Source organism: Naasia lichenicola, assembly GCF_004801885.1.
In the GTDB taxonomy this organism is placed as follows: domain Bacteria; phylum Actinomycetota; class Actinomycetes; order Actinomycetales; family Microbacteriaceae; genus Naasia; species Naasia lichenicola.
The window spans coordinates 169,181-226,851 of record NZ_SSSM01000004.1; the positions used below are offsets into that span (position 1 = coordinate 169,181).

The 57,671-nt window shown below is 67.0% G+C and carries 35 protein-coding genes (2 of these 35 running past the window's edge); 21 read left to right on the forward strand and 14 right to left on the reverse strand.

Annotated features, from left to right (window positions below):
* Positions 1-596, forward strand: the 3' end of a protein-coding gene (locus tag E6C64_RS09090) for a GmrSD restriction endonuclease domain-containing protein (RefSeq protein WP_136427139.1). It extends 898 nt beyond the left edge of the window; 596 of the gene's 1,494 nt are visible here — the last part of the coding sequence; its start codon lies beyond the left edge, outside the window; its stop codon occupies positions 594-596.
* 67 nt (positions 597-663) lie between these two features.
* Here E6C64_RS09090 and E6C64_RS09095 read toward each other — a convergent pair whose 3' ends face one another.
* The 3 genes from E6C64_RS09095 to E6C64_RS09105 all read right to left on the reverse strand — a co-directional run bounded on the left by E6C64_RS09095 (position 664) and on the right by E6C64_RS09105 (position 5,012).
* Positions 664-2,379 carry a hypothetical protein gene (locus E6C64_RS09095; RefSeq protein WP_136427140.1) on the reverse strand — a complete coding sequence of 572 codons (1,716 nt, stop codon included), beginning with the start codon at positions 2,377-2,379 and terminating at the stop codon, positions 664-666.
* A complete protein-coding gene (locus tag E6C64_RS09100; RefSeq protein WP_136427141.1) occupies positions 2,376-2,723 on the reverse strand; it encodes a hypothetical protein in 348 nt (115 codons plus the stop codon). Before E6C64_RS09100 ends, E6C64_RS09095 begins: the two co-directional genes overlap by 4 nt.
* Positions 2,724-3,029: 306 nt before the next feature.
* Positions 3,030-5,012, reverse strand: a complete 1,983-nt coding sequence (locus tag E6C64_RS09105; protein WP_136427142.1) for a hypothetical protein — start codon at positions 5,010-5,012, stop codon at positions 3,030-3,032.
* A 216-nt stretch (positions 5,013-5,228) separates the two neighbouring features.
* Between E6C64_RS09105 and E6C64_RS09110 the strand changes: the two genes are divergently transcribed.
* On the forward strand, positions 5,229-7,196 hold the full coding sequence (locus E6C64_RS09110) for a hypothetical protein (protein WP_136427143.1): 1,968 nt from the start codon (positions 5,229-5,231) through the stop codon (positions 7,194-7,196).
* Between the two features lie 145 nt (positions 7,197-7,341).
* Positions 7,342-8,757, forward strand: coding sequence for an O-antigen ligase family protein (locus tag E6C64_RS09115; RefSeq protein ID WP_136427144.1), 1,416 nt, complete (start codon positions 7,342-7,344; stop codon positions 8,755-8,757).
* 249 nt (positions 8,758-9,006) lie between these two features.
* Here E6C64_RS09115 and E6C64_RS09120 read toward each other — a convergent pair whose 3' ends face one another.
* Positions 9,007-9,780, reverse strand: coding sequence for an SGNH/GDSL hydrolase family protein (locus tag E6C64_RS09120; protein ID WP_136427145.1), 774 nt, complete (start codon positions 9,778-9,780; stop codon positions 9,007-9,009).
* Positions 9,781-9,994: 214 nt separating this feature from the next.
* Here E6C64_RS09120 and E6C64_RS09125 point away from each other — a divergent pair, with 214 nt between their 5' ends.
* The 6 genes from E6C64_RS09125 (at position 9,995) to E6C64_RS09145 (ending at position 21,759) form a co-directional block, all read left to right on the forward strand.
* On the forward strand, positions 9,995-16,090 hold the full coding sequence (locus tag E6C64_RS09125) for a PKD domain-containing protein (RefSeq protein ID WP_136427146.1): 6,096 nt from the start codon (positions 9,995-9,997) through the stop codon (positions 16,088-16,090).
* Between the two features lie 319 nt (positions 16,091-16,409).
* Positions 16,410-16,856 carry an FAD synthase family protein gene (locus tag E6C64_RS09130; RefSeq protein ID WP_136427147.1) on the forward strand — a complete coding sequence of 149 codons (447 nt, stop codon included), beginning with the start codon at positions 16,410-16,412 and terminating at the stop codon, positions 16,854-16,856.
* Between the two features lie 230 nt (positions 16,857-17,086).
* Positions 17,087-18,289, forward strand: a complete 1,203-nt coding sequence (locus E6C64_RS09135) for a DUF1972 domain-containing protein (protein ID WP_136427205.1) — start codon at positions 17,087-17,089, stop codon at positions 18,287-18,289.
* Positions 18,289-18,456 carry a hypothetical protein gene (locus tag E6C64_RS19085; protein WP_158437806.1) on the forward strand — a complete coding sequence of 56 codons (168 nt, stop codon included), beginning with the start codon at positions 18,289-18,291 and terminating at the stop codon, positions 18,454-18,456. The genes E6C64_RS09135 and E6C64_RS19085 overlap by 1 nt, the downstream gene beginning before the upstream one ends.
* Before the next feature lie 407 nt (positions 18,457-18,863).
* Positions 18,864-20,543, forward strand: coding sequence for a right-handed parallel beta-helix repeat-containing protein (locus E6C64_RS09140; RefSeq protein WP_136427148.1), 1,680 nt, complete (start codon positions 18,864-18,866; stop codon positions 20,541-20,543).
* 406 nt (positions 20,544-20,949) lie between these two features.
* Positions 20,950-21,759: a hypothetical protein gene (locus tag E6C64_RS09145; RefSeq protein WP_136427149.1), complete on the forward strand. Its 810-nt coding sequence runs from the start codon at positions 20,950-20,952 to the stop codon at positions 21,757-21,759.
* 97 nt (positions 21,760-21,856) lie between these two features.
* Here the strand turns inward: E6C64_RS09145 and E6C64_RS09150 are convergent, their stop codons facing one another.
* A complete protein-coding gene (locus E6C64_RS09150) occupies positions 21,857-22,798 on the reverse strand; it encodes a right-handed parallel beta-helix repeat-containing protein (RefSeq protein ID WP_136427206.1) in 942 nt (313 codons plus the stop codon).
* A 360-nt stretch (positions 22,799-23,158) separates the two neighbouring features.
* On the opposite strand from E6C64_RS09150, the gene E6C64_RS09155 reads away from it, so the two are divergent.
* The 7 genes from E6C64_RS09155 to E6C64_RS09185 all read left to right on the forward strand — a co-directional run bounded on the left by E6C64_RS09155 (position 23,159) and on the right by E6C64_RS09185 (position 41,741).
* A complete protein-coding gene (locus E6C64_RS09155; protein WP_136427207.1) occupies positions 23,159-24,631 on the forward strand; it encodes a right-handed parallel beta-helix repeat-containing protein in 1,473 nt (490 codons plus the stop codon).
* Positions 24,632-24,750: 119 nt separating this feature from the next.
* Positions 24,751-25,434: a hypothetical protein gene (locus E6C64_RS09160; protein WP_136427208.1), complete on the forward strand. Its 684-nt coding sequence runs from the start codon at positions 24,751-24,753 to the stop codon at positions 25,432-25,434.
* Positions 25,435-25,649: 215 nt separating this feature from the next.
* Positions 25,650-30,023, forward strand: coding sequence for a PKD domain-containing protein (locus E6C64_RS09165; RefSeq protein WP_136427209.1), 4,374 nt, complete (start codon positions 25,650-25,652; stop codon positions 30,021-30,023).
* 239 nt (positions 30,024-30,262) lie between these two features.
* Positions 30,263-34,702: a beta strand repeat-containing protein gene (locus E6C64_RS09170; protein ID WP_136427210.1), complete on the forward strand. Its 4,440-nt coding sequence runs from the start codon at positions 30,263-30,265 to the stop codon at positions 34,700-34,702.
* A gap of 251 nt (positions 34,703-34,953) precedes the next feature.
* A complete protein-coding gene (locus E6C64_RS09175) occupies positions 34,954-38,199 on the forward strand; it encodes a LamG-like jellyroll fold domain-containing protein (protein ID WP_136427211.1) in 3,246 nt (1,081 codons plus the stop codon).
* Positions 38,200-38,341: 142 nt separating this feature from the next.
* Positions 38,342-39,283 carry a glycosyltransferase family 2 protein gene (locus E6C64_RS09180; protein ID WP_136427212.1) on the forward strand — a complete coding sequence of 314 codons (942 nt, stop codon included), beginning with the start codon at positions 38,342-38,344 and terminating at the stop codon, positions 39,281-39,283.
* Positions 39,284-39,464: 181 nt separating this feature from the next.
* Entirely contained in the window at positions 39,465-41,741 is a 2,277-nt protein-coding gene (locus tag E6C64_RS09185; RefSeq protein ID WP_136427213.1) for a hypothetical protein, read from the forward strand.
* Between the two features lie 93 nt (positions 41,742-41,834).
* Here E6C64_RS09185 and E6C64_RS09190 read toward each other — a convergent pair whose 3' ends face one another.
* Genes E6C64_RS09190 through E6C64_RS09205 form a run of 4 tightly spaced genes read right to left on the reverse strand, consistent with a single transcriptional unit; the run spans position 41,835 to position 46,300 of the window.
* Positions 41,835-42,920, reverse strand: a complete 1,086-nt coding sequence (locus E6C64_RS09190) for a glycosyltransferase family 4 protein (protein ID WP_136427214.1) — start codon at positions 42,918-42,920, stop codon at positions 41,835-41,837.
* A gap of 28 nt (positions 42,921-42,948) precedes the next feature.
* The gene (locus E6C64_RS09195) at positions 42,949-43,710 is read right to left on the reverse strand and encodes a CDP-alcohol phosphatidyltransferase family protein (protein WP_199241000.1); all 762 of its coding nucleotides are present in this window, start codon (positions 43,708-43,710) and stop codon (positions 42,949-42,951) included.
* Positions 43,691-44,794, reverse strand: a complete 1,104-nt coding sequence (locus E6C64_RS09200; RefSeq protein WP_136427215.1) for a glycosyltransferase — start codon at positions 44,792-44,794, stop codon at positions 43,691-43,693. The genes E6C64_RS09195 and E6C64_RS09200 overlap by 20 nt, the downstream gene beginning before the upstream one ends.
* A gap of 57 nt (positions 44,795-44,851) precedes the next feature.
* Positions 44,852-46,300 carry a tyrosine-protein kinase domain-containing protein gene (locus tag E6C64_RS09205; protein WP_158437807.1) on the reverse strand — a complete coding sequence of 483 codons (1,449 nt, stop codon included), beginning with the start codon at positions 46,298-46,300 and terminating at the stop codon, positions 44,852-44,854.
* A 184-nt stretch (positions 46,301-46,484) separates the two neighbouring features.
* On the opposite strand from E6C64_RS09205, the gene E6C64_RS09210 reads away from it, so the two are divergent.
* Entirely contained in the window at positions 46,485-47,126 is a 642-nt protein-coding gene (locus E6C64_RS09210; RefSeq protein WP_136427217.1) for an arsenate reductase/protein-tyrosine-phosphatase family protein, read from the forward strand.
* A 51-nt stretch (positions 47,127-47,177) separates the two neighbouring features.
* On the opposite strand, the gene E6C64_RS09215 is transcribed toward E6C64_RS09210, so the two are convergent.
* The gene (locus E6C64_RS09215; RefSeq protein ID WP_136427218.1) at positions 47,178-48,521 is read right to left on the reverse strand and encodes a hypothetical protein; all 1,344 of its coding nucleotides are present in this window, start codon (positions 48,519-48,521) and stop codon (positions 47,178-47,180) included.
* Between the two features lie 117 nt (positions 48,522-48,638).
* On the opposite strand from E6C64_RS09215, the gene E6C64_RS09220 reads away from it, so the two are divergent.
* The 3 genes from E6C64_RS09220 to E6C64_RS09230 all read left to right on the forward strand — a co-directional run bounded on the left by E6C64_RS09220 (position 48,639) and on the right by E6C64_RS09230 (position 51,885).
* Positions 48,639-51,146 carry a lipopolysaccharide biosynthesis protein gene (locus E6C64_RS09220; protein ID WP_136427219.1) on the forward strand — a complete coding sequence of 836 codons (2,508 nt, stop codon included), beginning with the start codon at positions 48,639-48,641 and terminating at the stop codon, positions 51,144-51,146.
* Positions 51,147-51,233: 87 nt separating this feature from the next.
* Complete coding sequence (locus E6C64_RS09225) at positions 51,234-51,440, forward strand: CopG family transcriptional regulator (RefSeq protein WP_136427220.1); 207 nt, start codon at positions 51,234-51,236, stop codon at positions 51,438-51,440.
* A gap of 4 nt (positions 51,441-51,444) precedes the next feature.
* Positions 51,445-51,885: a type II toxin-antitoxin system death-on-curing family toxin gene (locus E6C64_RS09230; protein ID WP_136427221.1), complete on the forward strand. Its 441-nt coding sequence runs from the start codon at positions 51,445-51,447 to the stop codon at positions 51,883-51,885.
* Positions 51,886-51,891: 6 nt separating this feature from the next.
* Here the strand turns inward: E6C64_RS09230 and E6C64_RS09235 are convergent, their stop codons facing one another.
* Positions 51,892-52,365, reverse strand: coding sequence for a hypothetical protein (locus tag E6C64_RS09235; protein ID WP_136427222.1), 474 nt, complete (start codon positions 52,363-52,365; stop codon positions 51,892-51,894).
* A 230-nt stretch (positions 52,366-52,595) separates the two neighbouring features.
* Here E6C64_RS09235 and E6C64_RS09240 point away from each other — a divergent pair, with 230 nt between their 5' ends.
* The gene (locus tag E6C64_RS09240) at positions 52,596-54,725 is read left to right on the forward strand and encodes an Ig-like domain-containing protein (RefSeq protein ID WP_136427223.1); all 2,130 of its coding nucleotides are present in this window, start codon (positions 52,596-52,598) and stop codon (positions 54,723-54,725) included.
* Between the two features lie 107 nt (positions 54,726-54,832).
* On the opposite strand, the gene E6C64_RS09245 is transcribed toward E6C64_RS09240, so the two are convergent.
* The 3 genes in view from E6C64_RS09245 to rfbB are tightly spaced (at most 33 nt apart) and all read right to left on the reverse strand, a layout consistent with a single transcriptional unit that may run on beyond the window.
* Complete coding sequence (locus tag E6C64_RS09245; RefSeq protein WP_136427224.1) at positions 54,833-55,537, reverse strand: SGNH/GDSL hydrolase family protein; 705 nt, start codon at positions 55,535-55,537, stop codon at positions 54,833-54,835.
* Positions 55,538-55,570: 33 nt separating this feature from the next.
* Positions 55,571-56,974 carry a sugar nucleotide-binding protein gene (locus tag E6C64_RS09250; RefSeq protein ID WP_438941849.1) on the reverse strand — a complete coding sequence of 468 codons (1,404 nt, stop codon included), beginning with the start codon at positions 56,972-56,974 and terminating at the stop codon, positions 55,571-55,573.
* A 5-nt stretch (positions 56,975-56,979) separates the two neighbouring features.
* Positions 56,980-57,671 carry the 3' portion of a dTDP-glucose 4,6-dehydratase gene (gene rfbB / locus E6C64_RS09255; RefSeq protein ID WP_136427226.1) on the reverse strand. Its footprint extends 319 nt past the window's final position, so the window shows 692 of its 1,011 coding nt (coding positions 320-1,011); its start codon lies beyond the right edge, outside the window; the stop codon is at positions 56,980-56,982.

Here is a 57,671-nt window from a genome sequence, read left to right on the forward strand (position 1 = left end):
TGCGCGGCAACACCACCAGCACCCTCGTGCAGATCGACCACGTCGTGCCGCTGATGGACGCCTGGCAGAAGGGCGCGCAGCAGCTTACCTACGAGCAGCGCGTCACCTTCGCGAATGACCCCCTCAACCTGCTGGCCGTCGATGGTCCGTCCAATTCATCGAAGGGCGCCGGCGACGCTGCCACGTGGCTGCCGAAGAACACGAGCTTCCGGTGCGCCTACGTGGCGCGGCAGGTGGCCGTCAAGGCCACCTACGGACTTTGGATGACCCAAGCGGAGCACGATGCCATTGCGAAGATCCTCGGCAGCTGCCCCGGCGAGATGGCTCTGACCTCGCAGTTCACGCCCATGCCAGCTCCCGCTCCTGTCGTCGTGGAAGAGCAGCCCATCGCGCCCGCACCTGCTCCAGCCCAGCCAGTCATCGAGGACGCCCCGGAGCAGCCTGCGCCAGCACCAGCACCTGTGGCCGTGGCCGTGGCCGTGGCCTATGCCAACTGCGACGCCGTACGCGCCGCCGGCGCTGCCCCCATCCACTCCAACGAACCGGGCTACTCCCGGAAGCTCGACCGTGATGGAGATGGCATCGCCTGCGAGTGAGCTCCTTCTCCCGACGCGGTTTCTGGCGGAGCGGCTCACCAGCGGCGAGGTCCCCCGGTATCGGATCTCAAACCAAGATGATCGAGCTCTCCGAGGTCATGCGTCTCCGTCGCACGAGAAGAGTGGCGACAACGATTGGGACGGTCAGCCACTGGGTGGCCAGAACTGTTGCAACGTCGCCGCCGAGCAGGCTCGCAGTTCCGAGGGTGGCCAGCAAAGCGGCGGCGAGCTGCGCACTCGCAAGAGTGAGCAGTGCGCGTCCGTGGGTGTGCGGGTCTGACGACACCTTCGGCGCAGCCACGAACACAGTGACGACCAGGCCGATCGCAACCGTGGCAAGACCGAGTGGCTTGCTCAGGAAGAAGGGGAGCGCTTCACCGGCATGCACGGCAATGATCGGCACCACGATCATGCGGAGAATGACCGATGAGGGGACAACGCGCCGACGAGTCATCAGGTTCACCAGCGCGAGCGCACCGCCGATTCCGACGAGCAGAACGACCACCTGCTGTGCGGTAGCCCAGAACGGGACGAGGGCAGGATCGTCGCCGACGCCGACCGCGATGACGGTAAGGATCGGCACCAGGTAGAAGGCTGAGATCAGCGCGATCGGACGATCCACGGTGCGCCGGAATCGCGGAAGCATGACGATCGCAGCAAGGGCCAGCACGACGATGAGCGACACCCACGCGTCGACGTCGACGAAGCCGTCCCAGACGAACGGCTGCGCCGTAATCAGGAGCGAGATGACTCCGGTCACGCCGACGGCGCTCCAGACCAGCAGACTCCAGGAGCCGGCCAAGCGGATTCCCGTCATCGAGACTCTGGTGTCCTCGGCCGCGAGCGGTCCAGGGGCCGGTCGTAAGGCGAGCACGGCGATCGCCGCGGCGACGAGTGCGGCGTGCAGCCACGACCAGTTGCGGCGGATGACCCACGTCATGGCCTCGGTCTCGTTGAAGAAGCCGTTGGCGAAGGTGATGCGTGCGGCGATGATTCCTGCCGCGATGAGGAACACGATCGCAACGACCCAGGGCGAGTGGTCGGTGCGCGCTATCCAAGGCAGCCGTGTCTGCCGGCTGCGGGTCACGCTCACCAGGGCGTAGAACCCGATGAAAGCGGCGGCTCCTGTGGCGAGGGGCATCAGCTCGATCCAGATCCAGCCGGCGAAGCCGATGAACGGGGCCCGCAGCTCGAACCATGCCGCGATGACCCACGGCACCGCCGATAAGAAGGCACCGAGCGCGACGCGCGCAGCTCCGACTCGCGTGCCTACTGCTCTGTCGCGTCCAGCTCGTGTTCCGTGCTCACGCGTCGCGGGTTCTCGTGGTGCGAGCCCCAAGGCGATAGCACCCGCGGCTGAGACAGCGGCAATGGACAGGGCCACCCACTCCCGGTCGGCGGCGAGGGCGAGCATTGGCAGCGTGGCCGGGAAGCCGATGCGCACTATCGCGGTTCCTACCGGCCGTGATCTGCGCGGAGCGTCCAGCAATACAGCGGTCCAGGATGCGGCGAGCGCAGCTGCACAGATGAGGAGGCCGGACATGAACCAGGCTGGCGTAGGGAATCCGATGGGGCTCTTCATCACCGCGTCCGCGAATCCGGGAAGGAGCAGCAGCCAGGCGAGCGCGCCTGAGAACGCCCAGCAGAGCACGATCAGCACGGCAAGCGGCGGGGGAACGCGTCGAAGAGCATGCCGTCGAAATCGGATCACGAGCCAGCCGATGCCGGCGTCGAAGCGGGAGGTCGAAGGCGGCCCGGAGGGTCGGCGGGTGGCGAGCGTCATCGCGACGCGCAGCCGTCGGCCTCGATGAGCCGGCTGTCCGCCGTCGCCTTGGCCACAGCAGCGGTGGCATCCATGCCGGCGTTAAGCGAGCCGACGACTTCTAGCAGGTCGGAGACGAGATTCGTCTCGTGCTGCACCGTCTCCTGGCAGCGAGCCAGCTGACTCTGCGCGACGGCGATGTACGGGCGCAAACTCGACTCGGTCGCCAGGGAGCCGAGGACCCCGCCGATTGCAATTCCCGCGACCAGTCCGACCAGCAGTCCAACGGCAGCGCCCCGCCGGAGTCCGCGTCGAGCGGTCGCCGCACCCGGCGGCGAGGGCTCTGCGGGCAGGTCAGCGTCCATGAGTCTCCCGTCGGGTCAGTGGCCAGACGCTAGCACCCTGACCGCGCCGGAGGTGGTCTGCTCTCCTGCGGCGGGTACGCAGGAGGCTCGCGCTGCCCCCAATAGCAACCGGCTGGCCGTCCTCGGCTGGTACGGCGCGATGGAGCTGCTGGCTGAGAAAGGCCTCCGCCGACTACAGCTACACCGTGGCGCGGATCACGCGCGGCATCAGGGTCGGCGACAACGCGTTCGTAAGCTGAGCGGACCGCAAGGTCGGCGTCTATGAGCGCACCAACGGCACGCGAAACGTGGCCCGGCAGCCCTGCTCTAGAGGTCGCCCTCAACGATCATCCGGATGAGGCTGGTGCCCACGTCCACCTTGGTCACGACCCCGTCGGTGAAATAGATGACGCTCAGCAGATCGATGTCGTCCGAGGCACTGGTCACCGGCGAACGCGGGAGATCGCGGAGGGACGCGACGGACACGACGCCATCGGGCGTCCGATAGCCGAACTGAGCCGTCGGACTGATGGGGATCGTGTAGAGGACTGGACCGTCCTCATCCGAGTCCACACGGTAGGTGTGGTTGCCATTCCCATCGACGTCACCCGCCACCTTGAAGATGTCGACTGTCAGACTCGTCGCGCTCAGGCGACGAATGAAGCCCTGGTAGGCACTCGTGCCGGTCGCCGGCGTGACGCCTTGCGTGGAGGCCGCGGGTGGCGGTGGTGACTCTTGAGTGGTGCCTGGAGAAGCCGTTGATCCCAACGGTGGGGTGGTCGGAGTGGCGGTCGTGCTCACCCTAATGCTCACATCGAGCAGATCGCGGTCAAACTCGGAGACCGCTGTGGATGTGACGAGCCCCTGCCAGGCACGGATACCGTCCGGGAACACAGTGAACAGCGAGAGCAGGTCTTTCGCCGATCCCTCGACGTTGTCCCTCAGCACGCCCAAGGCGCACTCCTTGCCTTCGCGCACGGCTGCGTCGAGCACGTCCTCGCCGCTCTGCGGGCTGAGGGCGTCAAGGGCGGCAGCGCCACACGAGAGGACGCTCGCTATCGCCTGCGCCCCCGCTAATGTTCCGCCGTTCCTCACGACGTCCTTGGTGATGGTCTCGCTGATCCGTTCGACATAGAGCGCCGGGGTGGTGATGCCGCCGATCTCTGAGACGGCCGCTCGCACCGTCGTCTTGGAGATCACCTGAACGCTCTTCTTCGCGACTGGCCACACCGATAGGGCCACCAGGCCAGCGTCCATGATGAGGCCGAACATGTCCGGAGTGAGATGAACGGTGTCCTCGCCGAAGTTGGCGATCCTCTCAGCCTCGGTGGAGGGGAGGGAAACCTGGCCCTGTCCACGTGATGGCAGAACGGTGTTGTGATTGTGGATCTGCCAGAGGCGAGCGATGGCAGAACCGGCATCGAGGCCCGTATCGGAATCGTTCGCGCCGATCCCGTAGGTCTCCGGCGGATCGACGATGTACCGAAGGAAGAGCTCGTTGCTCATCCGCAGCTCGTAGTCTCCGTCGTCCCTCTTCACCATGCATGCGGGAAAGAACGACGAACTCGACGCGACGGTCCAATCAGGATCGGGCTTGGAGCAGTCGGCTTCATCGACGGTGACGCCGAACGTCTTGGCGAGGGAGCTGAAAAGGGCTCGGCCGCCGGGGATGGCATCGACGCTGGCATTGGCCAGATCTGCCGCGCCGCTGGCTGCGGTCTTGATCGGATTGATCACGTATTTGCGGAACCAGGAGAAGTGCGGAGCCTCGGCCACCAGACGGCCACCCTCGTGACTGGTGGGTATGGGGATCCAGGTGTCCAGCTGATCGTTGTACACGGCGAGAAACGCCCCCTCTGTGGTGGTCTGCCGCCCGTCGACGACGGGGAGCTCCGACGGGTCGAGTGGAACGCTGACGGTCGCGCCCTCGATCTCTGTGACCGCGGTAAAGGTGATCTCGTAGGAAGTACCGAGGGGCTCCGCGTAGGCCGCGGCTGTTGCATCACTCGGGCCGCCGTCGGAACCGCTGAGGATCTCGAGCTTCGTCGCCGACGTGAGTGCGCCGGAGGGCACGGTCACGATGGCATCCGAGCCGAACGCTCCTCCGGACGTCGGGACGGTGAAGCTCTCCGTTCTCGAGTGCGGTTGAACGGCGAAGAACACGATGGCCGAAACCACGAGGGCGAGGACGACCACCCCGGCGGCGATCACAAAAGGTCTGCGACGGGAGTCGAGGAGGACCCCGAATCGGCCGGCCGACCTCTGTGTGTTCGCCGGCGATGTCGTGCTCTCGCTGGTGTCCTTCGACATGGATCCCCACCTCGCGTTTGAATCAGCCATCCGCGGCTCGCGTCGGAGATCCGCCCTGATCACCCCGCCTCCGGAGGGGGCGTCGCCGAACTCTATCGAGGCGCGGCGCCGCATCGCACATGCCTTCTGCGGGGACGGCTGCTGGCCAGTTCATGAGTGGGCCATCTGGGAGCGACGAACTCAATAGAGTGCGCTCATGGGGATCGGTGGAAGACGATGACGCGACGCCGAATCGCGCGTGTCACGGCGGGAATAGCCGTCCTGGCGACCGTCCTTTCAGTGATCGGCTGCGCGCCTTCGTCGTCGGCCGGCCCGAGCGCTCTTCGAGCCACGGCGAACAGTCTCACCCAACCGACTATCGCCGCCCCCGAAGTCTCCGAGCAGGCGATCGAGGAATTGAAGATCCTTGCCGACACCGACTCACTCGTGGGAACCCCAGTCGAGATCACCTATCCCGACGCCATCCCATCCGATGGGCTGCGTCTCACCCGCAGCTATGCGGAAGCACTGCCCGACGAGGTGGCGGCCTCGTTCATGTACTTCGACGAGAACACCGAATCATGGACGGCGGTCCCCTCCGCACTCAGTGCAGACCGGCGCATGTTGACCGCCACTGTCCACCACCTCTCGCTGTGGGACGACATCGTCAGCGGCACCAAGGCCGGCGTCGGCTCCGTCGCCGACGCGGCGACGCGGGCTGGGCAATCGGTGGTGGCTGCCGGCACTGCACTCGCAGGGGCGGCGAGCTCGGTCGTGCCCATCTTCCAGTCCGAGTTCGAGAAGGGTGCCACCACCCTGCACTACGGGGTCGGCTCGCTGCTGACCGCCCGTGTCGATGCGCCGTCGTGCGCAGGACTGGAGCCCGACTGGGTCGACAACATCGCCGTGCCGGGCCAGGGCTCGGACGATTCCGTGCTGTTCTGCGCCGGGGCAGACCCCAGTGACGACGACCAGCTTCTGGTAAAGGCCCGCGTCAACCGCGGCTTCGGATTCACCGCCAAGTCCTACCTCGACACCGTCGCAGCGGACAATGACACCTACGACGACCTCATCGGTCAGGCGCTCACGGCGATCGGTGCCACTGATAGTTCGATCGGTCAGTCGATCGCCGACCTGACAGCCGACGGCGATCTGGTGGGCCCCGGAGCCGAGGTCGACTACACGTTCGAACGCGCTGCGTTCGGCAGCGGCTATGAAGGCTACGTCGTGGAGTTGACTCCGCCCACCGTCCTGCAGTTCGTGGCATCCACCCTCGCCTCGACTGCGACCAGGTACGGAGTCAGTCAGGCGGAGGGCACTCTCGGCGCGGTGCTCGCCGTTGCGTCATGTGCGTCGTCGATCTACGACATGGACGACGCCGGAGACATCGCTCGGGCGGTGCTGGAGTGCATCAGCGCCAACGATGAGGCGTTCGCCAAGCAGCTCGCGGTCGGACTTCTCGAGCTCGGCAAGACTCCGAAGGAGGCGGGCGCGCTCGCCGGCAAGATCCTCGGCCGGATCTCGATCGTGCTCGCCATCCTCCCCGCGGTCATCAACGAGTACGACTTCGCGTTCGAGCAGAGCGCGGCAGACGACACTCGCCGCGTGACCATCGAAGTCGGCACGCCGCCGGTGGTGAAGGGTGTCGGCTCCACCAAGGTCGTCGATCTGATGCCGTGGAGCGATGAATCGATCATCGAGGGTGCCATCTCCATGAGCGGCAACTTCTCCTGCGACACCTCGGCCATCAGTGGGAGAGCCGACGCGTACCGGTGCTTCGGCGAGGATGCCGTGCTCGACCCGTGCTTCATCGACCCCGACTCCCCCAACTCCCCCAACGAAGCGCTGTGCGGAGACGGCACCACCGACTGGGAGCGAGTGAGCGGAGACTTCGTCGCTCACGACGGAGTGGATGTTTCCGACGCCGACCCGCTGGGCGTCGAGCTCGAAGACGGCCGGGTCTGCTCGCGCTCGACCGGTGCAGGGCCGACACCGCCAACGGGGTACTCCAGCTGGCTCGGCGGCTGTGCCGAGCCGGGCGGCGAATACACCGATGTGCTGTGGGGATCACCCGACTCGGAGTCGGAGGACGTCGCGTGGCCGTTCATGTTCATCGCGCTCGGGTCGGGCGGGCTGCTTCAGGTCGCGGTAGGGCCGGAAGGCCGCAATCCGGAGCTGGTGGGCGTGACGGTGGTCTATCGCTAGAGCGGATTCGTCGCTTAGATCTTCTGGATCTGTGAGGCAACCGGTTATTCCTATCTCCGGCGGTCCGCTGATTGGGGCGCCTCCCGCGGTCAGGTCGATGCGCGAGGCGTGCGATGCTTGGCCGCCCGCCTAATACGGTGGTGCCGTGGCCACTCGAACTGCGGCGTATGCCTACGCGATCCTCGCGTTCTTCACGCTGTTCGCCGGTGAAGCGATCCGCAACACCTTCAGCTGGTACGGGTACGCCGGGTGGATTGCGGTCATGTTCGTAGGCTGCGTGGTGGTGTTCGCGCAGGGGGTGCGAGCGGGGCGGCAGGTCGAGGGTGACCAATCGAGGGCCTCGATACGCCCGCTTCGCGGGCTACTCGACCAACGAAAAGGCGCGGCATTCGGGAGGCTGTGGCCGGCGGCCGTCGTGCTGCTCGGCGCGTACATCGTGTGGGCGATCGTGTCGCTGGCGTGGTCGGCGTATCCGCTCGGAACGCTGACGGGCATCGCCGCGCTGCTGGTGGTGACGTTCGTTGCGGTGACTCTCGTGCGCAGCTTGGGCTGGATCGAGATCGCGCGGGCTCTGGCCGTTGCGCTCACGGTGATCCTGGCGTTGTCGCTGCTGTTCGAGATCATCGTCGCCGCAGTCGCCCGCCGGCCGATCCTGCCCGTGTTCCCCATCGACGTCGTGCCCGGGCAGAAGATCCCCGACGCCTTCTATTGGAGCCGGGCGCTCTTGTTCGAGGGTGGCCGTATTCAAGGCATCGTCGGCAACGCCAACCTCCTGGGCTTCATCGCGCTGCTAGCGCTGATCCTCTGCGGATGCCTGCTCGCCGCTGGCGCACTCCCCCGCTGGCTCGCTATCTCCGGCCTTGCCCTTGCGACGCTCGAGCTCGTGCTGACTCGATCATCGACCGTCATCGCGGCAACCGTGACGACGGTCCTGGTGCTCGCCCTCGGCGTACTGCTTCGACGAGGAGCACGAGCGTCTCGCGCGGTCCGACGTCGTGTGGGGAGTGGGGTCATCGCCCTGCTCCTGGTCGGTGTCGTCGTCGCGCTCATCCAGTACCGCTCGCTGCTGGCAATCATGGGCAAGAGCGACGACCTCACTGGGCGCTTCGACATCTGGTCGACCGTCGGCACCCTATTCCTGCAACGCCCTGTCGTCGGCTGGGGGTGGATCGGCTATTGGCTGCCGTGGATCGCGCCCTTCGATCACCTCGCAGAACGCCGTGGGGTCGTATACCTGCAGGCGCACAACGCCTTCCTCGACGTGGCGTTCCAGCTGGGGGTGGTCGGGCTGATCCTGTTCATCGGGCTCATCATCGCCATCGCTACCCGGATCGGCCGCGGGGAATTGGGATCCGCTGACGCGTCGGCCTCGACAGTGGGCGTGCTGCTGCCCGCTCTGCTGCTCACCGCGCTGCTCACTCAGGCGCTAGCCGAATCGCGGCTGCTGTACGAGGGGAACTGGGCACTGCTCGGAGTACTGGTCCTCGCATCGGCTGCCCCTTTGGCACAGTCACGGGCGAGGCCGGATGACGCCGCCGTGCGGCTCGACGAATCGCGCTGACCCGCAGGAGAGTGGGCTTATAAGATAAGGGCCGTCGGGCGAGATACCCGGTATCGCCCGGCGGCCTCGTCGCGCGGCTTACCCGGACGCGCGGCGTACCCCGATTGTCCCCCCGATGGGGGACGCGGACAATGGTGGACCAGCATCTCCTGGCTGATTCCCATAATCGGCGAGCTGCGGGCATCGTGGCGGGCCTCGCGTCCCACCTCAGCCAGCCATTGAACGCAAGGGGGAGGCCGGCGGGGCTGATCAGCCGGTTGACAACCCGATGTCATCGAGGGCCGAAGCGATCAAGGCGGACATCTTGGTGGCGATGTACTTCTGGCCCTCTTCCGTCGCATAGAGGCCGTCATCTGTCGTCAGTGCCTCACCGTCGACCAACCAGCCCTCCGCGATCGGATCGACGAACCGCACGGACGCCTCCTCCGCCGCTCGGCTGAGCGCGTCGCGGTCTTCGAGGATCTTGATCGGCGGCGCAATATCCGCCCAGGCCGGTCCGACCACCAGGACCTGTGCATCCGGGACCTGCCTTGCGGCGACGGCGAGCGCGATGAGAGCAGCGTCGAAGACGTTCGTCCCCTGATTGACGTCACTGCGGCTGCCGAAGAAGACGACGAGATCCGCGTCTTTGCGCACCTCGCCGGCGTGAGTGGAGAACGTGTCGCGCGACGCCTTCGGGTTGTAGGTGACGTATCCGCTCCCATCGGTCGCGAGCACCTGGAAGTCAGCGTCCACCGAGGTGGCGAGCAGCTCGGGCCAGGTCGCATCAGTCGAAGCGCCGTCGAGTGGGCCCGAGGTGAAGGAGTCCCCTATGACAGCGATCACCGGCCGAGGCGCCACGGCGAGGCTGGCGCCCTCTGCCCCGGCTTTTGACGGCGGTGCCGAGCGACTGCCGAGGACGATCGTCACCGGCGCGCCGATGACGATGACAGCGATCACGGCGATGAGGAACCAGCGGGGCGCGCCACCGAAGTCGTCGTGCCACCAGGGGTTTCGGGTCCAGCTGCGATTCGGGTCTCGCATGCGGCGGATCCTACGCGCCGCGACTGCAATTCGCCACCACCGCTGGAGTCAGCGGACCTCGAATTTCTCGCGACCCGGCCGACCCCGAAGTGGGGGCACCCGGAAAGGGGCGTGAAGCATTCAGGCAGGAACCGTACTCTGAGCCGTACAGGCGTAGTTACCCGACTTCGCGGTTACCCAGACCGCTCGCCTGACCCGAACAAGAGGCTTACCCGTGCCCTACTCCTTCCGTGCGTCCCTGCGCGCGCTTGCCACTGTCACTGCCGTCGCCGTCGTGGCGGGTACGGTGCTCGTCACCGCCCCGGCCTACGCCGACACCTCCCCCGCCGCCGGGGTGACTCAGACCGTGTCGTCTGACGCGCTGCCCACCGTGCAGATCAACGGCGTGGTCTACACGCAGGTGATCGTGGGCAATACCGTCTATGCAGGCGGCAGCTTCTCCACCGCGCAGCCGGCCGGCGCAGCGTCAGGCGTGGGCACCGTCGCCCGCGCCAACCTGCTCGCCTACAACCTCACGACGGGTGAGCTGATCAGCTCGTTCGCGCCGAACCCCAACGGAATCGTCCGCTCCCTCGCGGCCTCCCCCGACGGCACGCGCCTCTACATCGGCGGTCAGTTCACCAGCATCGGCGGCGCCGCCCGCAATCGTGCGGCGTCGATCGACGTCGCCAGTGGTGCTCTGACCACCTGGAACCCGAACAGCAACGGCGCCGTGTACGGGATCGTCGCCAGCAACAGCACGGTCTGGATGGGCGGAAACTTCACCTCGATGAAGAGCACGGCCCGGCTGCATGCCGCCGCGGTGACTGCCACGGACGCGTCGATCCTTCCCTTCTCGGCCTCCGCTGACGGCGGCCGGGTCAACGCCATCGTCGCCAATGCCGACTTCACCAAGATCGTCCTCGGCGGCTCGTTCACCACCGTCAACGGTGCAGGCAGCCCGAACACCGGCGGAGACAGCGGCTACGGCCTCGGCATGGTCGATGCCGCCACAGGAGCTTCGCTGTCCTTCCCCGCCTCACAGCGCGTGAAGAACGGCGGCGCCGACGCCGCCATCTACAGCCTCACCTCCGACGGCACCAGCTTCTACGGCACCGGCTACCACTTCGGCGGCGGCGGCAACACCGAGGGGACCTTCCGCGCCGAATGGAGCAACGGCTCCCTCGTCTGGGAAGAGGACTGCCACGGCGACACCTACTCGGTCGCCACCTCGACGGACGCCGTGTACATCGCTGGCCACCCCCACTACTGCGGCAACTCCGGCGGACACCCGCAGACCGACCCGTGGACCTTCCAGCGCGCCATGGCCTGGTCCAAGACCAGCAGCGGCGAGCGCAACCTGGCCGACCCCTACGGCTACCCGAGCTGGACCGACGTCGAACACCCCACCCTGCTCAACTGGTACCCCGACTTCAACACCGGCACCGTGACCGGGCAGAACCAGGGACCGTGGAGCGTCGCAGCCAACGCGAACTACGTCGTCTACGGCGGCGAGTTCACCACCGTCAACGGCGTGCGTCAGCAGGGCCTGGTCCGCTTCGCGAACAAGACCATCGCGCCCAACCTCGACGGACCGCGCGTCAGCAGCTCGAAGTTCCTGCCGACCCTCAACTCCTTCTCCTCCGGCCAGGTCCGCGTCAGCTGGCCCGCCAACTACGACCGCGACAACCAGTACCTGACCTACACGCTCTACCGTGACGGCTCCAACACGACGCCGATCTGGAGCGGCGTGGTCGGATCGCGCATCTGGTTCGACCGGCCAACCACGACCGTGGTCGACACCGGCCTCGTCCCCGGAAGCACCCACACCTACCGCATCCGGGCAACCGACCCGTACGGCAACACCGTGCTGGGCAACTCGGTCTCGGTGACCGTCTCGGCCGCCACCCCCAGCGGCTACGCACAGTCCGTCCTCGACGACGGCGCGAAGAACTTCTGGCGCCTCGGCGACGCGGCCGGCTCGACCACGGTCGCCGACTGGGCGGGTTCCGACATCGCGGCCGCCGGCACGGGCGTCTCGTTCGCCCAGACCGGCGCGATCGCTGACGACACCAACAGCTCCGCTCTCTTCTCGGGCGACGGCACCGGCGTCATCACGAGCAACACCATCCAGGCCGGTCCGAACACCTTCTCGATCGAGGCGTGGTTCAAGACCACGAGCACCTCGGGGGGAAAGATCGTCGGATTCGGCAATGCGAAGAGCGGCGACTCCAGCAACTACGACCGCCACGTCTACATGGACGGCAACGGAGCGGTGAGCTTCGGCGTCTACAACGGCAACACCTCCACAGTGAGCAGCAAGGCCGGACTGAATGACGGCCAGTGGCACCAGGTGACCGCGAGCCTCGGCGCTGCCGGCATGCAGCTGTTCGTCGACGGCATCAAGGTCGCCTCGCGCACCGATGTCACCGCCGGACAGACCTACTCGGGCTACTGGCGCATCGGCGGCGACTCCACATGGGGCGGCGACAAGTACTTCGACGGAAACATCGACGACGTCTCGATCTACGGCACCGCGCTCACTCGCGACCAGGTCCGCACCCACTACACGCTGTCCGGTCGCGCCCTCAGCACCGTGCCCGCACCCACCGACGCCTACGGCAGCGCCGTCTACAACGACGAGCCGACGCTCTACTGGCGCCTCGGCGAATCGACCGGCGACACCGTCGCCGATTCGAGCGGCAACGGCAACGCAGGGATCTATGAGAACGGCGTCACGCTCGGCACCACGGGCGCCGTGACCGGCACCGCCAACACCGCAGCGAGCTTCGATGGCAACGACGACACCATCGCCAGCGTCGCCCGCTTCGGCAACCCGACCAACTACACCCTCGAGTCGTGGTTCAAGTCGGACTCCACCTCCGGCGGCAAGATCATCGGCTTCGCCGGCAACCAGAACGGCAACTCCGGCAGCCACGACCGCGACGTATTCCTGCAGGACAACGGCCAGGTCGTCTTCGGCACCTGGACCGGCCAGGAGAACCGGGCCACCTCGCAGAACGGCGGCTACAACGACGGCGCATGGCACTACGTGGTAGCCACGCAGTCGTCCGACGGCATGAAGCTCTACGTCGACGGTGTGCTCGTGGGCACGAACGGCAACACCGGCGCCGAGAACTCGACGAACTACTGGCGAGTCGGCGGAGACACCACGTGGGGCGGAGCCTCGAGCTCCTACCTGCGGGGCTCGATCGACGAGGTCGCTGTCTACCCCGCCGCACTCTCGGCTTCCGCAATCGCGAGTCACTTCAACGCGGCACTCCCGGCGAACACCGCCCCGACCGCCGCGTTCACCTCGACGACCACCGACCGCTCGGTCACCGTCGACGCCAGCGCCTCCGTCGACCCCGACGGCGCCATCGCGGCCTACAGCTGGAACTTCGGCGACGGCGCGACCGCGACCGGTGCCACTGCCCAGCACAGCTACGCCACCGCGGGCACCAAGACCGTGACGCTCACGGTCACCGACAATCGCGGAACCACCGCTGCCGTCTCGCACGACGTCGTCGTCGCGAACGGCTCAACCCCGAGCGACGCCTACGGCACGGCCGTGGTCGGAGCCAACCCTGTGCTCTACTGGCGCCTCAGCGACACCAGCTCCACGGCGACGGATGCGAGCGGCAACGGAAACACCGGCACCTACCGTGACGGTGTGACCAAGCCGGTGACCGGGGCCATCCCGACCACCACCGACACCGCAGCACACTTCGACGGCAACGGCGGACTCGTCTCGGCCAACAACCCGACCAGCAACCCGACGACCTACTCGCTCGAGCTGTGGTTCAAGGCCGACCAGCAGGTCACCGGCGGCAAGCTCATCGGCCTCGGCAACAGCCAGACCGGCACCTCGGGCAACTACGACCGTCACATCTACTTCGAGAACGACGGACGCCTGACCTTCGGCACCTGGGTCGGCAGCACCAACACCGTGAGCTCGACCGCGTCGTACAACGACGACGTCTGGCACCACGTGGTCGCCGAGCAGTCCGCCGCAGGCCTCCGGCTGTTCGTCGATGGCGCTCTCGTCGGATCGAACAGCAACGGCGACTCGCAGGGCTACGTCGGATACTGGCGCATCGGCGGCGACAGCACGTGGGGCGGCTCGGGCCCATGGTTCCGCGGAGACATCGACGAGGTCGCGGTCTACGACACCGTGCTCAGCCCGTCGACCGTGAGCAACCACTACAGCCTCGGCTCCGCGCCGGTCGCCTCCAACCAGGTACCGACGGCGGCGTTCACCTCTGCATCCACCGGACTCGCAGCGACCTTCGACAGCTCGACTTCGGTCGACTCCGACGGCAGCATCGCGAGCTACGCCTGGACGTTCGGAGACCCCACCTCGGCCTCCAACAGCTCCATGGTCGCGGCACCCAGCCACACCTTCACCGGTGCCGGCACCTACACCGTGACGCTCACGGTGACGGACGATCAGGGGGCGACCAGCACGGTCAGCCACCCGGTGACCGTCGCTCCGGCCAACCAGGCCCCGACGGCGTCGTTCACGTCCTCCTCGACCGGGCTGGCAGCGGCTTTCGACGGATCGAGCTCGACCGACTCGGATGGAAGCATCGCCAGCTACGCCTGGACGTTCGGGGACACCACGTCGAACACATCGACGGCCGCAGTCCCCAATCACACCTATCCGGCGAGTGGCACCTACACGGTGTCTCTGATGGTGACCGATGACAAGGGCGCCACGAGCACGACGTCCCAGCGCGTCACCGTGACGGCCCCGCCCGTCACGTCGGCTCCCCTCGCCCAGGACGCCTTCGGACGCACCTCGGCGAACAGCTTCGGGACGGCTGACATCGGCGGCGTCTGGACCACGGTGGGCACCGCCAGTCGGCTCGCGGTCTCGAACGGCACCGGAAAGGCGACCTCCTCTGCAGGATCGACCATCACCGCCGTCCTCGGATCGGTCAGCTCGACCGACACCGATGTCCAGGTGACTGCCACTCCAAGCACGATCTCCGGCGCTTCGCACTACATCTCGGTGCTTGGCCGCCGTGTCGGAACGGACGACTACCGGGCTCGGGTCGTCATCGGAACCTCGGGCGCCGTCACCATGCAGCTGATGCGCGGAGGGGTGTCCATCGCCTCGACGGTCGTCCCCGGCCTGACCTTCGCCAACGGCGACTCACTGCGCATCCGCGTACAGGTCGTCGGCACCTCGCCGACCACCATCCAGGCCAAGGCGTGGAAGGTCGGCAGCGCCGAGCCGACCGCATGGGCACTCACACGGACCGACAGCACTGCCGGCATGCAGGCCGCCGGCGGCATCGGCCTCGCGAGCTACCTCGGCGCGGGTGCCACGGCGGCGGTGACGACGAGCTTCGACGACCTGATCGCGACCTCGACCACCGTTACCACCACCCCGGTGCCGCCGACCACGCCGACCAATGCGGCGCCCACGGCAGCCTTCACCGCGTCGAGCGTCGACCTCACGGCCGCTGTCGATGGCACCTCGTCCACTGACTCCGACGGCACCATTGCGTCGTACAGCTGGAGCTTCAGCGACGGAGGCTCGGCCACCGGTGCGACGGCCAATCACACCTTCGCGGCCGCAGGTACGTACGGCATCGAGCTCACCGTCGCCGACAACAGCGGCGCGACGGCCACGTCGACCGGGTCGGTCACCGTGACGGCTCCTGTCACACCTCCCACCACTCCGACGACCCCCGCCACGGCGATCGCAGCCGACGACTTCGGCCGCACCACCGCGAACGCCTGGGGCACAGCCGGAACCGGTGGGGCGTGGAGCCTCAGCGGATCGAGCTCCTACTTCTCGACCGACGGCAGCACAGCGGCCATCACAACGACGGCAGCCGCCAAGCAGGCCGAGGCCTATCTGTCCGGTGTCTCCGCGGCATCGACCGATACCCGTGTCACCGTCTCGCTGAGTGGGGTTCCCGTCGGCGGCAGCGTCTACGCCTCGGTCATCGGCCGACGCGTCGGCACGGTCGACTACCGGGCCCGGGCAGTCGTCTCGGCGACCGGATCCATCACCCTGCAGCTGCAGCGCGCGGGGACCACGTTCTCCTCGATCGTGGTCCCGGGCATGACCTACGCGGCGGGCGACCAGCTCATCATCCGCCTGCAGGTCACCGGCACCAGTCCGACGACGCTCAATGCAAAGATCTGGAAGGCCGGCACCACCGAGCCGACCGCCTGGCAGCTCTCGGCAACCGACGGCACCGACGGCCTGCAGCTGGCCGGCTCCGTGGGCCTGGGCGGCTACTTCGCATCGGGCCTCAGCTCGCTGCCGAGCGCCGTCCGCTTCGACGACTTCACCGTCACGCCGGTCCAGTAATCCTCAGTGCGCATGGCGCACCACACGGCGAGCGCGGCGGATCCATCCGCCGCGCTCGCCTCAATTGAGGCCACCATCGGAAACCCTGATCAGGTGCTCAATAAGTTGAGCGTTGCACAGGAAGAATTAACGGGAACGAAACGACGCCCCCCTCTTTGGTGTCGTGACTCCACCCCCACCGTTCGATAGTTTGGAACCCTGGTTCTCAGCTGTTACCCGCTGCTACCCCACGAGAACCAGACGTCACTCGCTTACCCGGCGCTGTCCACCCCGACAGAGAACTGACGACGCAGCATTACCCGAAAGCTGTATCCCTCCGATGCCCCGAATCGGCTACGCCGCTGGCGCCTTCGACCTCTTCCACGTAGGTCACCTCAACATCCTCAAGCACGCCAAGAGCGCCTGCGACTACCTCGTCGCCGGCGTAGTCTCGGACGAGATGCTCCTCGAGACCAAGGGCATCGTCCCGGTCATCCCGCTCTCCGAGCGCCTCGAGATCGTCTCGCACATCTCCTACGTCGACGAGGCCCGCGCCGAGGTCGTCCCGAACAAGCTGGACACGTGGCGCGACGTCGGGTTCGACATCTTCTTCAAGGGCGACGACTGGCGCGGCACAGACAAGGGCCTGAAGCTCGAGCGCGAGTTCGCCGAGGTCGGAGTCGAGGTCGTCTACTTCCCGTACACGATGTCCACCTCGAGCACGCAGCTCCGCCGGGCACTCGCCGCCATCACCGAGAACGCCGACCGCGGCCTCGCCCAAGCCTGAATCACCGCTTCACCTGCTCCACCGAACACCTGCTCCACCACAGCGGCCCTCCCAGCCGGTGCACCCACACCGGAGCCGAACGAACTTCCACCCGCCCACCTGTCACCCGAACGCAGGACATCATGACCAACGCATCCTCCATCCCCGACGACGACACATTCGAAGGGCTGCTCCAGAACGCGGCGCTCGCCAACGAAGCGCCCCGGCTCGAGGCACTCCCCCAGAAGCCGATGCGCATCGCGATGGTCGGGACGCGCGGGGTGCCCGCCGCATACGGCGGATTCGAGACCGCGATCGAGGAGATCGGCCAGCGCCTGGTCGCTCGTGGCCATGAGGTCACCGTCTACTGCCGCGTGGGCAAGAACGGTGAGAAGCCGGCCACGCATCTCGGCATGAAGCTCGTCTACCTCCCCGCGATGAAGAAGAAGACCCTCGAGACACTTAGCCACACCGCCCTCTCGGCCCTGCACATGATGGGCACCAAGGGTCACGATGCCGCGTTCGTCTTCAACGCCGCCAATGCTCCGTTCGTGCCGATGATCAAGGCCCGCCGCACCCCCGTCGCCGTGCACGTCGACGGCCTCGAGTGGAAGCGCGGCAAGTGGGGCAAGTGGGGCAAGCGCTACTACCGCATGGCCGAAGAGTTCGCCGTGCGCACCGGCGACGCCCTCATCTCCGATGCCCAGGGCATCGCTGACTACTACGAGGCGGAGTTCGGCGTGCCGACCGAGCTGCTGACCTACGGCGCCAACCGCCTCACCGACGTCGCCACGGACAAGCTGGCCAAGCACGGACTCGAGGCCGGAAAGTTCCACGTCGCCGTCGCGCGCTTCGAGCCGGAGAACCACGTCGACGTCATCGTCGAGGGCTACACCGCTAGCAAGGCCCAGTACCCGCTCGTCGTCGTGGGCTCCGCCCCATACGCCGAGGAGTACACCGACCGCATCGCGAAGATGGCCGCCGCCGACCCGCGCATCAAGATGCTCGGCGGAGTGTGGGACCAGGACGAGCTCAACCAGCTCTACGCACACGCGCGCACCTACATCCACGGCCACTCCGTGGGCGGCACCAACCCGTCCCTGCTGCGCGCGATGGGCGCCGGCACCGCCGTCATCGCCTTCGACGTCAACTTCAACCGCGAGGTCGCCGGCCCCGAAGGCATGTTCTTCTCCGAAGCCACGCAGCTCGCCCCGCACCTGCACGAGATCGAGGCCGACACCTGGCGCTACCTCGCCATCGGCCAGGCCATGCAGGACCGCGCGATCAAGAACTACAACTGGGACGATGTGACCCTCGGCTACGAGGCACTCGCGATCAAGCTCGCCGCGGGCGACTCCATTCACGGCATCGCCAAGGGACGCCGCCGCAAGAAGGGCTGGCAGACCACCGCCGACGCCCTGCTCCCCGCGAAGTCCTCGGCGTCAACCCGCTGATGACACCGCTCGCCTCGGCGCGGACGCCACGCCCCATCGTGGCGCTCCGGCCGCCGACGAGCACCCTGCGGGCGAAGCCCGCTCCATGGCTGAGACAAGCAATCTGGACGATCGCGGCGCTCGGCGCCACGATCGGCCTCTTCATCGCCGTGGCACCGTACCTCTAGGGCCTTTCCGCTCGGCGCAGACACCGCTCATCTCGCCCTGACGGCCATTGAGCGAAACGCCGAACGACGCACCGCACTCGACACGCCCGAGATCGAGAATTTATCTCGAACTTTGGGGGACATGTCTCTGCGGATCGTTTCAACCTCTCAACACCGTGACACCCCCGAGCTGACGGGGATCGGGACACATCCGTCTCGCTATCTCTCCTGTCCCCCAAGCGGCGGACACGCCGAAATCCTTCAGCCGCCCCTCCCGTACCCCCCTCATGGGGGGTGTTACTGTTTCACCTGTTCAGCGGCCGGGGTCCCGAACACCCCGCCTCCCGAGGTCGCTTCCGTACGCCCTCGACGTCTCTCCACGGCCCTGCGCTGTGGTCTTTCGACGTGGGCGAAAACACAAGGCGACTATGCGTTCTCAGCACAGAGCACCCTCCCAGCGGATCAGGTCCGGATACTCTCGATTCGGCCTCAGCGGCCGAGCCAAGGCGCTCGTCGGACTCGGTTCGGCGTTGGCTCTCGTCGGTGGCCTCAGTGTCGCCACGATGGTCATCGCGGATCCTCAGTACGTCGCCCTCTGCGGCGCCGACGACTGCGCCAGCACCTCGGTGAGCGCATCGGGAGAGCCGTCGGCAGACCCGACGGTGGCAGTCGTCGCCCTCGATCCGGCAGCCACCGAGGTCTCACTGGTCAACCACAATGCGGTCGGCACCACGATCGTCAGCATCCTGGGCTACTTCGACAGCTCGAACCCTGCAGCCGAGGGCGCCAGCTACTCGGCTGCCGACGAGTCGCTCAACCTGCAGTATCAGCTCGGCAGCGACGAGAAGCGCACGGTCCGCCTGCCCAGCGTGCCGAGCGACGCCAAGACCGTACTGGTGAAGCTCGGAGGCCGCGACACCGCGACGATGAGCACCGAGAAGGCCAAGTCGAAGTGCGCGATGGTGGGCATCACCTCGGCGGGCACCGTGACGGGCGAGCAGGTGCGCGACGCTCTGCATCATCGGGCCGTCGCAACCGCCACACCTGGCACGCCGACCCCGTCGGTGGTTCCCGGGGAGAACGATGTCGTCGACGACATCATCGACGACGTCACCGACGGCCTGGGCCTCGGCGGTTCGACCGGCCCGACGGCGACGCCGAGTCCGACAGCAACGGCGACGCCAGTTCCCACCGCGACGGCGACGGCTTCCCCGGAGCCGGCCCCTGCTCCGGCCGAAACGGCTGCCCCGACACCCTCGACTCCCAGCACCCCATCCGCGCCGACCCCTCCGACGACTCCAGCCCCGGCTCCATCTACGGGATCAGGTTCCGGCTCCGGCAGCTCGAACCCTGCGGGCCAGTTCGGAGTGCCCGCCGGCACCAAGCTGACCGTCGTCTACGGCGACCAGACGGTGACCCAGGCAGGCGCCGTGATCGACTCACTCGACATCCACGGCCGAGTGATCATCCGTGCCAACAATGTGACGATCAAGAATTCGATCGTCCGCGGCACCGACTCTGGAGGCAAGTACGGTCTCGTCGACAACATGAAGGGCTACTCCGGCCTGAAGGTCCTCGACACCGAGATCGTGCCCACCAATCCGAACTGGACCAACAACGGCATCATGGGCTGGAACTTCGAGCTGCATGGAGTCAACATCCACGGCACAGTCGATCAGGTCAGCGTCGCAGGAAGCAACGTGGTCGTGGCCGACTCATGGCTGCACGACTCGATCTTCTATGCCGATGACCCCGACCACACCGACGGCTCTCACCAGGACAACATCGAGATCGTCAGCGGCGACAACATCCTCGTCACCGGCAACACCATGACCGGCACGAACAATGCCGCCATCCAGGTGACGCAGGACCGCGGCAAGGTGTCGAACCTGACGATCACGAAGAACTTCATGGACAACGGCGACTGCCAGATCAACATCTCCGAGAAGGACAAGGGGCCGATCAGCGGCATCACGATCTCGAACAACACCTTCGGGGTCAACGGCAACATCAGGGGCTGCGGTGTCGTCGGTCCGACCAGCACCATCGTCAACCTGATCAGCAACCTCTTCTCGAACGGCGGCTCTGTCGTGGTGAAGAAGGGCTGATCACCTCTCTGCTCCACAGAGGAGGCGGGTGTCCATCGGGACGCCCGCCTCCTCTTCTGCTTCCCGAGGCATCCGATCTACGCAGGCAGGTGAGCCCTGGCGGCCGCGCCAGGAAATCCGTTCCTATCAATTTCCGATGCTCGGTGGTATCAAATCCGCTCCGGGAAGAATCCGCTGGTCACAGGCTTGTTACGAAGTTCAGGTCTCTCAAGGCTCGAGGCAATGTGATCCCAGAACCTTCAACTCCAGATTCATACTCACGCAACGAAACGTCTCCTAGGGTCCTTCTTGACCAGCCCCTCGACCACCCGAAACGAGAGACATCGTGGCCACCCCTACACACCTGTCTGCAACATCCATTCGCCCTCCTCGTCGCTGGAATCTCCTCGCAGCCGCTGCGGCCATCTTGGCTCTGGCATTCGCGGTCGTCCCGGGTCAGCCCGCTCATGCAGCTGCCAGCGCGAGCACTACCGGCGTCCCTTCCGGAACCAGCCTCACGACCGTCTACGGCGACATCAGGGTCACGACCGCCGGCACGGTGATCAGCGGCAAGGACATCCACGGCCGGGTGATCATCAAGGCAGCCAACGTGACCATCAAGAATTCCATCGTGCGGGGCACCGATGCCGGAGGCAAGTACGGACTCGTCGACAACATGGGCAACTACTCCGGCCTCAAAGTGATCGATACCGAGATCGTCGCGACGAAGCCGAACTGGACGGTCAACGGCATCATGGGGTCGAACTTCTCACTCCAGCGCGTGGAGATCCACAACACGGTGGACCAGGTGAGCATCACCGGGAGCAACGTGTCCATCACGGACTCGTGGCTGCACGGCAGCCTCTGGTACAGCTACGACGCCGATCACTCAGACGGGTCGCACAACGACAACATCGAGATCACCGGCGGAAGCAACATCGCGCTCAGCGGAAACACCTTCGCCGACGCTGACAACGCGGCACTCATGGTCACCCAGGACCGCGCCAAGGTCTCGAATCTGACGGTCTCGGGCAACAGGATCAGCGGCGGCGACTGCTCGATCAACGTGTCCGAAAAGGGCAAGGGCGCCATCCTCGGCTTCTCGGTGAAGAGCAACACCTTCGCCGCCGACACCACGATCAAGCACTGCGCGATCGTCGCTCCGACCACCACCAAGATCAGCCTCTCCGGCAACACCTTCCTCGACGGGTTCCTCGTCTCGGTCCTCAAGGGCTGATCCGGCTGCTGCCCGATTCGTGCAGCCCCCCCCCCCCCACACGCGGAATGCCCCGCCGACGTCGGTCGGCGGGGCATTCCGCGTGTCGCGAGCGCGGCTAGCCGCGCTTGACGAAGTTCGCCGACGAGCCGTCGGGGTAGGTGTTGCCCGAGATCGCGACGGTGGTCGTATTGGGCACGATGACCTGGCAGTTGGGGATCGTGGTGTTCCCCGTGAAGACGTTGTCCATGACCGAGATGCCCTGGATCGGGCCGAGGTCCTTCTCCGAGAAGTTCAGGCTGCACCAGCCGCCGCTCACGTGATTGCCCGTGAAGGAGACGTTCTTGATGATGCCCCGCAGCTGGCTGAGCTGCAGGTTGGCGTTGTCCTGCCCGCTCATGTAGTTGTCCTTGACGACCAGGTTCTCGACGACGAACACCTCGATGTTGTCGTCGTGGCTCGGGCCGTTCTCGTGGGTCGGGTCGACGAGGTAATGCAGGTTGTCGTGGAACCAGTTGCCCTCGATGAGCACGTTCGGTCCGGTGATGTCGACCTGGTCGATCACCTCGTGGACGTTCGAGCCTCGCAGGGTGAAGTTGTAGCCCATGATGCCGTTGACGTAGAGCGACGAGACGGTGGGCACGATCTCCACGTTCTCCACGACGAGGTTGGCGAAGCCGTCACGAGCATCGATCATGCCGTGCTTGCTGCCGCTGTCGGCGCCGCGGATGATCGAGTTGCGGATGGTCACGTTCTCCGCCTTGACGATGATCCGCCCGTGCAGGTCGAGCCCCTCGACGACCGTGCCGGCCTTCGTGATCTTGAGGTCGTGGTACACCGGCTTGAGGTATATCCCGGATGGCACACCTGCGCCGTTCGGATTCTCGAGCATCGTGTCCTCCGGGGCGGGAGTCGACTCGACCGTCGAGCTGGGCGCAGGCGCAGCGGCCGCGCCGATGCCGTCGCCACCGGGCCCGCCGGTCGCGGTGTGGTTCGCGGCGATGACGCCGATGATCCCCACGACTACCGCGACGACGACGGCGAGCGCACCGAAGGTCAACCAGCCTCGAAGCAGCCGGCGTGAGCGACGGCGACGAGCCGAGCGAGGCTCGCGCCACGAGGTCGAACGAGGGTGTGCGACATTGCTGGGGTTGCTGGTCATCACTGGCTTTCGGGTGGTCGCGCACGACGACTGCACGGTCGCGACAAGACGGTGGTCGGGGTCGACCGGCCGCGGAACGGGTATCCCACAGCGCTGATGCACGGCGTGTCGGCGCCGCACGGTCACTTTACGCGCGCCGAGAAGCGATGAGCACTCCCTCTTTAGAGGGACGAATCCACAGCTTCATCTGGGCAAACCCTTGCTTCCCGCACGCGAGTGGTACCTTTGCCGCCCAGCCCGCCCCTACCCAAGGCACTCATGATCACCACGGCGCCTGCGCGCCGCTCCCGATGGCGCCCACTCATCGGCGGTCTGGCTGCGGCAGTCCTGGTGGCGACCATCACTGGTGTGATACTCGGGAACGTCAGCCCAGGCGAACCCGGAACCATCACCCTGTGCGGTGTCAGCGAGTGCGTCGCCACCCCGGTGGCTGCCGACGGCTCCCCCGCGTCCGACTCCACGTTCGCCCTGGTGGGGATGGAACCCGACCGCGGGCGGCTGACCGTCAGCAACGAAGGTGCGATCGGGGCGACTGCCCTCCGCATATTGGGCTTCTTCGACTCGGCGGACCCGAGCCGAGAGTCGGCCGCGTTCACTCCGGCCGACCCCAGTCTTCATCTGCGCTATCCCTTGGCGAGTGGGCAAGCGGTCTCCTTCTCCCTGCCACTCGTGCCATCGAACGCACGATCCGTGCTCGTCGAACTCGGCGGCCCGTCGCCCGATGGGCCGCCGATGGATGGCGGCGCCATCACAGAGGCTCCGTGCGCCCGGCTCGACTCGACCGGGTGCCGGATAGCCTCGATCCGCGTGACGGCAGCAGGCGAAGCGGACGAGGGTCAGGTGCAGGCAGCTCTTGAGGCGCACGCGGTCACGCATTCCCCGAGTTCTGCACCGGGAGATCCGGCGGTGTCGGCGGTGTCCGCGGCACTCGCCCGCGATGCGCTCCATCAGCTCGCGGTGGAGGGGCGCCCCGTACCGCGCTCCGTCGGAGTGCCTTCAGGAACCGCCCTCACCCGAGTCGACGGCGACATCAGGGTGACTCAGGCTGGAACCGTTCTGGACAAGCTGGACATCCACGGACGCGTCATCGTGGAGGCGCCCGACGTGACGATCATCGACTCCATCGTCCGCGGTCGAGACGAGGGAAGCCGCTACGGGCTCGTAAATGCGTTAGCCGGCCAACCCGGACTCCGGATCATCGACAGCGAGATCGTGGCCACCGTCGGCAACTACACGGTGAACGGCATCATGGGCTACAACTTCGAGCTGACCCGGGTGGACATCCATGGGGTGGTGGATAACGTCCACGTCACTGGCGGCGATGTGGTGATCGCCGACTCCTACTTGCACGGCAACCTGCACTACGCCGACGACCCCACCCACGCCGACGGCTCTCACGACGACAACATCCAGATCCAGACCGGCGACAACATCCTCATCACGGGCAACCGGATGCGCGACGCCCATAACGCCGCAGTGCAGATCACCCAGGATCAGGGTCCCGTGTCCAACGTCACCATCGCCGGCAACGACATCGACAACGGCGGCTGCTCCATCAACATCTCGGAGAAGGGCAGAGGCGCGATCGTCGGCCTGACGATCACCGACAACAGGTTCGGCCTCAATATGACCGTGTCTCGCTGTGGTGTCGTCGGCCCGCCGAGCACCGTCATCGATCTCAGCCGCAACACCTTCACCGACGGCTCGGTAGTGAGCGTCCTCCGCGGATGAGAGTGTCCTCATCGGTCAACTTCCAGAAGCGTCCCCCTGTAAAGGGGAGTGCCCACGGAAATTCCAGGAGGTTAGAGTTGCGCTCCGGAGACTGACCAACCCCAGCAAGGACCCGAGACGTGAGCACCGAACCGACGCCCGAGACCGCGCCCGACCAGCCAGCTCGGCGGCGCTGGATCGTCCCTGCTGCGATCGCCGCCGTGGTACTCGTCGTGGTGATCATCCTCGTGGCCGTCTTCTCCCCGAAGAACGCGGGCACCGTCACTCCCACGGACTCTCCGTCCACAAGCGCTTCGCCGTCCACTTCGGCTACTCCGACCTCGACCCCAAGCGCATCGGCCACGCCCACCACGCCTGCGACACCGCAGCCGACCTCGGGAACTCCGATCGAGGGCGAGCCCGGCGAGGAGGTGGAGGTCCCGATCACGGACACCCCCACCGTGGCTCAGGGAATCAGCACCTCTCTCGCTTCCATCAGCGCGGTCCAGGGCGTCGGCGACGAGCCGGGCGAGATCGCCGGCCCTGCGATCAAGTTCACCGTGAACATCATCAACAACACGTCGTCGGCAGTCTCACTGCGCGATGTGGTGGTCAACGTCGACTACGGCACTGACCGCACTCCCGCCTCCGAGCTGAACGACAGCGATGCCCCGGGATTCCCGTCGGAGGTCGCCGCCGGCCAGACGGCCGCGGGCACCTTCATCTTCACCGTGCCGGAAGACCAGCGCGACATCGTGCGCATCTCCCTCTTCTACTCCGTCGACACTCCCGTCGTCGTGTTCTCGGGCGCCGCGCCCCGCTAGAGGGATCGGCGGTACCGCGCGCTGGGGCTCCTGCATGGAGCTCCAGCGCGTTTCGGCTTTCCTCCGACGGTGCAGCACTGTCCTTCTAACAGAGATGTGACCCCTCCTGGTCGCACCCACTCTGGGGAATGTCCCCCATATGGCGGACCTCCTACCTTTGATCTGTCGGCGAGCGCCCTACTCACCCGACGCCCACCCGAATCAAAGGCCTACCCATGCCCACGCTCTTCTCTGCGCGCACCCGTGCTCTCGCACTCGCCGCCACGGCCCTCGTAGCCCTCGGCAGCCTCAGCGCCCTACCCGCCTTCGCGGATACGGTCCCACTGTCCGGCACGGCCGAGACAGTCTCGACCGATCCACTGCCCACCGTGCAGATCGACGGAATCGTCTGGTCGCAGGTCATCATCGGCAACACGGTCTATGCGGGCGGAAGCTTCACCAGCGCGCGCCCGGCAGGCGCCGCTTCCGGCGTCAACGAGACTCCGCGGACGAGCCTGCTCGCCTACAACCTGACGACGGGTGCGCTCATCACGAGCTTCAACCCGGTCCTCAACGGCAACGTCTACTCCCTCGCCGCGTCCCCCGATGGCAGCACCCTCTACGTGGGCGGCAACTACACCACCGTCAACGGGGTCAAGCGCAACCGCATCGCCGCGTTCAACGTCTCGACCGGTACCCTGATCGGCGCGTTCGCGCCCTCCATGAACGCCAGCGTCTATGCGATCAAGGCCACTTCATCCGTCGTGTACCTCGGCGGCAACTTCACCACCGCCGCCGGCATCAGCCGCAGCCGCGCCGCGGCCGTCACCGCGGGCACCGGCGCTCTCCTCCCCTTCGCCCCGGTCGTCGCGGGGGGCACCGTGCGCGGGATCGCCGTCTCCCCGGATGAGACCAAGGTCGTCGTAGCCGGACAGTTCACCACCGTCAACGGCTCCGGCAACCCCGGGTACGGCATGGCCGCCGTCGACGCCGCGACCGGCTTGACCTTCCTGCCCTGGGCTGCGGCCGGCACCGTGCGCAACGGCGGCGCGAACGCCGCGATCTACAGTCTCACCTCGGACACGACAGGTGTGTACGGCAGTGGATACACCTTCGGCACCGGCGGGAACCTCGAGGGGTCGTTCCGGGCCGATTGGGCCACCGGGTCCGTCGTGTGGGTCGAGAGCTGCCTTGGAGACAGCTACTCGGTGTCCATCAACTCGACGACCATGTACCTCGCTGGCCACCCGCATAACTGCTCGACCGCCGGCGGCTTCCCACAGACCACGCCCGACTGGACCTGGCAGCGCGGCATGGCGTGGTCGAAGGACGCATCCTCCAACAAGAACACCGGCACCTGGGCGGCCCAGAACGTGCCCAACCTCCTCAACTGGTGGCCCGACTTCAACACGGGCACAGTCAGCGGCGCCAACCAGGGTCCCTGGAGCACGGCGGCGAACGACCAGTACGCCGTGTACGGCGGCGAGTTCACAAGGGTCAACGAGACCGCGCAGCAGGGCCTCGTCCGGTTCGCCGTCAGGAGCATCGCACCCGACCTCGATGGCCCTCGCCTCAGCGGAAGCTCTTTCGTGGCCACCGCGACCTCCATCGCCTCGGGCGCCGTCAAGCTCAGCTGGCTCGCCAACTACGACCGCGACAACCAGTACCTCACCTACTCCGTGATCCGCGACGGCGTCACCGCCTCGCCGATCTACACGACCACTGCGGCAAGCCGCATCTGGTGGGACCGGCCGACCATGGGCTACCTCGACACCGGACTCACCCCCGGCAGCACCCACACCTACCGGCTCAAGGCCACCGACCCCTACGGCAACACCGCCCTCGGCGACGCGGTCACCGTCACCGTCTCCGGTGCCGGAGCATCACTGAGCGCCTACGCCGCCACCGTCCTCAACGACGGAGCCAGCTCGTTCTGGCGCCTCGACCAGACCGCCGGCAGCACCACCGTCGCTGACCTCGCCGGCAACTCCCCCGCAGTCGCGTCGGCCGGCGTGACCGCCGGCACCACGGGCGCCATCGCCGGAGATGCGGACACCGCCTCGACCTTCTCGGGTACGAGCACCGGCCTCGCCTCCACCCAGACGGCTGTTGCAGGACCCAACACGTTCACCATCGAGGCCTGGTTCAAGTCGACGAGCACGACGGGCGGAAAGATCGTCGGGTTCGGCAATTCGAAGACCGGCACATCGGGCAGCTATGACCGCCACATCTACCTGACCGCAGACGGAAAGGTCAACTTCGGCGTCTACCCCGGCGCCCAGAAGGTCGTCACCAGCCCGACGTCCTACAACAACGGCCAGTGGCACCAGGTCGTCGCCACGCTCAGCTCGACCGGCATGACCCTGTCGGTCGACGGCGTGCAGGTCGGATCGCGCATCGACGCCACTTCGGCAGAGGCCTACAACGGCTACTGGCGCATCGGCGGCGACACGGCTTGGGCTGGCGCAGCGTTCCTCGCCGGTTCCATCGACGATGTCTCGATCTATCCGACCGCGCTCGCCGCAGCGACTATCGCGCAGCACTACCAGGTGGCCAAGAACGCCGCCGCTCTCAACATCGCGCCGACGTCGTCGTTCACTTCGACCACGACGGGCATGTCCATCACGGTGGACGGCAGCGGATCCACGGACACAGACGGCACCATCGCGAGCTACGCCTGGGCCTTCGGCGACGGGACCTCTTCGACTGGGGCCACCGCCAGCCACACCTACGCCGCCCCCGGCAACTACTCCGTCACCCTGACGGTGACCGATAGCAAGGGCGCCACCGGTGCGAGCTCGAAGATAGTGTCCGTCGTCGCGCCGAATCTCGCTCCGGTCGCCGCGTTCACCACCTCGGCCACGAACCTCAGCCTGGTCGCCAACGGCACCGCTTCCACCGACGTGGACGGAAGCGTCGCGAGCTACGCCTGGAGCTTCGGCGACGGAGGCGTCGGCACGAACGCGTCTGCGAACCACACCTACGCCGCGGCAGGCACCTACACGGTGACGCTCACGGTCACCGACGACAAGGGCGCCACCAATTCGGCCTCGAAGAGCATCTCAGTGACGTCGGCCGCCGCGGCCTACGCCACAGATTCCTTCGATCGCACGGTGACCAGTGGGCTCGGTTCGGCCGAGACCGGTGGCGCCTGGACCACCTCGGGCGGCGCGGCCAGCTTCGCCGTCGGAAGCAGCGCGGCATCGGTGACGACCCCCGCTGGCAGCACCCGCTATGGCTACCTCGCCGGCGTCTCTGCCGCCGACACCGAGGTGCGCGGCACCGCGTCGTTCGCACTGCCGAGCGCCGGCAGCGTCTACGCCGGACTGATCGCACGCCGGGTCGCGGCCGAGGACTACCGTGCCCGCGCCGTTGTCGCAGCCACCGGAACGGTTCAGCTTCAGTTGCTGCGCACGGCCACCACGCTCGCAACCGCGAACATCGCTGGTCTCAGCTACGCCTCGGGCGACCAGCTGCAGTTCCGCGTGCAGGCGTTCGGCACCGCACCCACCACCATCCGCGCCAAGGTCTGGAAGGTCGGAACCGCGGAGCCCGCCGACTGGCAGGTCACCGTCACGGACTCTACCGCTGCGCTGCAGTCAGCCGGATCCATCGGTGTCTACAGCTATGTCAGCGCCAGCGCCAACTCAGGCGCGGTCGTCGCATTCGACAGCCTGTGGTCCGGCTCGACCTCGTCGTCGCCTGTCGTGCCCATCGTCAACGTGGCACCCACCGCCGTCCTCACCTCGTCGTCCTCGGCGCTCCTCGCCTCGTTCGACGGCTCGGGCTCCGCCGATTCCGACGGATCGGTCACCTCCTTCGCATGGAGCTTCGGCGACGGCACCACGGCGACTGGAGCCACCACGACCCACACCTATGCGGCGGCCGGCACATACACCGTGAGCCTCACCGTGACCGACAACTCGGGTGCGACCGGCGTGGAGACGGGCAGCATCTCCGTGTCGACCGTCGCCGCCCCCACCAGTCTCGCGAGCGATGCGTTCACCCGCACGGTAACTGGAAGCTGGGGCACCTCGACTCTCGGAGGGGCATGGACGAGCAGCAGCGGCACGGCGTCCTACTACTCCGTCGACGGCTCGACGGGGCGACTCACGACCACCGCAGCCGCCAAGACCGCGGAGGCCTACCTGACCGGCGTCACCACCACCTCAGCCGACGTCTCCACGACGGTCTCACTCAGCCAGCCGAACACCGGCGCCAGCGTGTTCGCCTCCGTCATCGGCCGGCGGATCGGAACCGACGACTACCGGGCCCGAGTGGTGGTCGCCGCGGGCGGCGCGGTGTCGATCCAGCTGCAGCGCAGCGGGACGACGCTCACCACCGTCGCGGTCTCCGGCCTCACGTACATGGCGGGCGACAAGCTCCAGGTGCGTCTCCAGGTCACCGGCACCAACCCCACCACCATACGGGCCAAGGTCTGGAAGTCCGGCGGCACGGAGCCGATCGAATGGTCGGCCAGCGCTACCGACAGCACGGCCCTCCTGCAGGCGGCAGGACACACAGGCCTCGGAATGTACGTCGGGAGCGGACTCACATCGCTGCCCCTCTCGATCGCATTCGACGAATATCTAGTCACCGCTGTGCAGTAGCCATCCACTTCGGATCGGCCGAGAAGGCCGGGATGATCGACAGATCAGCCCGGCCTTCTTGGTGCTTCCGATCACGCTATGGACCTGCAATCGGCCGTGCGCACTACACCATCCATCTGGTGTTCACCCGGAATTCACCCCCTTAGGGGGGTATGTGCAGAGCAAACTCCCTGTTTACACTGCCCCTACGGCGTGTTACCCGAACGCGCCGTCATACCCGACTCAGAGGCCTTCCCCCGATGCCACTCTCCTTCTCTGCGCGCCTGCGCGCCCTGGCGGCGACCACCGCCGTACTAGTCACCGCAGGAGTGCTCTTCGGAGCTCCTCCCGCACAGGCCGACACCGCCCCTGACGCAGGTGTGATCCCCACAGTCAGCTCCGACGTGCTGCCCACCGTGCAGATCGACGGAATCATCTGGTCGACGGTCATCGTCGGCAACACCGTCTACGCAGGAGGCAGCTTCGCGAACGCTCGACCCGCAGGCAACGCCGCCGGCGTGGGCAACATCGCGCGGTCCAACCTCCTCGCCTTCAATCTTCAGACGGGCGCGCTCATCACGAGCTTCAACCCGACCGTCAACGGCACGGTGAACTCGGTCGCAGCGTCGCCCGACGGATCTCGCCTCTACATCGGCGGTGCATTCACGACGGTGAACGGGGTGACGCGCAACCGCGTCGCCGCCTTCGACACCGCAACGGGCAGCCTGGTCACCGCCTTCGCCCCATCGTTCAACGCCACCGTGCAGGCCGTCACCGCTACCAACAGCACCGTCTTCGTCGGTGGAAGCTTCACTGCGGTCGGCGGAACGACGCGCACGCGAGTCGCAGCAGTCTCCGCCTCCAGCGGAGCGCTGACCGCATTCAACGCGTCTGCCGACGCGCAGGTCCTCGCCCTCGCACTTTCACCTGACGGCGGCAAGCTCGTCATCGGCGGCCACTTCACCACGCTCAACGGGTCGAACAACCCCGGCCTCGGGATGGGCGCCGTGAATACCACGACCGGCGCCAGCGTGGCTTGGAACGTCAACTCCCTCATCCGTCAAGGTGGAGCCAACGGCGCCATCTACAGCCTGAAGTCCGACAGCACAGGTGTCTACGGCACCGCCTACTTCTTCCCCGTGAGCGGACAGACCCTCGAGGGTGCGTTCCACGCCGAGTGGAACAACGGCAACCTGCTGTGGCTCGAGAGCTGCTCAGGCGACAGCTACGACGTCGCCGTCAACTCCACGACCATGTACCTGGCCGGCCACCCGCACGACTGCTCCAGCGTGCCGAGCGGCTTCCCTGACACCAACCCCCGTCAGTACCACCGTGGCATGGCCTGGAACAAGAACGCCACCGGCGCAGTGACCGTCGGCGGAGCCTTCCCGGGCCAGCCCACCTCGACGATCCTCGACTGGTGGCCCGACTTCAACACCGGCACCGTGTCAGGTTCCAGTCAGGGCCCGTGGTCGATCGCCGCCAACGACAACTACGTCGTCTACGCCGGTGAGTTCACCCGCGTGAACAATGTCGTCCAGCAGGGCATCGTTCGCTTCGCCACACCGGCGATCGCACCGAACACCGATGGCCCGCGCCTCAGCGGCTCGAGCTACGTGCCGAGCCTGACACCGGGAACGGCCTCAGGATCGGTCGACATCAAGATCCAGACGAACTGGGACCGCGACAACAAGAACCTGACCTACCAGTTCTACCGGGACGGTTCGACCACCACTCCGATCTACACGGTAACCGCGGCATCACGCGCCAACTTCGACCGGCCGATCCTCTCCTTCACCGACACGGGCCTCGTAGCAGGCAGCTCGCACAGCTATCGTGTGCGGGTCACCGACCCCAAGGGCAACACCGTCATCGGCAACAGCGTGACGATCAACGCCTCCGCGGCCGGCTCGGTCAGCAGCTACGCGACCGCGGTCAAGAACGACGGCGCAAGCCTCTACTACCGCCTCGGCGACTCGAGCGGAACGGCGATCACCGACTGGGCGGGCGCCAACAACGGCACCGCAGCGGCGGGCGTGACCCTCGGACAGGCCGGCGCGATCGGCGGCGACACCACGACGGCAGCCCGCTTCTCAGGCACCGACACGGGCTACGTCGCCGCAACGACCTCCACGGCGGGCACCGCGGCCTACTCCACGGAGGCATGGTTCCGAACCAGCAGCACGACCGGAGGCATCCTGTACGACGCCAGCTCGTCCAACACCGCTACAGCGTCCGGCACCCGACAGGTTTCGCTCGACGCGGCGGGCCACGTGCTCTTCGCGGCCAGCAGCCCCGGCTTCGGCACCACCGGAGTCACCTTGACGACGACAGGGACGTTCAACAACAACGCGTGGCACCATGTGGTCGCCACGGTCGGCGGAGCGGGGGCGACCCTCTACGTCGACGGGAATGTGGTTGCGCAGAACACCACCGTCGTGAACGCCGGGACCAACGGCGGGTTCTGGAAGGTCGGCGGCGACGGAGTGCGCGCGGCAGGAGCTCCTGGAACGCCGGCAACCTTCACGCCGACGTACCTCGCGGCGACGATCGATGAGTTCGCCCTGTACCCGACCGCCCTCACCGCCACCCAGGTCGCACAGCACTACACGCTGTCCGGCCGCTCGGTGACCGGTGGCGGCAATGTCGCGCCGACCGCGAACTTCACCAGCACCGCCAGCGGTCTGGCCGTCGCATTCAACGCGAGCACCTCGACGGACACGGACGGAACGATCAGCTCGTACGCGTGGACCTTCGGCGACAGCACCAGCGGCACCGGTGTCAGCCCGAACCACACCTACGCGGCCGCCGGCTCGTACGCCGTGACCCTGACCGTGACGGACAACGCGGGAGCGACGGCGGTGAAGACCGCCCAGGTGGTCGTCTCCACGACGCCCACCAACGCGGCACCCGTCGCATCGTTCACCTCCTCGGTGTCGGACCTGACCACCTCGGTCACCTCGACGTCGACGGACTCGGACGGCACGATCGCCCAGTACGCCTACACCTTCGGTGACGGCGGAACGGCGAGCACGGCGAACGCGAGCCACACGTACGCAGCGGCGGGCACCTATCCGGTCACCCTCACCGTGACCGACAACGCGGGTTCCACCGGCACGACCACGAGCAACGTGACCGTGACGGCTGCTCCCACCGGCGGCACCACCTACGCGACCGACACCTTCGGTCGCACCGTGACCGGTGGGCTCGGCACCGCCGAGGTCGGTGGCGCATGGACCCTCGGAAGCTCGGCGACCAACTACGCGGTCAACGGATCCACGGCCCGGATCACGGTCCCCGCCGGTTCGACCCGCCTCGCGTACCTGGCCGGCGTCTCGTCGACCGACACCGACATGCAGGCCACAGCCAGCGTCACCCGCCCCACTTCGGGAAGCGTGTACGCCGGAGTGATCGCACGGCGCGTCGGAACGGCCGACTACCGGGCACGTGCCGTTGTCGCAGCGGCCGGAACCGTGACCCTGCAGGTGCTCCGGACGGACACCACCCTCTCGACGGTCTCGGTCTCCGGACTGTCTGTCGCGACCGGTGACCAGCTGCGCATCCGCGTCCAGGCCGTCGGCATCAGTCCGACGACTCTGCGGGCCAAGGTCTGGAAGGTCGGCGCGACCGAGCCCACCGCCTGGCAGGTCACGACGACCGACTCGACCGCGAATCTGCAGTCGAACGGCTACGTCGGGCTCTACGGCTACTACAGCTCGAGCGCCCAGCCCACCAGCACGGTGATCAGCTTCGACAACGTCTCCGCGACCGCGTCCAGCACAGTCGTCACCCCGCCGGCCGGAAACGTGGCGCCCGTCGCCTCCTTCACCAGCTCGGCGAGCGACCTCGCGGTGAACTTCACCTCCACGTCGACCGACTCCGACGGCACCATCTCGTCCTCCGCCTGGAACTTCGGTGACAGCGCCACGGCGACCGGCGCCACCACGAGTCACACCTACGCGACTGCGGGCACCTACCCGGTGGCGCTGACGGTCACCGACAACGGCGGTCTCACCAACACGAGAACGGTGAACGTGACCGTCACCGCGGGCACCACGCCCCCGGCGGCCGGCGTCATCGCATCGGACGACTTCGCTCGCAGCACCAGCGCGAACTGGGGCACCGCGACGCTGGGTGGCGCATGGACCAACAGCAGCTCGACCAGCGCGAGCTACTCGACCGACGGCAGCGTCGGACGCCTCAACTCGCTCACGGCGAGCAAGACGCTCGAGGTCTACCTGCAGGGAGTCACCAGCACGAGCGTCGACGTGCAGTCGACCATCGCGCTCGATCCGGCCAACGCCGGAGGCAGCGTCTTCGCCTCGGTCATCGGCCGTCGCGTCGGAACGGCCGACTACCGCGCACGTGCGGTCGTCGCCTCCGGTGGAGCGGTCACGCTGCAGCTGCAGCGCTCGGGCACCTCGATCGTCAGCTCCGCGATCAGCGGCCTGACCTACAACGCCGGCGACCAGCTCACCGTGCGTCTGCAGGTCGTGGGCACCGGGACCACGACCCTGCGCGCCAAGGTGTGGAAAGTCGGCACGACGGAGCCCACCGCCTGGCAGGCGACCACGACCGACACGACGGCGGCCCTGCAGGTCGCCGGCTACACCGGTCTGGGCAGCTACGTCGGCAGCGGCATCACTACGTTGCCGCAGGCAGTGAGCTTCGACAATTTCACGGTGACCACCGTCCAGTAGTCCATACAGCAGGCAGGGCCGGCACTCCGTCGAACTCGGCGGGGTGTCGGCCCTTTCTCGCATCCGGGCCGCTCACCACCCCGCGTCGATGAGATCTGCTCCACAACTGGAGCGGACCCTTCGGTCTCCCCCCTACTGGGGGCATAGGCCACGGCGCGATGATCTGCCTACAATTCGACTCGACCCTTCACCCAGGTCAGCGCTGCGCCCACCCCACCGCGGCTCCCACCCGATCTTCCGAGGCTCCCCCCATGCCCCTTGCCCTGACCACGCGCCTGCGCGCCGTCGCCGTCTCCGCCGTGCTGCTCACGACAGCGGGCCTGCTGACGGCCATGCCCGCCCAGGCGGACACATCGCCGGTATCCGGCACTCCCGAGACGGTGTCGACCGACCCGCTCCCGACCGTGCAGATCGACGGCATCGTCTGGTCGCAGGTCATCGTGGGCAACACGGTCTACGTCGGAGGTCAGTTCGCCAACGCACGGCCGGCCGGCAACGCGGTGGGCGTGGGCAACATCGCCCGCTCGAATCTCCTCGCCTACAACCTCAGCACCGGCGTGCTGATCGCGAGCTTCGCGCCCACCCTGAACGGCCAGGTGAACTCGCTGTCCGCGAGCCCTGACGGCACCCGCCTCTACGTCGGCGGAACCTTCACCACTGTCAACGGCGTCACGCGCAACCGGGTCGCGGCCTTCACCGTGGCGACCGGTGCCCTGGTCACGTCGTGGGCGCCCTCCTTCAACAGCGCGGTCGACGTCGTGAAGGCGACCAACAGCACCGTCTACGTCGGCGGCAACTTCACTGCCGTCGGCGGGACCAGCCGCACGCGTGCCGCCTCGGTGTCGGCGACGACCGGCGCGGTCACCACCTTCGCCCCTGTCGCCGAGGGTGGACGGGTGCGAGGCATCGCGGTCTCGCCCGACGCCACGAAGGTCGTCCTCGCCGGATCGTTCACGACACTCAACAGCTCGGGCAACCCCGGATACGGCATGGGCGAGGTCACTGCGACGACCGGATCCTCTCTGGCCTGGGCTGTGAACACCAAGGTCCGCAATGCGGGTGCCAACAGCGCCATCTACAGCCTGACCTCCGACGACACCGCGGTGTACGGGACCGGCTACACCTTCGGCACCGGGGGCAACCTCGAGGGCGCCTTCCGCGCCGAATGGTCGACAGGAGCCCTGACCTGGGCCGACAGCTGCCTCGGCGACACCTACTCCCTCGCTCTGACCTCGAGCATCGCCTACGTCGCAGGGCACCATCACGACTGCTCCACCGAAGGCGGCTTCCCGCAGACCAGCCCCGACTGGAGCTACCAGCGCGGAATGGCATATGCCAAGGTCGGCGCCGGCGCCGTCAGCACAGGGACGAAGTGGGCGGGCGTTGCCGCACCCACAGCCCTCAACTGGTGGCCCGACTTCAACACGGGCACCGTCTCGGGCCAGGGCCAAGGGCCGTGGAGCGTAGCGGCGAACGAGCAGTACGTGGTCTACGGCGGCGAGTTCACCAAGGTGAACAACGGGGCCCAGCAGGGCCTCGTCCGCTTCGCCGTGAAGTCGATCGCGCCGAACGACGACGGACCCCGCCTCAGCGGGTCGAGCTACCTGCCGACGGCCGTCTCCTACGCTTCCGGGACCGTCAAGGTCAACTGGCGCGCCAACTACGACCGTGACAACGAGCTGCTCACCTACGAGCTGCTTCGCGACGGCAACACGACCACCCCGATCTACACGACCACCGCCAGCTCGAAGAACTGGTATCTGCGCCCCAACCTCACGTTCACGGACACCGGCCTCACCGCAGGCAGCACCCACACCTACAAGGTGCGCGTGACCGACCCCTTCGGCAACGTCGCGACCGGCAACAGCGTCTCGGTCACCGCTGCTGCGTCCGGATCGCTGAGCAGCTACGCGACGACGATCCTCAACGACTCCCCCACGTCGTACTGGCGGCTCGGAGAGTCGACGACCACCGTCGCCGACCTCGCCGGCACGAACAACGCCGTCGCCACCTCGACGGTCACCCGCTCGCAGGCAGGCGCTCTCGCCAATGACACCGACACTGCTGCTCGGTTCTCCGGCAGCTCGAGCAGCTACGTCTCCACTCAGACAGCGGTGCTCCCGCCGAACACCGTGTCGGTCGAGGCCTGGTTCAAGACGACTGCCTCCACCCGCGGCAAGATCGTCGGCTTCGGAAACGTCGCGTCGGGAAGCTCGACCAACAACTACGACCGAGACATCACCATCGACTCGTCGGGCCGACTGAGCTTCGGCGTGCGATCCGGAACCGCGACCGTGTCGGTGAGCTCGTCTGCCAGCGGCTACAACAACGGCGCGTGGCACCATGCAGTCGCCACCGTCGGAAGCGCGGGCATCAAGCTCTACGTCGACGGCGTGCAGGTCGCGAGCCGCACCGACGCGACCGCCGCATGGTGGACCTACCCCGGCTACTGGCGCATCGGCGGCGACACCGCCTCGGCGGGATCGAGTTACTTCAACGGCACTGTCGACGACGTGGCCGTGTACAGCTCGGCGCTGACCGCTGCACAGGTCTCCAGCCACTACACCGCGGGGAAGACGGGAACCGGCACGACATCGAACGCCGCTCCGACCGCATCCTTCACCTCCTCAGCGACCGGCCTCGCGCTGTCGGTCGACGGTTCGGCGTCCAGGGACGCCGACGGGACGATCGCCTCGTACGCCTGGTCGTTCGGCGACGGATCCACGGCGACGGGAGCGACGGCGTCACACACCTACGCCTCGGCCGGTGCCTACACCGTGATCCTCACGGCGAAGGACGACAAGGGCGCCACAGGAACGTCGACGCGCTCGATCTCCGTGAGCACCACGACGACACCCCCCGCGACGGGAACGGTGGCGAACGATGACTTCACCCGAACCGTCTCCGGCGGGCTCGGAGCTGCGGTCATCGGCGGCGCATGGACGAACAGCAGCTCCACCTCCACCGTCTACTCGGTGGACGGGGCGAGCGGCCGCCTGAGCACTGCGGCAGCCGGCAAGACCTACGAGTCCTACCTGACCGGAGCCACCAGCTCGTCCGTCGACGTGACGAGCACGGTGGCGTTCAGCGCGGTCCCCGTCGGCGGGAGCGCATTCGCGTCGGTGATCGCCCGCCGGGTCGGCACAGTCGACTACCGTGCACGAGCCGTCGTCGCTGCGGGTGGAGCGGTGAGCCTGCAGCTCCAGGCGAGCGGCAGCACGCTCACCAGCGTCGCGGTCTCCGGACTCTCGTACGCCGTGGGCGACCGGCTCCAGGTGCGGGTGCAGGCGACGGGCACATCCCCGACCACCCTGCGCGCGAAGGTCTGGAAGGTGGGAAGCACCGAGCCGGCTGCCTGGCAGCTCACCACCACCGACGCGACTGCCGCCCTTCAGGGGACGGGATACCTCGGACTGGGCAGCTACGTCGGCAGCGCCGTCACGACGCTTCCGGTCACCGTGTCCTTCGACGACTACCTGGCGACGACGGTCCAGTAGGCACTGGCGCGCAGCGGTCGGCCCGCTCCCCACAACGGGGAGTGGGCCGACCGTCGTCGCATTCGTAGACTCGACGGACAGGTATCGCGGCCTGACGTCGGCACGCCGCCTTCGTCGCGTGAGCCACCGACCCCCGGGAATCATGACTCAAGCGCCCGACAGCAGCCACCCACTGACCGTGGTCGTGGCCGCACTGACCTACAAGCGTCCGCACGACCTCGACGAGCTCCTCCCGCAGCTGGTCCGTCAGGCCGAGGCGAGCGCCGACGAGGTGCGCGTCCTCATCGTGGACAACGACCCGGACGCCGGAGCCCGAACGCAGATCGCCGGCTTCGGGCGCGCGGTGCTCTACCAGCATGCCGCCGAGCCGGGAATCGCGGCGGCCCGCAACGTCGCCCTCGATTCGGCCGGCGACGCGGACCTGCTGATCTTCATCGACGACGACGAACGTCCCGTCGACGACTGGCTGGCACTGCTCCTCGACGCCTATCGCCGGTACGGCACCGCCGGCATCGTGGGGCCGGTCATCTCGTCATTCGAGAGCGCCCCCGAGCCGTGGATCACAGCCGGTCGGTTCTTCGATCGGCGACGGCTCCCAACCGGCACCCCAATCGACATCGCCGCCACCAATAATCTGCTGCTCGATCTTCGCGTGATCAACCGGCTCGGGCTCCGCTTCGACGTGAGGTTCGGCATCACGGGCGGTTCGGACACCCTGTTCTCACGGCAGCTGCGCGCGGCAGGCGAGCAGATGACCTGGTGCGACGAGGCGATCGTGACGGACGTCGTGCCGACCTCGCGCTCGACGCGGACCTGGGTGCTCCAGCGCGCGTACCGCAGCGGCAACTCCTGGATCGCGACATCGCTCGCGATGCACCCCACCCGCATGGGTCGGCTGCGGGTGCGGGTGGACCTCGGCTCACGTGGACTCCTGCGAGCTGCTGCCGGCGCCCTGCTCGCCGCGGCGGGCTACGCTTCGCGGCGCGCGCAGTGGCAAGCCCGCGGGCGACGCACACTCGCGCGTGGACGCGGTCTGCTGGCGGGCGCGCTCGGAACCGTGTACGCGGAGTACAAGCGGTCCTGAGCCGTCGTATCGGGCCTCTCGCCATCGCCTGCCGAGGCACTCGGCGATCGAATCGGCACGCGATCAGGCCTTCCGCATTCGGCCCCCGAACGGGGTATGAGCCGCCCGCCGAATTGGAACATAGAATCCAGCCAGCGTCCTACCCCCCTACGGGGCGCACTCGATTCTCGAAGGCTCACCCATGCCCCTCTCCGCCCGCACCCGCCTGCGCGCGATCGCCCTGCTGACCGCTTGCCTGGTAGCCGCCGGTCTCGCCGTCGCCCTGCCCGCTCAGGCCGACACGTCCCCCGCCTCCGGCGTCCCCGCGACCGTGTCGAGCGACCCGCTGCCCACCGCACAGGTTGACGGCGTGGTCTGGTCGACGGCCATCGCTGGCAGCACTGTCTACGCCGGTGGGGACTTCGACTACGCCCGGCCGGCCGGCGCTGCGCTCGGCTCCAACCAGTCGCGCCGCTACAACCTGATGGCCTTCAGTCTGAGCACCGGCGTCATGACCAGCTTCGCTCCCAACGTCAACGGAGCCGTCCTGTCGGTGGCGGTGTCCCCCGACGGATCCACGCTCTACATCGCCGGGTCATTCACCCAGGTCAACGGCTCGACACGCAATCGCGTCGCGGCCTTCAGCACCTCGAACGGCTCGCTGAAGAGCTGGGCGCCGTCGGTCAATGCGAAAGTCAGCGCGATCAAGGCGACCAACTCCACCGTCTTCATCGGTGGATCGTTCACCTCGGTAGCAGGGTCGAGCCGGGCTCGGGTCGCCGGTGTCTCCGCATCCAGCGGCGCGGTGACTGGACTGAACGCCAATGTCCAGGGCGGATCCGTTCTGGCCCTCGTCGTATCTCCCGACGCCTCGAAGGTCGTCATCGGCGGACACTTCACCTCGATCAACGGGTCGAACAACCCGGGCTACGGCATGGGCGCCATCAACGCGTCCACCGGCGCAACGATGAGCTGGTCGGTCAACAGCACGATCCGTCAGGCGGGTGACAACCAGGCCATCTACAGCCTGACCTCCGACAGCACGAGCGTCTACGGAACGGCCTACATCTACCCGTTCGGCGGCAAGACACTCGAAGGCGCCTTCCGGGCCGAATGGTCCACCGGAAGCCTCACCTGGATCGAGAGCTGCAACGGCGACAGCTACTCCGTGGCAGTCAACTCGACGGTCGCCTACATCGCCGGACATCCGCACGACTGCGACACCAACGGCGGCTGGTCCGATCAGAACCCGCGCGTCTATCAGCGAGCGATGGCCTGGTCCAAGGCCACTGGCAGCTCCCCGAATACGGGAACCTGGAGCGGCGTCGCAGCGCCCACGATGCTGAACTGGTGGCCAGCCTTCAACACGGGGACCGCCACGGGCCAGAACCAGGGACCGTGGAACATCACGGCGACTGACACCTACGTGGTCTACGCCGGCGAGTTCACGCGAGTGAACAGCACCAATCAGCAGGGACTGGTGCGCTTCGCGCCTGCGTCGATCGCACCCAACGACGACGGTCCCCGCGTCAGCGGATCCGACTTCGTGCCGACGCTCACGTCGCCGACCGCCGGCCAGGTGCGCGTCGCATGGACATCCAATTACGACCGAGACAACGAGTTCCTCACCTACGAGGTCATCCGCGATGGCGCCACCGTCTCGTCGACGACCGGCGCTTCCCGGAACTGGTGGCGCCGACCGGCCCTGTCCTTCACGGACACGGGACTCAGCTCCGGTTCTCACATCTACCGACTGCGCGCGACCGATCCATTCGGCAACAGCGTCACCGGTGACACCGTCTCGATCACCGTCGCCGGCGCAACCGGGGGCGGAGGCGGCGGAGGCACCACCCCCACCGGTTCCAGCGCGACCGACACATTCAATCGGAGCGCCACGGGGAGCTGGGGCAACGCCACCAGCGGCGGCGCATGGACGTCGAGCTCGGGAACGACGGGCTACTACTCGGTCGCCGATCAGGGCAAGCTGACCCTTCCCGCCAGCAAGACGGCCGAGGCCTATCTGACCGGCGTGACGAGCAGCAACGCGAACGTCAGCGCGCAGGTCAGCTTCAGCGCGGTGCCGCAGGGCAGCAGCGCCTACGCCTCCGTCATCGGCCGCCGGATCGGCACGGATGACTACCGTGCCCGGGCTGTCGTCGGCAGCGACGGATCGGTGAATCTGCAGCTCCAGCGCAGCGGCAGCACCATCGCCTCGCAGATCGTCGCAGGGCTCTCCGTGAGCGCGAACACCCAGTACCAGATCCGCCTGCAGGTGACGGGGACCGCCCCCACCACCATCCGCGCGAAGATCTGGCGGGCCGGTACGAGTGAGCCCTCGAGCTGGACGGTGACGACCACCGATGCGACGGCGGCGCTGCAGAATGCTGGACACACCGGGCTCGGCGGCTACCTCGGCAGCAGCACTACGAACGGACCGATCGTCATCTCCTTCGACGACTTCGCCCTCAGCACCCCCTGACCCGGGGCTCGGCATGGAGCGGCCCCGTCACCCCGTCGAAGCGGTGTGACGGGACCGGTCCGTGCCGGAGGGCTCGGCGCCGACAGCGGCGGATCAGCCGCCGGCCGCCCAGACCGATGCGAACTCGGCGGCATAGCGCGAGGGAGCGTAGCGGTGCAGGTAGGCCTCGCGGGCGTTCCGACCTCGCTCGAGAGCGTCGTCGCGGCCGACGGAGGAGAGCACCGCAGCGAGCGCCGATACGTCGCGCAGCGGGTAGAGCCAGCCGGTCTCGCCGTCCCCGACGATGTCGGCGAGGCCGCCGCCGTCGCTGCCGATGACCGGCCGAGACCGGCAGAACGCTTCGATGGCCACGAGGCCGAACGGCTCCGGCTGATCGGAGGGAACGATCATGACGTCCACGTCATCGAGATAGGGGCGCACGGACGCGACCTCGCCTCCGATGGTGACCGAGCCGCCGATGCCCAGGTCGCGGACCAGTGCCGGGACATCCACCGCTGCGCCGATGGGCGGCGGTCCGCCCAGGATGGTGAGGTGCCCGGGTTCGCCGGCTGCCCTCCACGCGTTGAGCAGCGTCTCGTGACCCTTCCACGCGTTCCATCGACTTGCGACGACGTACCTCAGCGGGCCATCGACCTCCGAGCGATCGACGATGGGCTCGGCCGAATCGGGGACAGCGTTCGCAATGACCCGCGCGCGCCGGCGGACCGGAGCGCTGAGAGATACGCGCACCGGCTCGGAGATGCAGACCACGTCCGAGACGGAACGCGCCAGCGCCGCCAGGATCCTGCCCTCGGTGCCCGCCCAGATCTCCTGCGCATGCAGAACGGTGCGCTGGAATCCCGCGAGCCGGGCGACGGGCGCGGCCAGCAGCAGCGCTGACGTCGCGACGTACACCATGTCGGGGCGGGCGCGGCGGAGCTGTCCGCGCAGCGCCGCCGCGCGGGACAGCATGCCGATCAGCGGCAGGGGACGCAGATAGCGGCGCCGAAGCACGGGAAGCGCTCTCACGGTCCAGTCGACGCCGCGCGCAGTGAGCTCCGCGGGCAGGCCATCAGCAAGGAACGGCACGTCGTCTGGCAGCCAGACCTCCGCCGTCCATCCCTCGGGGAGGGTGTCGATGACGTTCAGCAGCATCCGGTCGGAACCGTAGAGCTCGATCGATGAGTGGAGGAAGACCACTCGCCTCCCGGCCCCCACTGCAGCAGGTTCACGCACTGCCGAGGCGCTTCATCTCGCGGAACCAGCGTCGGAACGCGACAGGGAGCACCAGCACGTTGGCGAGGGTCAGCAGACCGTAGAGCACCACGAAGGCGGGCATCCAGGCGAACAGCACGAAGCTGAGCAGCAGCAGGCCGTAGTCGAATGGCAGCACAGCCAGCGAGTACAGGGTGCTGGTGGTGCCCTCTCGCTTGAGGATCATCTTGGACGAGCCTCGGTCGAGCCTACGCAGGAAGTCGCTGAGCACGAGGCCGAAGAACCGCGCGTTGTCGGCGATCAGGTAGACGAGCGGGATGAGCAGCCAGCCCGGCGCAAGATCGGTGAAGCGGAACCAGGCGATCACTACCGCCACGTGGACCGAACTTGTCTTGATCGCGTCCACGACGTGGTCGAGCCACTCCCCCGCAAGTGAGCCGCCGCCGCTGAGGCGAGCCACCTGGCCGTCGGCGGAGTCGAGCGCGTAGCCGATGCCGAGGAGGAGGGCGACGCCGATTCCGAGCACCGCGCTCGGCGGAATCGTGGCGACCAGCACGAGGCCGGTGAAGGTGAACAGCGCGCTGATCGCGGTCACTGTGTTCGGGGCGAGGCCGAGCGACGCGGCGAGTGCCGCGAACACCCGCCCCAGCGGACGGTTGACGAACCGGGAATACGCGGCAGCCCCCTTCGAGGACTTCTGCGAACCGCGCAGCGTCGTCATGGCCTCGCCGAAGCTGTATCGGCGGGCGGCCGTGCTATCGACCTGCGGGGACATCGTCTACTCCTTGTGTTCTGGCTGCAACCGGCGTTCCGGAGGCATGATCTGTTCGCGGCGCATGGGTCGATCGGATTGCGGCTCGGTATGCCCGCACGTGGGCTTCGCCGATCCCGCGCCATTCCAACCGGGACAGGTCAGGATGACCGGCGAGCTCGGCTGCCGCCGCCAGCGCCTCGCGGAGGATCTCTGGCGTCAGGGGTCCGGCGAATGTGCGCACCCAGCCCGGTCCCATCTCTTCGGAGAGCCATTCCGTAGTCTCGCCCGAGGGCATCAGCACTGGGCGCCCGAGGGAGAGCGCCAGGATCGCGGCGCCCGAATTGTGCACCGCCCGATACGGCAGCACGACCAGCTGTGATGCGCCGATCTCCTGCGACAGCTCATCGTCGGCGAGATGGCGCAGGACCGAGCTCACGCGGTGATCGCCCAGCGATGCGGCCGCGATGCTGCCCGCCAGCTCTGCCGACTTCGGCTTGCCCGCCAATCGCAAGCTCGCCGACGGATCGTCGAGTGCGGCGAATGCCCCGATGAGGTCCTCGACGCCCTTGTACGGCCGGATCAGCCCGAAGAAGAGGATCCGGCCCGGGATGACGTCGGATGACGACGGCTGCGGATACCAATCGCGGTAGTGTCCGTGCCGGATGGTGACCGTGCTCACCTCCGACGGTGTCGGTGTGAACGGGTTGAGGCGGATCCACGCCGTGGTCCGCGCGTCCATGGCGCGCAGGAGCGCGCGCTCCCAACGGTCGCCCGCCTCATGCGTCGCGAGATTGTGCATGGTCCGCACCACGGGCGTCTTCCGTCGCGAGATGCGCGCGATCAGCGCCATCAGTGCGAGGCGGCGGACGAAGGTCTTCGCGGTGGACGAGCCGCGTGCGAGTCGCTCCGGCCAGTGGAGATGAAGCACGTCGTAACTTCCGAGCAGCGCGGTGCGCCACGAGAAGTACATGACCTCGACATCCGAGCCGAGCGAGTCGGTCAGCTGAAGCAGATAGGGGTTGGTCTGCGGGCCCCTCCCAGGGAAGGACTGCAGGACCCCTATCCGCTTCGTCGACGCCGTGGCGTGCTGGTTCTCATCTGACACTTCGTCGCTCCCTGCGAACTGCTGGTCGCGACTCTGCGAGCTTCTCGAAACGGTCGACTACTTGCTCGCGAGGCGAGCGTAGTCGGCTCCGCTGGAGTCGGACGGCTCGTCCCGGAAGAACCGCACGGGCGGCTGAGCCGTCGTGGGAAGGGCGACCTCGGTGCGCTGCACGATGTCGTAGCCGTACGTGGCGGACTTCGTCTGCGCCACCCCGTTGAGCACGACACCCAAGACGCGGCTGTTGACGAAGTTGAGCGATTCGACCGCCTCAGCGAGCTGACGTCGGCGAGTGACGGCCTGACGGGCGACGACGAGCGCGCCGTCGGTGAGGGCCGAGATGGACAGTCCGTCGGTGACGGCCAGCACGGGGGGCGAGTCGACGACGACGAAGTCATAGCGCTCGGTCAACTCCCCGAACAGGCGGGCCATGGCGTCGGAGGTGACCAGCTGCGTCACATTCGGCGGCGTCGTGCCGGCGGGCAGCACGTCGAAGGCGCCGATCCTCTGGATGGCATCCTCCGCGCTCACTCCGCCCAGCAGGACGTTGGTCAGGCCCACGGCCCCCTCGATGTTCAGGTAGTCGGAGACGGCGGGACGACGGAGGTCGGCGTCGACGACGAGGACGCGCGAGCCGCGCTCGGCGACTGCTGCGGCCAGGTTGAGCGCCGTGGTGGTCTTGCCATCGCCCGGAAGGGCCGAAGTGACGGTGACCGCACGCAGTCGCTGATCGACACCGGCGAACTCGAGGTTAGTGGCGAGGCGACGATAGTCCTCCGCCGCGGGGCTCTGCGGCTCCGAGAGCACGACGACATGAGCGAGGCGGCGACCGCGACGACGCGCTGCGGTGCCGAGCAGCGGCACATCCGCCAGGCCCTGGATCTCGTGGATGTCTTCGGAACGGACTCGGTTGTCGAGCAGCTCACGGCCGATGGCGAAGACGATGCCCGCCAGCAGGCCCAGACCGATGCCCGTCAGGATGAGGAACATCCAGCGCGGCGAGTAGGGAGCGGACGGCGCCTGGGCGGAGGCCACGGGGTTGAGGGTGACCGCGGGTGCCGCGTCGACCGCGGTCGGAGCGATCGAGGTGACGACGGTGGCGAGTGAAGCCGTCACGGCGTTCGCCAGGTCTGCCGCGCCCTGGGCCGACCCGGCGGTGGCGGTGACCTCGATGATGACGGTGTTGAGCGGGACGCTGGCGGAGATGTTGTTGGCGAGCGAGCCCGACGTGGTGTCCAGGCCGAGCGATGAGATCACCGGGTCGAGGACGGCGGGCAGCTTCGCGAGAGCCGCATACGACGCGACGGTGTCCTGCGTGTAGGTGGAGCCCTGGACGAGCTCTTGGGTGGTCTCTCCTCGAGTGGACGAGACGATCACGCTGCTGGTGGCCTGGTACTCGATCGGCTGGACCGACGCGAACAGAGCGGCGCCGAGGGCGCCGACGATTCCGAGAGCGATGATGACGAGCCAGTGCTTGCGCAGCGCGACGAAGTAGCGGCGAGGATCCACGGGTAATTTCCTTCGGGTGAGGTGAACCTCAATGGTAGGTTCGCGGCCCGCGTCACCTCTTCCCCCAGATAGGGGCACGACCTGCGGTTTTGCCTCCGGAAGGCTCCGTCCGTCATAGGGGCGGCAGTGGTGGATACTATGAGGCACCCACCCCCGTTCAGGTCTCACGAGAATACCCGGTCTCATGCCTCGAATCCTGCTCGTCTGCACGGCGAACGTCTGTCGCTCCGCCTACGCTTCCGCACTGCTCCAGGAGCATCTGATGTGGGATCCGAAGGAGAGCTGGGTCGTCGAGAGCGCCGGGATCCGCGCCGTGGCCGATGGGGCCATCTGCTCCATGGTGCATGGACGGCTCGACGATGTCGGTCTGGCCGAGGTCGCCTTCTCCCACGTCGCGCGTCAGATCGACCGATCGACGATCGCGTCGGCCGATCTCATCCTGACGGCTGCGTCGGAGCACCGTTCGGCAGTCGTGCGGATGGACCCTCGCGCGAGCCGTCGAACCTTCACGCTCAACGAGGCGGCCGGCCTCAGCAAGATCGCGGTTCCGATGCAGCCCAACGGAGTGTTCGCCGCCAAGACCCCCATGCACGACTTCGTCGAAGACCTGCACGCTGCTCGGCCACGCCTCGCGCTCGATGAGCCGCGGGGACTGCTCCGTCGACGCTCAGCGCACGCCATCGACATCTCGGATGGACACAACATGCGCAATGGCGATCATGTCCACACCCTCAACGACGTGCGTGACGCCGTCGACTCGATCGCCGACGCACTGCGCTCGGTGTACGCGGTCGAAGCGGACCCCGGGTACCGCGCCGCGGGCTGATCGACGACAGCGGGACCCCGCATGGTGTCTCGTCGCCGCGGTGAGCCGACGTCAGCTGGCGAGCAGTGCCTCCTGCTGCTCAGCGGTCTGGCCTATGGGACGGTTGCCCATCCGCGTGGACCCCTCGGCCTTGAGGGCCAGTCCGAGCCCGAGCGCGAGCGCCAGGATCGGACCCGACGTGTACAGCGGATTGAAGAAGAGGTTCCAGAGGCTCTGCACGACGAGGAACATCGTGACCGAGTTCGCGGTGCGAGTGGCGACCCGGCGGCCGATGATCAGCAGCAGGAGCACCAGCGACAGCAGCCCGAATGCGATTCCTGCAAAGCCGAAATACGCCCACAGGTCGCCCATCATGGAGTGCAGCTCGAACTTGGTGCCGAACAGGAAATTCTCTACATACCCGTTGTTCGGATCGTAGTTGATGGTCAGCATGCCGGCCTTCGCGACATCGACGTCGCCAGGGTTGGCGAGCGATCCGGCGCCGAAGCCGAACGGCCGCGAGAGGAACAGCGCGATGGTGGCCGCTAGTTCGGGCCGGCCGCCGACCAGGATGGATCCGGCCCGGTCGACCTGCTCCACTGAGCGGGCCTGAGCCTCCGTGCCGAGGTAGCCCTGCACGAGCAGGCTGGTGCCCACGTTGTAGACCACGAGCGCTATGACCGCGAAGGCGAAGAGCACCCGCAGTCCGCCGCCCTTCTTCGCCGAAGCGCGCCGCGGAAGGAGCTGCCAGCCAACGAGTACTGCGGCGATCAGGAACTGGCCGAAGTACGCGCGAGAGTCGAAGGCGACCGACGCGCCTGCCAGGACGATGAGGAAGATGATGCCGAGCCAGTGCCGGCCGGTGCGTGCAACGAAAGAGAGCACGATCACGGCGATGGGCACCGCGAGAGCGAATTTCCACGGGTTGACCGTGAACGACTCCTCACGAGTGAGCGCGGAGATCAGCATCCCCACGCCGTATGTGACCCCGATGACTCCGATGGAGAGGTATTGACGCGCCCACAGCACGATCCCGACCGCGGCGACGAGGCCGACGAGCAGCAGAGTGTTGGAGATGAGGTTGTTGTCAGTGGTCTCATGGTCCGCCGACGCGAGCATGGTCAACCAGATGGCGGCCACACCTCCGATGGCGCCGATGACGGCGATCCAGATGCCTCCGATGAAGTGCCGGAAGGTGGGCAGCCAGAGTGGGATGGTGACCAGCGCGGCGAGGTGACCGAAGGTGATGCCCTGTCCGATGAACTGTCGAGACGACATCAGAAGGATGATCGCGATGGCGATCGTCTGGATGACCGGAAGCGGAATGCTCTTGACGGCACGACCGGCAAGACCGATCCTGCGTTCGGGAGCGATCTCGGGGTACGCCTGAGCGCGCTCCTCCAGCTGTTGAGACACAGACACCCTTTCGCGCACGACGATTGCGTGAACACAGTACCTGTCAGGGGTTCCTTTATCACGACCCCTGAAAGCGGGGCCCGCCGACACGCCATATCGGCGTTAGGTTAGGCAGTTGTGACAACCGCGACCAGGAGCCTCGGAGACTCCGCCGCGCGCGGAACCGGGATCACGCTGCTCGGACAGGGCCTGCGGGTCGCGCTGCAGTTCGCGTCGACGATCATCCTCGCCCGCCTGCTCACACCCGAGGACTTCGGCCTCATCGCGATGGTCGCCGCGATCATCGGGATATCGGAGCTGGTCAGGGACTTCGGTCTCTCCAGCGCGGCCATCCAAGCGAAGAACGTCACCGACGACGAACGCACGAACCTGTTCTGGGTGAACACCGGCCTCGGCGCCGCCTCCAGCCTTGTGGTCATCGCATTCAGCCCGCTCATCGTGCTTCTCTACGGTGAGCCGAGGCTCGTCTGGATCATCGTCGCGATGTCGTCCACCTTCGTCTTCAGCGGCATAAACACCCAGTTCAAAGCCGACCTGACGCGTCAACTGCGCTTCGCAGCCCTCACCGGATTCGAGATCGCCGGCGTCACTGCCGGATTCGTCCTCGGCATCGGCTCTGCCGCACTCGGCCTGTCCTACTGGGCGATCGTCATCCAGCAGGTGACCACAGTCGCCGTCGCGTGCATCCTCAATGTCTCAGCGTCGAAGTGGAAGCCCGGGCTGCCCAAGCGCGGGGTATCGATCCGCCGCTTCCTTCGCTTCGGCATGGGCGTGCTCGGCACCCAGGCCATCTCCTACGTCACCAAGAACATCGACAGCGTCTCCATCGGCGCCGTCTGGGGCGCGGGGCCCCTCGGTCTCTACGACCGGGCCTACCAGCTGTTGATGACGCCGCTCAATCAGATCAACGCGCCGATGACGCGCATCGCCCTGCCGATCCTGTCGCGCGTCCACGATCAGGGCGAGGTGTTCGAGCGATACCTGCATAAGGCGCAGCTCGTCGGCGCCTACTTCACAGCGACCGTCTTCGCTGTCGCCGCCGGGCTCTCGACCCCGTTCGTGCTCGTGCTCTTCGGTCCCCAGTGGGTCGGAGTCTCGGCGATCTTCGCAGCGCTCGCAGTGGGCGGCGTCTTCCGTTCCATCGCGCAGATCTCCTATTGGATCTACCTCGCGACCGGCAAGACCGGCGCGCAGCTGCGGATGTTCCTGGCCGTGCGACCCATCATGATCGTGATCATCCTGGCCGGACTGCCTTGGGGTCCTGTCGGCGTGGCCATCGGCCAGACGATCGCCTACTCCCTGCACTGGGCGGTGTCGCTCTGGCGCGTCGGGGTGGTCACCGGTGTCAACACCCGACCGCTGTTCCTCAACGCCATCCGCACGGTGCTCGTGGTCAGCGTCCCCTGCGGCATCCTCGCCTTCCTCGGCACCCTGTTCCCGGTTCCCGCCATCGTGCAGATCCTCATCGGGCTAGCCTTCGCCCTCATCTACGTCGCAGTGATATCGGTTTTCGTCCCCGCCGTGCGCAGTGACGTGACCGTAGTGCTCTCGTTCGCCCGGCGCATGGTCGGTTCACGCCGCGCACCGACGGATCATCGGCGCGGCATTCGCGGCGACAGCCAGCGCAAGCGCTCGCTCGAAGAGCTGCTGCGGGTGGCCGCGCCGCATCTCCGATCGGGTCGCTGGATCCTCCCAAGCGCATCTTCCGCGTTTCACAACAGCCCCGAAGGCCGCTCCGCGCAGGCGGCGGCCGCCGCGAGGATCCGTCCCGCGCGCGACCTCAAAGAGCGTCTGGTACGGCGCCGTACCGCGCTCGCGGCGCCTCGTTCGGCCGACATCACTGGCCGTCCGTCCGCCGAGCACGGCCCCACAGAGGCGCTCCTCACCAAAGATCGCAGCCTCGTGCTCTTCGACCGCGGATCGAACTCGGTCACCCATGTGCGCAGCGCGCCGTTCGGAACCGACTATGAGTCGTTCCGCCGACGGCTCACTGATGAGATACCCAACCCCTCCTGGACGCTGACCGACGAGCGCCGTGTTCTCACCGAGGGCCTCGCCGATGGCGTGGAGTTCGCCCGGGCTGCGTTCGAGGTTCGCGTCGAGGTGACCCGCCGGATCGTCGATGCATACGCCGCCTTGACCCGCCGGTCCTCCTCGCCCGGCTCGGTCGATCTCGTGCTCGGCGCGATCGCTCGGGTCGACTCCAACTCGAAGGTCTCGTCGTCCATCCGGGAGGAAGTCGACGCACTCACAGACCGCCTCATCGCCGACTCCCCCACATGGCCGCTCGTGCTCAGCCATGGAGACCTCACCGGTCGCAACCTGATAGTGACCGATCGGTCCTCCTGGATGGCCATCGACTTCGAGGACGCCGGAGAGCGTCCCTACTTCTACGACGCCTACGTCCTGATCTGTCAGGACCGCGAACTGCTGGCCGCGCTGCGCGCCGGCGCATTCGCAGCCGAGCTCGCCAGGCTGCACACCGCCGCAGGTCGGCCCGCGGACAGCGATGACGATGAGATGCTGCTCCGCGCGGCTGCGCTGCTGGCGGCCGATTACCACGCCCGCGAGCACGGGGGACGCTTCGAGTTCAGCCTCAGCCGTACCTGGCCGACCTCTGGCTGATCCTGCCCCGTCAACTGGGGTCAGGATGAAGAGGGAATCGCTTCGACTCCGCTCGAGCACTGCGGCGACGCCGTTCTAGCCTGAGGTATGGCCCTCACACTCCGCCTCTCCGCCGAAGGCGAGGAGACCCTGAATCGGATGGCCGCATCGCTGCACGTAAGCAAGAACGCAGCGGTGGCGCAGGCCATCGACTTCGCCGCCCCCCGCCCAAGCCACCCCGATTTCATTCCCGAAGCCGCCCAGCGTCTTCTCGTTCGCTACGCTGACCTGATGGACCGACTGTCGCGCGCCTGAGCACATGGCAACCCCCGCGCCCACTCCCCTGCATCAGGACACTCCCGACTTCGAGTATCTGAGCGTCGACGATGTCGTCCAGATCGTCGAGATCTTCACGGAAGCGCCGCTGCGGGAGTCCGTTCGCGACATGGGTCTGTTAATCGCTGCGGTCGACAGACCTGCCATCCAGTACGGCGGACGCGATGTCTACCCGAATCTCGCTGACAAGGCTGCTTCACTCATGGAGAGTCTCGCGCGCAACAGCGCTTTGTTCGATGGCAACAAGCGGCTCGCGTGGTTGGCGACGAATGTGTTCCTCGAGCTCAATCACGCAGCTCTGCACTTCAACGACAACGAGTCATTCAGCTTGCTGCGCGAAGTCTCGCAGGGCTACATCTCGACCACCGAGCTCGCGCAGCGCATCGCGGCGCGACTCGGACCCTGGCCGCAGCCCGCTTCCTGATCGGACTCAGTCCGTGAGGCAGTCGACCGCCTGCTGCACGCCGGTCTCATCCAGAGTGATGTCACCCAAGACGGTCGACGAGTCGGTCAACGTCGAATTGGCCACAGCGACCGGTCCAACCGCCAGAGTCAGCCCGTCTGCCGGTTCCGCCGTGACCACGTCCGTGGTCGCGAAGATGGCGATGGACTGGTCGGCTGCGATCCCATCCCCTGCGAGCTGCGCGGCGATGATCGTGGTGTCTTCGAACCGGGGCGCGCGGGCGCCCGCCGTTGCAGAGATGGAGACGCCTGGCTTGAGGGCCGCCGTCAGATAGTCGAGTGCAGACTGCGACAGCACGATGCAGCCGTCCGACTCCTCAGTCGCTTCTGCGCTCGGAGTGACCGAGGACGCGATCGAACTGGTGGACGCGGGTACCTCCAGCGCCGTAGCGCAGCCGGCCAGGAGCAGCACGGCGGGCACGACGAGGAGGAAACGTCTCATGCCTCGGAGCCTAGCTGGGGGGAACACCTGTCCACCGCCCCCTTTCCGGGGCGCGGTGGTGGATTCGCTCACACCCTCCAGGCGCCTCCCCGAGGAAGGGCATTGTTGAGAACGCACGGATCACCAGGTATTTTGCCGGGCGGACGGGCCCGCTAGGATTCAGGCACCCATCCCATCAGCGCTGACCCCTGCATCGTGCGCCGCGACTCCCGAGAAAACCCGGTTCTCCTGTGTCCCGCCTTCTGCCGCGCCCCGCCGCGCTCCTTGCATCCATCGCCGCTCTTCTGCTCGGCGCCTCGATCTTCGCCGCGCCCCCCGCACACGCCGCTGGCCTGCTGCCGTTGACCACGACCATCAGCTCGACGTCACAGGCGTTCACCGGTGGTTTCGTCAGCCCGACCGTCTACATCCGCAATCCGAATGGCACCGCGATCCCCATCACGCGCGTCATCGTGACGAAACCTGCCGGTTGGACCTACGTGGCCCGCTCGGTGGCCCCGGCTTCCACCATCCCCGCTCCCACGATCACGGCCACCTCCCTCACCTTCACATTCTCGAAGACCGTGCCCGCCTCCGGCACCTTCAGCTTCGGATTCACCCTCGGCGTCGGGAAGTCCACCGGCACCTTCGCGCTGAAGGCCAGCGGAAGGGCGACAGGGACCACGGTCTCGTCGTCGTCCGTCTCCACGTCGGTGATCGCGAAGCTGCCGAACCGCGCTCCGGTCGCATCTCGCAGCTATGCGTACACGCTGCAGGGCACCGCAGTCGTCGTGCCGCTCAGCTACTCGGACGTCGATGGCGACAGCCTCAGCATCCACGTCGGACAGCCCGCCCACGGCACGCTCGCTCTGCGCTCGGGCGTCGCTACCTACACGCCGGCGTCGGGGTTCGTCGGCCTCGACACATTCACCTTCTCCGTCAACGACGGGAAGATCGAGTCGAACACCGCCACCGCATCCATCGATGTCACACGCCGGACCGCGAATACGGCCCCTACCGCGCGGAGTCAGACCGTGACGATGGCCGAAGTCGCGTCCGATGCGGCGGGCGTCGGAATCGCGCTGGATGTGGCCGACGCGGAAGACGGCGAAGCCGGTCTGACCACCGTTGTCACGGTGCAGCCGCGCCACGGCCGCGCAAGCATCTCGACGAGTGGAAGCGCCGCCTACTACCCCACCCCAGGCTGGAACGGCACCGACTCGTTCACCTACCGCATCACGGACAGTCAGGCAGCTTCGGCGACGGCGACCGTGACGATCCGCGTGACGCCCGTCGAGCTCCCGCCCCAGCCGAACGGGATCGTGGTGCAGGTCAATCGGAACTCCTCTGCGACATTCACCGTGTTCGCCATCGACCTCGACTCCCCATCATTGACGCTCAAGCTCCTGACGCGGCCGACCCGAGGCACGCTGACGGGGACCATGCCGAACTTCACCTACACACCGAACACCGACGTCATCGGGACTGACAGCTTCACGTTCAGCTCCAGCGATGGCACCACAACCGTGACCAACACGGTCGTGTTCGGTATCAGATACGTCCACGCGACCCCTGTGGCCGCGGCACAGTCGGTCATCGCTACGCAGAGCAACCCCGTGCGGATCACCCTCAAGGCTACGGACGCGAATGGGGAGGAGCTGTTCTATCTGATGGACCGCGGGCCCCAGCACGGCACGCTCACCGGGACGATCCCCAACCTCGTGTACACATCGGCCGCGGGCTACACAGGGGCGGACAGCTTCACGTTCCGGGCGACCAACAAGTATGTCGTCTCGGAGCCGGCCACGATCTCCATCAATGTCACGGCGGGAGCCCATATCAATCAGGCGCCCACCGCAACGGATGGGCGCTTCACGGCTCGACAGGGAACACCGGCTCCGATCACCCTGCTCGGGATCGATCCAGAAGGCAGCTCCCTCAGCTACACGATCACCGCTCAGCCCACGCTGGGCGCGCTTACCGGAAGCGGAAGCTCTCGGGTGTATACGCCCATCCCGGGCGCGATCGGTCTTGACACCATCACATTCTCGGTCAGCGACGGATCGCTGAGGTCCGCTATCGCGACGGTGCGGATCGAGCTTCGGAGCGCGAATCATGCGCCCGTCGCCCAGGCATTCTCGAAGACCGTGGCGAAAGACAGCGCCACGAACTACTTCCCGCTGTACTCGAGCGATGCGGATCGCGATGTGCTCACCAACATCCTGTCGACCCCGGCACACGGCACGGTTGTCATCCTCAACGACGGGCTCGCCGCTTACACACCGACGCTCGGATACACCGGGACGGACTCGCTGACCTTCACGGTGAACGACGGCTTCGCCGACTCCGCGCCCGTGAAGATCTCCTTCACAGTGAACTAGACCTGGAAGCCGTTCTAGCGATCAGGCCTGCGACGTACTTTTCGCTGCTCCCGCCGGTGAGTCCGGTCTGGTCCATCGGGACAGCTGACTTTTCGAGCGCGGGTCGCCTACTCGGCGCGACTCGTCGCCGGTTTCCGATAGTGCTCATCCAGGAATCGAGCGATGGTGCCGCCGACCGACCGATGGACGATGAGGGTGGGATGGATGCCGTCATCCGAGGTTCCCGGGCTCCATCGCTCCCCCAGCCGATACGCCTTCCATGGGTCCAGAAAATCCCATCCCCGCGCGAACGCCAACTGCTCCAGCTCCACGTTGGTCGTTGTGACGGCTCCAGAATCCGCGAGCGACTCCAACGGAGGTATGGCGAGCACGAGCACCGAAGGAGCTCGAATCGTCGACGCGATCGCATCCATGTCTGCCGTCTGCTGCGCGAAGTCGATGCCTTGAAGGACGTCATTGGTCCCCGACTCGATGATCAGGACGTCCGCGTCGACCGGAGTGACATTGGCCGCCTGCATCGTCGAAGTGGAACCTGCATGGGCCCACCCACCTACGAAGATAGCCGAGTCGCTTGCGTCCGCGTAGTACACCCATGAGACCTCAGCCGGCGGATCGACGAGCACGCCCGGCATGACCGTCCCCGCCGTGAGCGAGTCGCCCACCGCCGCGAATCGAACCTGCGCTGCCGAGCTCGGCGCTGGGCTGGTCGGCGCCGGAGCGTCGACAGGCACTTTGCACCCCACGAGGATGAGGGCGAGGGCGAGGCCCACGACGACCGCCTGGGCATCTGCTCGCGGTCGACGACCCGCCATATGCTCCCCCGAACCGATTGGACCCTGCTGTCGCTACGATCTCGCGAGATAGGCCCGAAGGGCAAGGCTCGCTTCGCGCGGCTCAAAGCCCGCCGTACGCACCTTGGAGAGATCTAGGACGCTGTTCCTCGGACGCGGTGCGGCCTCCTTGCCTGCGAAGTACTCCTCCGTGCTGACACCGGTAACCTTCGCCGGATCATGCCCTGTGAGCGCGTAGACCTGGGCAGCGAGCTGAGCCCAGGACTGCGGTTCTCCTGTGTTGGACAGATTGTAGGTTCCGAACTGGACGCCCGAATTCACGAGGTGGGCGATGCCGTCCGCGATGTCATCCGCGAAGCTGAGCCGGCCGATCTGATCGTCCACGACAGCCGGGGCGACGCCGCGCTCCGCCAGGCCGGCCATGGTTCGCACGAAGTTCGCCCCCTGGCCGATCACCCAGCTGGTGCGCACGATGTAGTGCCGGTCCAACGTACCGACGATCGCGTCACCCGCTGCCTTGGTCTGTCCGTAGACGCCGAGTGGGCTGAACGGCTCGTCCTCCCTGTGCTCCCCCGCGACTGTGCCGTCGAAGACGTAGTCGCTGGAGACGTGGACGAGGGTGATGTCGTGCTGCTGCGCGACCTTGGCCAGCAGTGCGACAGCGGAGACGTTGGACTTCCACGAGGCGACCCGGCCTTCGGCGGTCTCCGCGACGTCGACCTTCGTATAGGCCGCGGCGTTCACGATGACTCCGTAGTCGCGCCAGTGCCTGTCCTCATACGCAGCCGGATCGGCGATGTCGAAGGTCTTCCGATCGGCGAACTCCGCGTCGGGGAACGCCGAGCGCAAGGCGATGCCGAGCTGCCCTCCTGCGCCGACGACGAGTGTCTTGCGCCCGGCCATCGGCACCACATCCGCGAGACGAGGGTGAGCGCGGTCCTTGTCCGACAGCTCCGCGTCGGCCAATGGCACGGGCCACTGGATTGCAGCCGTCTCATCGGCGAGGTTCAGGAACGTGTATGAGGCGTTCGCGCTCCAGTGATCGTTGACCAGGTAGCTGTAGACGGTGTTCGGCTCGAGCGTCTGGAACGAGTTGCCCACTCCGCGCGGCACGAACACGGCGCGGGTCGGGGTGAGCTCAATCGTGAAGACTCTGCCGAACGACTCCCCCGCACGCAGGTCGACCCAGGCGCCGAAGATCCGGCCCGACATGACGGAGACGAACTTGTCCCACGGCTCGGCATGGATGCCGCGGGTGGTGCCGACCTTCTCGTTGAAGGAGACGTTGTTCTGCACCGGGTGGAAGTCAGGCAGGCCGAGCGCGGTCATCTTCTCGCGCTGCCAGTTCTCCTTGAACCAGCCGCGCGAGTCTCCATGCACGGGCATGTCGACGACCACGAGGCCGGGGATGGAGCTGGTGGTCAGCTTCAGGGCCCCACCGTAGTGCAGATCAGGCACGGAGGTTACTGCCCCTTGGACGCGTAGAAGGCCTCGGTCGCGTCCTTGCTCGGGGCCCACCATGCCTCGTTGTCCCGGTACCAAGCGATGGTGTCCGCCAGTCCCGACTCGAAGTCGGAGAACTGCGGGGTCCAGCCGAGCTCGGTCCGGAGCTTGGTCGAGTCGATGGCGTAGCGGAGGTCATGTCCTGCGCGATCGGTGACGTGGTCGTACGCATCGGCGGGCTGGCCGAGCTCGGTGAGGATCAGCTCGACGACCTCCTTGTTGTTCTTCTCGCCGTCCGCGCCGATGAGGTAGGTCTCGCCGATGACGCCCTTTTCGAGGATCGTCAGCACGGCGGAGGAGTGGTCGTTCGCGTGGATCCAGTCGCGCACGTTCTCGCCCTTGCCGTAGAGGCGCGGCCGCTCGCCGCGGAGCACGTTGGTGATCTGGCGCGGGATGAACTTCTCCACGTGCTGATACGGCCCGTAGTTGTTGGAGCAGTTGGAGATCGTCGCCTGCAGGCCGAAGGAGCGCACCCAGGCGCGGACCAGCAGGTCGCTGCCGGCCTTGGTCGAGGAGTACGGGCTCGACGGGTTGTACGGCGTCTGCTCCGTGAAGCGCGCCGGGTCGTCGAGCTCGAGGTCGCCGTAGACCTCGTCGGTGGAGATGTGGTGGAAGCGGACACCGTGCTTCCGGGCCGCCTCGATCAGCGTGA

Bases quoted from the DNA above. Each gene is read 5' to 3' on its own strand.
- E6C64_RS09210 (WP_136427217.1), top strand. From the start codon at position 46,485: ATGCCTCGAATCCTGCTCGTCTGCACGGCGAACGTCTGTCGCTCCGCC.
- E6C64_RS09155 (WP_136427207.1), top strand. From the start codon at position 23,159: ATGATCACCACGGCGCCTGCGCGCCGCTCCCGATGGCGCCCACTCATC.
- E6C64_RS09170 (WP_136427210.1), top strand. From the start codon at position 30,263: ATGCCACTCTCCTTCTCTGCGCGCCTGCGCGCCCTGGCGGCGACCACC.
- E6C64_RS19085 (WP_158437806.1), top strand. From the start codon at position 18,289: ATGACACCGCTCGCCTCGGCGCGGACGCCACGCCCCATCGTGGCGCTC.
- E6C64_RS09180 (WP_136427212.1), top strand. From the start codon at position 38,342: ATGACTCAAGCGCCCGACAGCAGCCACCCACTGACCGTGGTCGTGGCC.
- E6C64_RS09225 (WP_136427220.1), top strand. From the start codon at position 51,234: ATGGCCCTCACACTCCGCCTCTCCGCCGAAGGCGAGGAGACCCTGAAT.
- E6C64_RS09135 (WP_136427205.1), top strand. From the start codon at position 17,087: ATGCGCATCGCGATGGTCGGGACGCGCGGGGTGCCCGCCGCATACGGC.
- E6C64_RS09140 (WP_136427148.1), top strand. From the start codon at position 18,864: ATGCGTTCTCAGCACAGAGCACCCTCCCAGCGGATCAGGTCCGGATAC.
- E6C64_RS09245 (WP_136427224.1), bottom strand. From the start codon at position 55,537: ATGGCGGGTCGTCGACCGCGAGCAGATGCCCAGGCGGTCGTCGTGGGC.
- E6C64_RS09230 (WP_136427221.1), top strand. From the start codon at position 51,445: ATGGCAACCCCCGCGCCCACTCCCCTGCATCAGGACACTCCCGACTTC.
- E6C64_RS09100 (WP_136427141.1), bottom strand. From the start codon at position 2,723: ATGGACGCTGACCTGCCCGCAGAGCCCTCGCCGCCGGGTGCGGCGACC.
- E6C64_RS09120 (WP_136427145.1), bottom strand. From the start codon at position 9,780: ATGCGAGACCCGAATCGCAGCTGGACCCGAAACCCCTGGTGGCACGAC.
- E6C64_RS09105 (WP_136427142.1), bottom strand. From the start codon at position 5,012: ATGTCGAAGGACACCAGCGAGAGCACGACATCGCCGGCGAACACACAG.
- E6C64_RS09130 (WP_136427147.1), top strand. From the start codon at position 16,410: ATGCCCCGAATCGGCTACGCCGCTGGCGCCTTCGACCTCTTCCACGTA.
- E6C64_RS09185 (WP_136427213.1), top strand. From the start codon at position 39,465: ATGCCCCTCTCCGCCCGCACCCGCCTGCGCGCGATCGCCCTGCTGACC.
- E6C64_RS09195 (WP_199241000.1), bottom strand. From the start codon at position 43,710: ATGTCCCCGCAGGTCGATAGCACGGCCGCCCGCCGATACAGCTTCGGC.
- E6C64_RS09095 (WP_136427140.1), bottom strand. From the start codon at position 2,379: ATGACGCTCGCCACCCGCCGACCCTCCGGGCCGCCTTCGACCTCCCGC.
- E6C64_RS09165 (WP_136427209.1), top strand. From the start codon at position 25,650: ATGCCCACGCTCTTCTCTGCGCGCACCCGTGCTCTCGCACTCGCCGCC.
- E6C64_RS09175 (WP_136427211.1), top strand. From the start codon at position 34,954: ATGCCCCTTGCCCTGACCACGCGCCTGCGCGCCGTCGCCGTCTCCGCC.
- E6C64_RS09110 (WP_136427143.1), top strand. From the start codon at position 5,229: ATGACGCGACGCCGAATCGCGCGTGTCACGGCGGGAATAGCCGTCCTG.
- E6C64_RS09235 (WP_136427222.1), bottom strand. From the start codon at position 52,365: ATGAGACGTTTCCTCCTCGTCGTGCCCGCCGTGCTGCTCCTGGCCGGC.